The following is a 45,947-nucleotide window of genomic DNA, read 5'->3' on the forward strand; positions in this document are numbered from 1 at the left end:
CGTCGACCCCGTCCGACACCGCCGCCCCGTCGGCGGGCGAGGACCCTGCCGTCGAGGTCGCCGCCGACCCCACCGCTTCCGCCGAGCCGGAGCCCACCGCCGAGCCGGAGCCGCCGCTCACCGGCGACCCCTCCGTCACCCGCCCCGCGTTCACCGGCGCCGAGCTGACGGAGCCGATGCCGCCGTCGTCGGTGGGGCCGGACGTCACCCTCCTGGGCGACTCCGTGGCCCTCTCGGCCGCCCCCGAGCTGCTCGCGGCGCTGCCCGGGATCGCGGTGGAGGCCGAGGTGGGCTTCCAGGTGCGCGACGCCGCCGCCCGCCTCGCCGAGCTGGACGCGGCCGGGATGCTCACGGACGTGGTGGTGGTCAGCCTGGGCGCCAACGGCAACGCCGAGCTGGGCGACTGGGACCGCATCCTGGCCGCCGCCGGCCCCGAGCGCCTGCTCGTGCTGGTGGTGCCGCACGGGCCCATGGACTGGATCGGACCGGCCCAGCAGGAGATGGCCGAGCAGGCCGCCCTGCACCCGGACCGCGTGGTCCTCGCCGACTGGGATGCCGCCAGCGCCCACGTGGACGAGTGGTCCGCGGACGGCGTGCACCCCAAGGGCAACGGCCAGGGGATCTACGCCCGGCTGGTGCGGCTCACCGTGGAGGCCCGGCTCGGGCTGCGCTGAACGCACCGAGGGCGGTGGGCGCGGACGGGATGTCCGTGCTCACCGCCCTCGGGTCAGGCGTCGGCCGTGCGGTCAGCGCTCGATGTCGCCGCGGATGAAGGCCTCGACCAGCTCGCGCGCCTCGTCGTCGTTGTGCTGCACGGGCGGGGACTTCATGAAGTAGGAGGAGGCCGAGAGGATCGGGCCGCCGGTGCCGCGGTCCAGGGCGATCTTGGCCGCGCGGACGGCGTCGATGATCACGCCGGCCGAGTTGGGGGAGTCCCACACCTCGAGCTTGTACTCGAGGGACACGGGGGCGTCGCCGAAGTTGCGGCCCTCGAGGCGCACGAACGCCCACTTGCGGTCGTCCAGCCAGGCCACGTAGTCCGACGGGCCGATGTGCACGTCCTTCTCGCCCAGCTTGGCGGAGGTGTTGGAGGTGACGGCCTGCGTCTTGGAGATCTTCTTGGACTCCAGGCGCTCGCGCTCGAGCATGTTCTTGAAGTCCATGTTGCCGCCCACGTTGAGCTGGTAGGTGCGGTCCAGGGTGACGCCGCGGTCCTCGAACAGCTTGGCCATCACGCGGTGGGTGATGGTGGCGCCGATCTGGGACTTGATGTCGTCGCCCACGATCGGCACGCCGGCGGCGGTGAACTTGTCCGCCCACTCGGGGGTGCCGGCGATGAACACGGGCAGGGCGTTGACGAAGGCGACGCCGGCGTCGATCGCGGCCTGCGCGTAGTGCTCGGTGGCCAGCTGGGAGCCCACGGGCAGGTAGCAGACCAGCACGTCCACCTGGGCGTCGCGCAGGGCCTGGGCCACGTCCACGGGCTCGGCGTCGGACTCCTCGATGGTCTCGGCGTAGTACTTGCCGAGGCCGTCCAGGGTGGGGCCGCGCTGCACGGTGACGTCCGCGTGCGGGACGTCGGCGAGCTTGATGGTGTTGTTCTCGGAGGCGAGGATCGCCTCGGACAGGTCCAGGCCGACCTTCTTGGAATCCACGTCGAACGCGGCCACGAACTGCAGGTCGGACACGTGGTAGTCGCCGAACTGCACGTGCATCAGGCCCGGGACGGTGTCGGTCGCCTTCGCGTCGCGGTAGTACTCCACGCCCTGGATCAGGGACGTTGCGCAGTTGCCCACGCCGGCGATGGCGACGCGGATGGGGGTGGTGGCCACGGTCTGGTTCTCTCCTCGGACTTCCGGGTCGGGTGCAGGCGCGCCTGCAGGCGCGCGAGGGGGCTCACGCCTGTTCGGCGGAGCGCTCACCCGGGGATCAACCCCGCCAGTCTACGTCCGACGACGTCGGCCCGGTCCGCAACGGCGTCCGGCCCGCTTCCTAGGATGGGGGCATGAGACCGGCCCCCGCGCACGCCGCGACCCCCAGTGAGCCGCCCACCCACGCCGTGGACGGGCCCTCGTGGGCCGGGCCGGACGGCCGGGCCGAGGCCGGCGGTTCCGCTGTGAGCGCACCCCCCTCCCGGGGCCCCGCCGCGGTCCCCGCGCCGGTGCCGGCGCCGGGCGACCGCGGGGGGCGCTTCCAGCTGCCCGGCGGCCTCGCCGCCAACCGGTTCACGCTCGGCGGGCGCGGCGGCACGGGCTCCTGGGCGAGCCCCGCGGCCCTGGCCGGGGTGCTGGTGGCCCTGGCCGCCGTCGTCACCGTGCTGCAGAAGGCCCCGTGCCTGCTCCACGGCTGGGGCGCACCGAACGTCTACTACGCCGGCTGCTACTCGGACTGGGCGGCGCTGTACGGCGGGCGCGGGTTCGCGGCGGATCCGTGGGCCCCGTTCCAGGCCGGCTCCACCTTCGAGTACCCGGTGCTGATGTCCCTCGTGGGATCCGTGGGGGCGCAGCTCACCCAGTGGCTGCCGTTCGGCGCGGAGCACGGCACGCTCGTGTTCTGGCTCGTGAACCTGCTGTTCGTGGTGGGGCTGTGGGCCGCCGTCGCGGTGCTCACTGTGCGGATGGCCGGGCGCCGCTGGAGCGACGGGCTCATGGTGGCCGTGGCCCCCGGGGTCATCCTCGCCGGCACCATCAACTGGGACCTGTGGGCCGTGGCCCTGCTCGCGCTGGGCATGTACGCGTGGGCGCGCGAGCGGCCCCTGGCCGCGGGCCTGCTCATCGGGCTCGGGGCGGCCATGAAGATCTACCCGCTCCTGATCCTTGGGCCGCTGCTGATCCTGGCCGTGCGCTCGCGGCGGTGGCGGCCGTTCCTGCTGGCCGCCGGCGGCGCCGTGGCGGCGTGGGCGGCGGTGAACGTGCCGCTCATGGTGGCGAACTTCGAGGCGTGGTCCGTGTTCTTCACCTTCTCCGGCGAGCGCGGGCCGGGCCTGTCCAGCGTGTGGCACGCGTGGGACGTGACCGCCGCGCAGGCCGGGTGGGCGTTCGTGCCGGAGGACTCACTGACCCTGCTGGCCTACGGCGCCTTCGCGGTGTGCTGCCTGGGGATCTTCGTGCTCGGCGTGCGGGTGCGGCACACCCCCCGGCTCGCGCAGCTGACGTTCCTGGTGGTCGCGGCGTTCGTGCTCACCAACAAGGTGTACTCGCCGCAGTTCGTGATCTGGCTGATCCCGCTCGTCGCGCTGGCGCTGCCGCGCTGGCGGGACTTCTGGGCCTGGCAGACGGTGGAGGCGCTGCACTTCTTCGCCGTGTGGATGTACCTGGCCAAGGGGGCCTCGGGCTCCATGCCGCAGCACTCCATGGACGACTCCGTGTACGTGGCCGCGATCCTCGCCCACATGCTCGCCGTCCTGTGGCTCTGCGGGCGAGTGGTGTGGGAGATGCTCCACCCCGAGGACGACCTCGTGCGGCGGGACCACCTGGACCTGCCCGGCGGGGACCCCCTCGCGGGGGCGTACCGGTCCGCTCAGGCGTAGTCCCAGCGGTGGATCGGGCAGTCGGGGGACGGGTCCACGGCCGCGCGGTCCGCGGCGGCGTCCAGGGCGCGGTCGACAGCGGAGTCGACGGCGGCGCCCTGCTCTCCGGATCCGGCCGGGGACTCGGAGGGCGTCCCGACGGGCCGGCGTGGGCACGTGCACGCCGCCCCGGAGGCGGCCGTGGCGGCCTTCATCTGCTCCCGCCAGATCGCGTTCGGGTCCGAGGCCGGGTCCACGGGGACCGGGCCGTCGGGCACCGGGCGCGTGCCGTCGTCGTCCTGGGAGCCGGCGTCCGAGTCCCGCGTGAAGCCCATGCGGACGATCACCCAGCCGCCCACGGTCCACGCCACCATGAGGAACACCCCCACGGCCACGACGATCATGATCTCCACGGCGGGCTCCTCCTGCGCTGACGGGACTGGCGGGGCGGCGGGGGACGCTCCCCGGCCAGGCTAGCCCGGCGCGATACGGTCGGGGCATGACCGCTGTGACCCGTGACACCGCACCCGCCCCCGAGATGTCCGCGCACCTGCAGGACCTGGCCGCCTTCGTGACCGCCTCGCCCTCCAGCTACCACGCCGCCGAGGAGGTCGCCCGGCGCCTGGTGGCCGTCGGGTTCACCCGCCTCGACGAGGCCGCCGACTTCCCCGCCGCCCCCGGCGGCTACGTGGTGGTGCGCGACGGCGCGGCCCTCGCCTGGGTCGTGCCGACGGGCGCGGGCTCGGACGGGTCGGATGGTGCCGGGGGGGCCGGCGGCTCCGGTGCCGGCGCCGCGGTGCCGGTGTTCCGCGTGCTCGGCGCCCACACCGACTCCCCGGGCTTCAAGCTCAAGCCGAACCCCGCCACCGTCACCGCGGACGGCTGGGTGCAGGCCGGCGTCGAGGTGTACGGCGGGCCGCTGCTGAACTCCTGGCTGGACCGCGAGCTGCGGTTCGCAGGCCGCCTCGCCCTCGACGACGGCACGCAGGTGCTCGCCGCCACCGGCCCCGTGGGGCGCATCCCGCAGCTGGCCATCCACCTGGACCGCGAGGTCAACGACGGCCTGAAGCTGCAGCGCCAGCGCCACACGAACCCGGTGGTGGGCGCGCTCGCGCCTCGCGGCGAGGGCGCCGGCGAGGCCGTGGCGGACGTGTCCGAGGGCGTGGACGGGCGCAGCGCGCCGCTCGAGCAGGCCGCGGGGGCCGGTGCGGGTGTGGGCGCGGGTGCTGGTGAGGGCGCGGGCGCCCGCGAGGGCGACGGCGCTGGCCTGGAGGCGCGCGCCCCGGGCGACGTGCTGGCCGCCCTGGCCGCCGCGGCCGGCGTCGACCCGGCGGCGGTGCGCGGGCACGACGTCATGGTGGCCGACGCCCAGGCGCCCGGCCTGTTCGGCCTGGCCGGCGAGTTCTTCGCCTCCGGCCGCCTGGACAACCTCAGCTCCGTGCACGCCGGGCTCGTGGCCCTCGAGGAGCTGGCCCGGGCGAACGGCGGCGCCTCCGGGGCGATCGCGTACGCCGGCACCGTGGCCGAGGGCGTGGCGGGGGAGCCCGCCGGCGCGCCGGTGATCCCCGTGCTCGCCGCGTTCGACCACGAGGAGCTGGGGTCGGCGTCGCGGTCCGGGGCGGCCGGGCCGCTGCTCGAGGAGGTCATGGGGCGCGTGCTCGAGGCGCTCGGCGTGGCCGGGCAGGGCCGGGCGCGGGCGATCTCCGGGTCCTGGCTGCTGTCCGCGGACGCGGGACACCTGGTGCACCCGAACTACGCCGAGCGGCACGACCCGGTGAACCACCCGCGCGTGAACCACGGCCCGCTGCTGAAGATCAATGCCAACCAGCGCTACGCCACCGACGCGGGGGGTGAGGCCGCGTTCGCCCGCTGGTGCGGCGTGGCGGGGGTGCCGTTCCAGGAGTTCGTGAGCAACAACGACATGCCCTGCGGCTCCACCATCGGCCCGATTTCCGCGACCCGCCTGGGCATCCGCACGGTGGACGTCGGCCTGGGCCTGCTGTCCATGCACTCCGCCCGCGAGATGTGCGGCGTACGCGACGTGGAGCACCTGACGGCGGCCGTGAAGGAGTTCTTCCGCGGCGTGTGAGGCGGTGCGGCGAGCCGCGCGTCGCGCCGGGGCCGGGTGCCGCCGTCGTCGTGGCGGGCGTGACCCAGCCGATTCCGCCGCCTCTGGGCGCAGTACTGCCGAGTAGATCGACGATTCCTTGGCACTTCTGCGCCCAGCTGCACGGAGGCAGGGTGCGTCGCACCGGCGGTGGGATGAGCGGCCGGCGTCCGGCACCGGCGGCGCTCCTGCACAGCGCTCGGGAAGGGCCCGCTCGTCCCCACCGTCCGGCGCCCCTCGTCCACGACGGCGCGGCACGCGGTCCACTGCCAGGGTGAGCGATCCCCTCGACGCCGTATCCGAGTCCGTCTTCCCCGTCGCCCGCGCCGTCGCGGCCGGACTGGCGACCAGCCGGGCCCGACGGCACGACCTCGTCGCCGTCAGTCGCGGGCTCCGTCGTCGTCGGGATGTGCCTGCGGCCCCGCTCGACGTCGCTCTTGCCCATGCCCGTCGAGACCGGAGCCTGGTCGTGAGCCACGCCTCGGCGGCTCAGGCCTGGGGGATGTGGCTGCCCGCCGAGGCGGAGCAGCGGGTTCACCTGTCGCGCGTGCGGCCCGGTTCGCAGCCCCGCATCGCCGGGGTGGCCGGCCACCGGATCCGGATCGATCCGGCCACCGGACTGACTGTGCTGGGCGTCGGTGACAAGTCCCTCACTGTGACCACGCCGGAGCGGACGTGGACGGACCTGGCGTCCATAGGGCTCACCCGGGAGGACCTCATCGTCGCGGGGGACGCGCTGCTGCGCCGGCGCGACGGGCCCGGCGGCGAGGTGGCGGCCGGGCGCCAGCACCCGCTCTCGAGCCTCGCGGACCTGGGCGTCGCCGTCGCCGAGGCTCGAGGCGTCACGGGATGGCGCCTGCTCGGCGAGGCCCTGCCGCACCTGAGGGAGCGGTCCGACTCGCCGAAGGAGACGCGCCTGCGGGTGCGGCTCGTGGGCGCCGGCTTCCCCGAGCCGCAGGTGAACCCCGAGGTCCCGCTCGTCTGGGATGCGTGGGGTCGGATCCTCCGCTCCACGCCGGTGGACCTCTACTTCGCGGCGGCGAAGGTCGCGCTCCAGTTCGAGGGCGAGCATCACTTCTCCCGAGCCCGCCAGTACCGCAGGGACATGCGACGCGACGAGGAGCTGCGCGATGTGGGGGTCGAGACGGTGCGCGTCGACAGCGCGGTGTTCGGCGCGGGGGAGTGGGCGCGGTTCATGGCGCGCCTGCAGCGGCTTCTCACGACGCGCGGGGGTGCGTGATGGGCGCGTGACGGTGAGGCCGGGCGCACTACTGCCAGGTACGTCGAGATCTACTTGGCAGTAGTGCGCCCAGGGCAGGGAGGGGGGTGGGCATGGGCCGGTACCACGGGAGTGGGCATGGGTTGGCCCCACGGGGCGGGGGGATCGGGTCAGCGGCCGGCGAGGACCCGCACGGTCGCGAGGTTGCGGGCCGTCCCCACGCGGCGCTGCGCCGGCGGCGCGTCCCCCGAGGCCGCGCGCTCGATCCGCGGCAGCCCCAGGCGGGAGGAGTGCGAGGGCCCCGCATAGCGGACCCACACGCCCCGGCCCACGACGACGGCGCGGTCGTCCCCGGCGTCCACCGCGGCCAGGGCCTCGCCCGCCTCGGGGTGCGGCACTGTGTCCAGCAGCACGAGGTGGACGGTCTTGGGGTCCACCGAGTCCAGGGTCTCGCCCGGCGCGAGCAGGTCCGAGGCCAGCAGGCCGTCCACCAGGGCCGACAGCTCCGTGCGTGCGGCGGCGTGCACGGACGTGTCCACCCCGAGGCGCTCCGCCAGGAGGGCGCGCAGGCGCGCGGCGACGTCGTCGACGTGGTCTCCGGTGTCCGGCGTGCCGAGCACGTTGCCCGAGTTCAGGTGGACGGCCACGTCCGCGAGCCCGGCCTCGGCGGCCAGCTCCGCGAGATCCGCCTTCGGGACCCTGTTACGGCCGCCCACGTTCACGGCGCGCAGCAGCAGGGCGTGGGTGGGGGAGGCGGGGTGCTCGCTCATGGCCCGATCCTCCCAGCCGGAGGCCTTCCCCGACGGTGGTAGAGTGGATCAGGTTGTCTGTGTGCCGCCGAAGAGCGCGGAGCATCGCACGGACGACGAGCACAGAACCTCCTGCCGCGGAGAGACCGCGGCCGCAAGCCCAGAGGAGGTGGGTTCGCATGCGTGCTTATGAGCTGATGGTGCTGATCGACCCTGAGGTCGACGAGCGCACCGTGGAGCCGACCCTGAAGAAGTACCTCGAGGTCGTCACGAACGCCGGCGGCACCGTCGACAGCGTCGACGTGTGGGGTCGCCGCAAGACCGCCTACGAGATCCAGAAGAAGTCCGAGGCCATCTACGTGGTCGTCAACTTCCAGTCGGAGCCGGCCGCCACCCAGGAGCTGGACCGTCTGCTGAACCTCAACGAGACGATCCTGCGCACCAAGATCATCCGTCCGGAGGAGCAGAAGATCACCGCTGAGTGATCCTCGTACCGTGTCCGGCGGGTCTGAGAGCATCGGATCAGTCCCCGACGCCCCCACCGGAACCCCGCCGCCCGCACACCGGATCCCCTGATCCGGCGGACGGGCGGAAGAACCCCCGAAGACAGGAGTGACCATGGCAGGCGAGACCGTCATCACCGTGGTCGGCAACCTCACCGCCGACCCCGAGCTGCGCTTCACCCCGAACGGCGCGGCCGTCGCGAACTTCACCGTCGCGTCCACGCCCCGCACGTTCGACCGCCAGACCAACGAGTGGAAGGACGGCGAAGCGCTGTTCCTGCGCTGCTCGGTCTGGCGCGAGGCCGCGGAGAACGTGGCGGAGTCGCTGACCAAGGGCATGCGCGTGATCGTGCAGGGCCGCCTCAAGGCGCGCTCCTACGACGACCGGGACGGCAACCGCCGCACCAGCTGGGAGCTGGACGTGGACGAGGTCGGCCCGGCCCTGAAGTTCGCCACGGCCAAGGTCACCCGCGCCCAGCGCAGCGGTGGCGGCGGTGGCGGCGGCTTCGGCGGCGGCCAGCAGGGGGGCGGCTTCGGCGGCGCCCCGGCCGGCGGCTTCGGCGGGAACAACGACGGCGGCTTCGGCGGCGCCCCTCAGGGCGGCGGCTGGGGCGGCCAGCAGCAGGGCGGCGGCCAGGCCGCACCGCAGGACCCCTGGTCCGGCGGCGGCGGTGGCGGCGGATGGGACACCCCGTCCTCCAACGAGCCCCCGTTCTGATCCTGCGCTGACCGGCCGCGGCCCCTCCCCGGGGCCGCGCCGGACACGGACCACACGGACCTCTCCGTCCGGGCGCACGTCGCCCGGAGGGCCGCCACCGCGGCCCACCCCGCGACCCGGCACCGCCGGGCCGCACCGCACACGGCCCCGTGCGCCGCACGGGACACCGCGTGATCCCATCCCGCAGAACCGTTCTGCGGGCTCCAGAGAACTCTGAAGGAGCACCACGATGGCGAAGGCTGAACTCCGCAAGCCCAAACCGAAGTCCAACCCGCTCAAGGCCGCCAAGATCACCGAGATCGACTACAAGGACGTGGCCCTGCTGCGCAAGTTCATCTCCGACCGCGGGAAGATCCGTGCCCGTCGCGTCACCGGCGTGACCGTCCAGGAGCAGCGCAAGATCGCCCAGGCCGTCAAGAACGCCCGCGAGGTGGCCCTGCTGCCCTACGCCGGCGCCGGCCGCGGCTGATCGAGCGAGCGAAGGAAGGAACACCCAGATGGCAAAGCTCATCCTGACCCAGGAAGTGACCGGTCTCGGCACCTCCGGTGACGTGGTCGAGGTCAAGAACGGGTACGCCCGCAACTACCTGCTCCCGCGCGGTTTCGCCACCGTGTGGACCAAGGGCGGGGAGAAGCAGGTCGAGTCCCTGCAGAAGGCCCGCGCGGCCCGCGCCGTGGCGAACCTGGAGGACGCTCAGGCCCAGGCCGAGAAGCTCCAGTCCGCCACCGTGAAGCTCGAGCGCACCGCCGGTGCGGAGGGTCGCCTCTTCGGCGCCGTCCAGGCCGCCGACGTCGCCGAGGCGATCGAGGCCGCCGGCCTCGGCTCCGTGGACAAGCGCGCGGTGACCCTGCCGGCGCACATCAAGTCCGTGGGCACCCACCAGGCGCAGGTGCGCCTGCACGAGGACGTCGTGGCCGTCGTCGACCTGCAGGTCGTCGCCGCCAAGACCAAGAAGTGACCATCCGCTTCTGAGCCCGTCGCGCACGCGACGCACCCGAGGCACCGGTCCGCTCTTCACGAGCGGGCCGGGGCCTCGTGGCGTGGGGGAACATGGAGGCCATGCCCTCCGCCCCACCGCCCTCGGACCCCGCCGGCTCGACGGCGGCCCCGCGCCCGCCGCTGTGGACGCGCCCGTTCATCCTCGTCAGCGCCACCTACCTGTTCGTGGCGATGATCTTCTACACGCTCATGACTGCGATGGCGCTCTACGCCGTCACGTCCTTCGGCGCGTCGGACGCGGAGGCCGGCGTCGTGGTGGGGGCGTTCGTGCTGGGCGCGGTCCTCACCCGCATGACGACGACGCCCGCCACCTTCGCGTGGGGGCGGCGGCGGGTCCTGCTCGTCGCCTTGGCCTGCTACGTCCTCACGACGGCGGCGTACCTCTGGGCGGACTCCCTGGCCGCACTGACCGCGGTACGCCTGCTCAACGGCATGTGCTTCGGCGCGGCCGGCACCGTGCTGGCCACGGCCGTGCAGCGGATCGTCCCGCCCGTGCGCCGCTCCGAGGGCACCGGCTGGTTCTCCACGTCCATGACGCTCGCGGGCGCCGTCGGGCCGATGGTGGCCCTGCAGCTGAGCACCACCCTCGGCTACGACGCCCTGTTCCGGGCGTGCCTCGGCTTCACGGGCATGGCCCTGCTGATCGCCCTGTTCCTGCGCGTGCCCGAGCCGCCGCTGACGGGCCGGTTCCGGCTGCACCGGGCGGACGTGTTCTCCGCGGAGGTGGCACCGGCGGCGGGCGTGGCCCTGGCCTCCGGGTTCATGTACGGCGGCATCCTCGCGTTCATGGCCACGTTCGCGCAGCAGCAGGGCTACCCGGCGATGGTGCCGAGCCTGTTCTTCCTGCTCTTTGCCGCGGGCACCATCGTGGGCCGCGCCGTCCTGGGCGTGCTGCACGACCGGCACGGGGACAACGCGGTCGTCTACCCGATCCTCGCGGGCATGGCCGTCTCCTACGCGGTGCTGGCGCTGTGGCGGGAGCCGGCGGGCATGCTCGTGGCCGGCGCCCTGCTGGGGCTGACCTACGGGCCCGTGGTGAGCGTGTTCCAGACCATCGCGATCAAGGTGGTCCGGCCCACCGAGATCGGCGTCGCCACGGGCACGTTCTTCCTGCTCCTGGACCTCGGCACCGGCCTCGGCCCCATGGTGCTCGGCGCGGTGGCGGCCGCCGTCGGGATCCCGGTGATGTACCTGCTCTCCGGCGGCGTCGGGGTGGCGCTGCTGCTCTACTACCGGCTCGTGCACGGCGGCCGGGCCATCGCCCGGCGCCCGTCCCCGGCCTGAGCCGGGCGGCTTCGACGCGCGGACGGCGCCCCGCGGCTGCTCATGCGTCCCATCCTCCGATATGCACGAGGGCGTCGCCGCGGTGCACCAGGGGTGCCTCGGTGCGGCCGATGACCACGCCGGTCAGCTCGGCCTTCACGTGCGCGAGGCGCCGGCCGAACGAGTTGTAGAGCGCGCCGATGCGGTCCCCGGCGCTCACGCGTTCGCCGAGCGCGACGTCCAGGTGCACGAGGCCGTCCGCGCGGGCGCGCACCCACGTGGACTGCCACACCAGGTACGGGGCGTCCTGCTCGCCGTCGACGACGTCGGGGTGCACGGCGGCGGTGTCCTCGCCGGTGGCGTCGGTCGCCTCGGGCACGTCCGTGGTCCGCTCCTCGGGGACCTCGCCGGGCAGCGGCCCGGGGGCGTCGACGACGGCGTCCGGCCCGGGCTCGGTGAGCCCGACGTCCGCGGGGTCCACCATGTCCAGGGCGGCGAGCACGCGCAGGACCCCGTCCACACCGGGGGCGATCGCGTACTCGTCGAACCGCCAGGCCTCGCCGGCCTCGTAGAGGAGAACGCGCGCGCCGGCCTCACGGGCCGCGGCGCGCAGGGAGCCGTCCCGCAGGCGGGCGTGGAAGAGCACGGGGGCGCCGAACGCCTCGGCGAGCGCGCGGGTCTGGGGGTCCTCCAGGTCGCACCGGATCTGCGGCAGGTTGGAGCGGCGGTCCGCGCCGGTGTGCAGGTCGATGCCCACCGTGCAGCGGCCAATCACCTCGGTCATCATCAGGTGCGCGATGCGCGATGCGAGTGAGCCCCGGGCGGAGCCGGGGAAGGAGCGGTTCAGGTCGCGGCGGTCCGGCAGATAGCGGTCCCCGGCCATCACGCCGAGCACGTTGACGATGGGCACGGCCAGCAGGGTGCCGCGCAGGTGCGTGGGCTGCAGGCGCTCCAGGACGCGTCGGACGATCTCGACGCCGGCCACCTCGTCCCCGTGGATCGCGGCGGAGACCCACACGGTGGGCCCGTCCTCGCGGCCGTGCAGCACGTGCACGGGCAGGGTGACGTCCGCGCCCGTGACGAGCTGGGAGATCGGCAGGGACAGCTCGCGGCGGCGGCCGGCCGGCACCTCGACCCCGCCGAACGCGAAGGGGGCGCGCGCGGGGCGACGGCTCACGCGCGTCCCCGGTTCCGGCGGCGCACGCCGCGCGGCGGCTGCCCGCCCACGTACGAGGCGGCGGGGTCCACGAGGAGGCCGCCGGCGGCCAGCGCGGTGCGGCCCACGAGCATGCGGAAGCCCATCTCGTCCCGGTGGGTCAGGGTCACCTCCGCCTCGATCGTGCGGCCGGCCAGGGTCAGCGGCATCACGACGACGACGCGCTCCTGCGCCTTGCCGTTCGAGGAGCGGACCGTGCGCAGGTCGGCCACCGGCAGCTCGGCCGTCCGCGCGTCCGCGGCCGAGGTCTGCCACGGGTGCACCTCGAACCGGACCCACGCGGCGCCGTCGCGGGTGAACCGCTCGATGCCGAAGGCGTGGAGCGCCGAGGTGCGGGCGCCGGTGTCGATCTTGGCCTTGATCCAGGGGGTGTGGGCGGCGGGCAGGCCGACCCATTCGCGCCAGCCCACCAGCCCCGGGCGAGCGGCGCCGTCGTCGAGGGGGGGCACACCGTGGGGGGCCGTGGCCGTGTGCTTAGATTCAGACACGCCCCTCATCCTCCCAGGAAAGCGGTCATGAAGCTCGCCATCCTCTCCCGTTCCCTGCGCGCCTACTCGACGCAGCGACTCAAGACCGCGGCGCTCGAGCGCGGCCACCAGGTGAAGGTCCTGGACACCCTGCGCTTCGGCATCGACCTCAGCTCGGACGAGCCCGATCTGATGTTCCGCGGCCGCCCCCTCTCCGGCTACGACGCGATCCTGCCGCGCATCGGCAACTCGGTGACCTACTTCGGCACCGCCGTGGTGCGCCAGTTCGAGCAGATGGACGTCTACACGCCCAACACGGCCGCCGGGATCATGAACTCGCGGGACAAGCTGCGGGCCACCCAGATCCTCTCCCGGCACGAGATCGACATGCCCGCCACCGTGTTCGTGCGCAACCGCGGCGAGGTCTCCACGGCGATCGACATGGTGGGCGGGGCGCCCGTGGTGATCAAGCTGCTCGAGGGCACCCAGGGCATCGGCGTGATCCTGGCGCCGACCAAGAAGGTGGCCGAGGCGATCATCGAGACGCTGCACGGCACCAACCAGCAGGTGCTCATCCAGCGGTTCGTGGAGGAGTCCAAGGGCAAGGACATCCGCGCGCTCGTGGTGGGGGACCGCGTGGTGGCCGCGATGCGCCGCAGGGCCCAGGGGGACGAGTTCCGCTCCAACGTGCACCGCGGCGGCACCGTGGAGCGCGTCGAGCTCTCGCCCGAGTACGCGGAGACCGCCGTGCGGGCGGCCCACATCATGGGCCTGCGGGTGGCGGGCGTGGACATGCTCGAGGGTGAGCACGGCCCGCTGGTCATGGAGGTGAACTCCTCCCCGGGGCTGCAGGGCATCGAGGCCGCCACGGACCTGGACGTGGCCGGCGCGATCATCGACTACGTGGCGGACCAGGCCGGCTTCCCGGACATCGACGTGCGCCAGCGCCTGGCCGTGTCCACCGGGTACGGGGTCGGTGAGATCACCGTGCACGCCGGCTCCGGGTGGGTGGGCCAGTCCATCGAGGACTCCGGGCTGCTCGCGAAGGACCTGCAGGTGCTCACCCTGCACCGCGGCACCTCCGTGTTCCCCAACCCCGCGGACACCAAGGTCCTCGAGGAGGGCGACCGGCTGCTCTGCTTCGGCAAGACCGAGAACATGCGGGCCCTCATCCCCGCCCGCGCCCGCCGCCCCAAGCGCGTGCGGAAGCTGCCGGCCACCCCGATCCTCGCCTCCGTCGCCGAGGAGGCCCCGGCGCCCGAGGCGTCCGCCGACGACGCCTGAGCGCGGGCGGGGGGCTCAGCGGGCCGGGGCGAACGCGCCGATGCCCGTGAGGTGCCGGCCGAGCGTGAGCTGGTGGACCTCGTCCGTGCCCTCGTAGGTGCGCACGGACTCGAGGTTGTTCGCGTGGCGCAGCGGCGAGTACTCCAGGGTGATGCCGTTGCCGCCGAGCATCTCGCGGGCGTCCCGGGCGATCCCGATGGCCACGCGGCAGTTGTCCAGCTTGCCGGCGGAGATCATGGCGGGGGTGAGCGGGCCGGCGTCCTTGGCGCGGCCGATCTGGTGCGCCAGCAGGTAGCCCTTGCCGATGGCCACGGCCATGTCCGCGAGCTTGGCCTGCGTCAGCTGGTGGGAGGCCAGCGGCACCCCGAACTGCTGCCGCTGCATCGCGTAGTCGAGGACGGCGTCGAAGGAGTCGCGGGCGGCGCCCATCGCGCCCCAGATGATCCCGTAGCGGGCCTCGTTGAGGCATTGGAAGGGGCCCTTGAGCCCGACGGCGGAGTCGGCCGGCAGCATCGCGGAGGCGGGCAGGCGCACGCCGTCGAGGTGGATCTCGCACTGCACCGAGGCCCGCATGGACAGCTTCTGGGTGATCGCCTCGGCGCTGAAGCCGGGGGTGTCCGTGGGGACCACGAAACCGCGCACCCCGCGCCCGTCGCCGGGCTCACCGGTCTGCGCCCAGATGATGGCGACGTCGGCCAGGGTGGCCAGGCCGATCCAGCGCTTGACCCCGTCGATCACCCAGTCGCCGCCGGTCTCCTGGCGGGCCGTCGTCGTCATGGAGGCCGGATCCGAGCCCGCCCCGGGCTCGGTGAGGCCGAAGCAGCCGACCGCCTCGCCGGCGGTCATGCGCGGCAGCCACTGCGCCTTCTGCTCCTCGGAGCCGTGCTTGTGGATCGCGCCCATCGCGAGCGAGCCCTGCACGGACACGAACGTGCGCAGGCCGGAGTCGCCGGCCTCGAGCTCCTGGGCGGCGAGGCCGTACTCCACCGCCGAGCGGCCGGGCATGCCGTGGCCCTCGTAGGGCATGCCGAGCACACCGAGGCGGCCCAGCTCAGGGACGATCTCGCGCGGGAACACCGCGTCGTCGTACCAGCGGGCGATGTGCGGGCGGATGTGCTCGTCCACGAAGCCGCGCACCTCCAGTGCGACGGCCTTCTCCTCGGCGGAGAACAGGGAGTCCAGGCCGACGACGTCGGCGCGGCCGAGGAACGAGTCGGCCTCGGCGTGGAACGGGGTGGTCATGGCGGGGGTCCTCTCTGCGGGGGTGGTCAGTGGGCGTCGAGCCAGGTGTTGACGGCCGCCGTGTCCGCGCCGAGCGCGGGCGGAGCGTGGCGCGGGTGCGCGATGGGCGGATTCCACTGCACCGGGTGGCGGAACTGCCGGCCGGCGGGGGCACCGGACCGGTCCTGGACCTCGACGGTTGGTTCGAGGCCGAGGGACTCGGCCAGCTCGACGCCCTCGGCGACGGTGGACACGAGGCCGACCGGGAGCCGCTCGGCCTGCAGCACGTCCCGCCAGTGGGCGGCCGTCTGGGCGGAGAGCGCGTCCTCCAGGGCGGTGCGCAGCTCTTCACGGTGCTCCACGCGGTCCGTGTTCGTGGTGAAGCGCGGGTCCTCGGCGAGCTCGGGGACGCCGAGGGCCGCGGCGAAGGTGCGGAACTGCGCGTCGTTGCCGATGGCGACGGCGAGCGGCGCGTCCCGGCACGCCAGCAGCTGGTAGGGGGCGATCGAGGGGTGGTCGTTGCCCATCCGCCGGGGGACGACGCCGGCGCCGAGCCATGCCTGGCCCTGGTTGGCGAGCGCCCCCTGCAGCGAGGAGAGCAGGTTCAGCCGCAGGTGGGCGCCCTCCCCGGTGCGCTCGCGGCGCAGCAGGGCGGCGAGCACGCCGGCGGTGAGGTCCTTGGCCGTGAGCACGTCCACCAGGGCAACGCCCGCCTTCATCGGGGCGTCCGGTTCGCCGGTGATGCTCATGAGCCCGCCCGCGGCCTGGACGATGAAGTCATAGCCGGGCAGGTCCCGGCCCTCGCGGTCGCCGAAGCCGGAGACGGCGGCGTAGACCACGGACGGGTTCTCCCGCGCGACGTCGTCGTAGCCCAGGCCGAGGCGCTCCATGGTGCCGGGCTTGAGGTTGTGGACCACGACGTCGGCCCGGGCGGCCAGGGCGGCGGCCCGCCTCTGGTCCTCGGGGTCCTTCAGGTCCCAGCCGACCGACTCCTTGTTGCGGTTCACGGACTCGAAGTAGGTGGCGCCCGTCGTCGAGCGGGGCGGGGTCCAGCCGCGGGTGTCGTCGCCGCGCTCGGGGTGCTCCACCTTGATGACGCGCGCCCCGAGGTCCGCCAGCGTCATGGTGGCGAGCGGGCCGGCGAGGACACGGGAGAAGTCCGCCACGAGGACGCCGTCGAGGGGGAGCGAGGAAGCGGCGGTGGGGGGCGGTGACATGGAGGGCTCCTGACGGTGGGAAATGTCACGGTGCTGCCCTCCATCCCACCACCGTGATTTCATTCGGTCCAATGCTTCTTGTTCGTCGTATTGATGAGCGCGAAGCAAAGATGCGGTCGGCGTGTGGTGCCGCCGTTCAGAAGGGAGGGCCCATGGAGGTCCATCATGCGCGGGCGTTCCTGGCCGTGGCCGAGGAACTCCACTTCGGCCGGGCAGCCCATCGGATGAACCTGACGCAGCCCGCGCTGAGTCGGCTCGTGAAAGGGCTGGAGCGCAGCCTCGGGGTGGCCCTGTTCGAAAGGACGACGCGGAAGGTGGCGCTGACGCCCGCAGGGGAGGCGCTTCTCGAGGTGGCCGAGGACCTCGTGCGTGACTCCGAGCGGGCCGAGGAGGTGGTGCGCGGCGCGGTGTCGGGAGAGACCGGGCGGGTGCGCCTGGGCTTCGCCAGTGCGTCCGCGATCCGGCCGGTGGCGCGGCTCGCCCGTGAGGTGCAGTCGCGGGCGCCGGGGCTGCGGCTCGAGTTGGAGAGCGCGCACTTCTCACCGCAGGGGCTCGAACGGGTGCTCGAGGGGGAGCTCGATCTGTGCCTCGGCCGGTGGGACTACCTGCCGCCCGCCGTCGACGCGCTGGTGCTCGCCCAGGAACGTCTCGTGGTCGCGTTGCCCCCGGGGCATCGGCTGTGGGGCGCCGCGACGGTGGCGCTCGCGGACCTTGCCGAGGACCGCTGGATCACCATCCCCGGCGGGCCCGCCTCTGCGCTGGGCGCCCGGCTGCCGGCCCTCGCTCGGGCTGCCGGCTTCGTGCCGCGCGTCGCGCAGCAGGCCCCGGACTCGTGGTCGCAGGTGGTGCTCGTCGACGCCGGCGTCGGGCTGGCCCTGACCGTGGACTCGGTGCGGGAGAACATCCGTGGCGAGGCCGTGGGCTGGGCAGTACTGGAGGACGCCGGACCGCCATTGGACGTGCAGCTGATCTGGCGGGGCGACCGCGGGGAACCCGCCGTCGCGCGCGTGGTGGACATCGCAGCGGCCCTGTTCGGTGGTGACGGACCAGCCGATGACGGCGGCCGTCAGGGCGCTGAGAGGCTGAGCTGACCAGCGACGCGGGCCGCGCGCAGACGCTGTCAACCTCGCCGTCCCCAGATGCGGGGCGGTTGTCCACAGGAGTTGTCCACAGATGTGGAGGGTGTGGACGACGGTGTGGACAGCGTTGTGCCAGACGCTGTGACGGAGGCGCGAAAGGGCCGTCTGTCAAGTCGGGAACCGGGTGCCGGTGGGCGGGAGGGAAACTTTCCCCACAGGCTGTGCGATCGCATCGTCGCAGGTCAGAGCGCGGTCGAGGCGGGAATGGGGGAGTTGTCCCCAGCGTGGTCCCCAGGGGATCCACACGACACGCCGCTGAATCCACATGTTGTCCACACGTGCTGTGGGAAACGCGGTTGCTCCGCCTCCCCGCCGCGCGTAGTGTCCCGTGGTATCCCCAACGCGAGGGCGGGTATTGGCCGCAGGTGACCACTGACAGGCGCGCATCCGCTCAGAGCGTCGCCCGGGGTCCGTCGCGCGTCCGCCAGCAAGGGGAAGTGCGGCGGCACGGGCGGGGAGTGCAAGAGGAATCGGGGCCGGGAAGACCGGCCGAGGGCCGTCGTCGTGCGGGCTGTGGGAAGGGAGTCTCCGGAAGTTGACTGAAGACTACGGAGACTCGGGCTCCTACGACGGCGGCCGTTCCTCGGAGCGATTCCTCCCGCCCCAGGACCTGGAGGCGGAGCGCTCGGTGCTGGGCGGCATGATGCTCTCCAAGGACGCGATCGCGGACGTCGTCGAGCTGCTGCGCGGCCACGACTTCTACCGCCCCAGCCACGAGATGATCTACGAGGCGATCATCGACCTCTACGGCCGCGGCGAGCCCGCGGACGCCGTCACCGTGGCGGACCTGCTGAACAAGCGCCAGGAGCTCTCCCGCGTGGGCGGGCCCGCCGTGCTGCACGAGCTCATCCAGACCGTGCCCACCGCCGCCAACGCCAGCTTCTACGCGGAGATCGTGGCGGAGAAGGCCGTTCTGCGCCGCCTCGTCACCGCCGGCACCAAGATCACCCAGCTCGGGTATCAGGGCGACGGCGAGGTCGAGGAGATCGTCAACGAGGCCCAGTCCGAGATCTACAAGGTGGCGGAGAACCGCCAGTCCGAGGACTACGTGCGCCTCTCCGAGATCATGGAGCACGCGGTCGACGAGATCGAGGCCGCCGGCAACCAGGGGGAGGGCCTCACCGGCGTCCCCACCGACTTCTACGACTTCGACGAGCTGACCCAGGGCCTGCACGGCGGCCAGATGATCGTGATCGCCGCGCGCCCCGCCGTCGGCAAGTCCACCCTGGCCATCGACTTCGCCCGGGCCGCCGCCATCCACCACAACATGGCCACCGTGTTCTTCAGCCTCGAGATGGGCAAGAACGAGATCGCCATGCGCCTGCTGTCCGCCGAGGCGACGATCGCGCTGCAGGACCTGCGCAAGGGCACCATCCGGGACGACCAGTGGTCCAAGATCGCCGCGACCGTGGGGCGGCTGAACGAGGCGCCGTTCTTCATCGACGACTCGCCCAACATGACCATGATGGAGATCCGCGCGAAGTGCCGCCGGCTCAAGCAGAAGAACAACCTCAAGATGGTCGTGCTCGACTACCTGCAGCTCATGAGCTCGGGCAAGAAGGTCGAGTCTCGTCAGCAGGAGGTCGCCGAGTTCTCCCGTGCTCTGAAGCTCCTCGCGAAGGAGCTCGACGTGCCGGTGATCGCGCTGAGCCAGTTGAACCGTGGGTCCGAGCAGCGCACGGACAAGCGACCGCAGGTGAGCGACCTGCGCGAGTCCGGCTCGATCGAGCAGGACGCGGACATGGTGATCCTGCTGCACCGCGAGGACGTGTACGACAAGGAGTCCCCGCGTGCCGGTGAGGCCGACCTGATCGTGGCGAAGCACCGCAACGGCCCCACGAAGACCATTGTGGTGGGGTTCCAGGGGCACTACTCGCGGTTCTCGAACCTGGCCAGTGATGCGGGTGGGGCCGGGGGGTTCTGAGTCACGGGCGGGGTGACTTATTGTGAATTACCAGGGGCGCACGCCGGTCATGTTAGTGACGCGTTCAGCGACGATTTTATCAACCCCCGAGCAGAACCCCTCAACATAACGTCTAAATCGATTTACGTCCGACTTTGTGGCCTTGGCATTCTGCTCGCCGTGCGCAATCGTATTCCTGGCGTTCTGGAGTTCGTTGATATCTTTTCGGGCGGCCTTATTTCCGGCATTATTCCAGCTGATTTGTTGGGAGATTCGGTCAATTCCCAACAAGAGAAGAAGCTTATCAATCTTGTCGGGCCTGGGGGTTGTAAAATCTCGAGCCAGCGTAGTGGAGTCAAATCCCGGGTTGATGGACTTGAGGGCCTCCTCTAACACCCCCTCAAGGTATGCTTCAAAGTGGGAGTTAAGTAGCATGATTGCCCCCCGACGTGCAACCTCAATACCCTGGGTGGGGCCCCGCTTCCCCCCGTCTTTAATCTCGTAAGTGCATCGAGATCGTCGAGGTCTGCAAGTTCGGCCTGAAGGCGGCTTAGTGCGACAGAGCTTGCCATGCGGGAAGGCTAGCTCGCGGATGGCCGTCTGGCTATGTCGGACCTAGAGCCTGTCCTGTAAGTTCTCGGCGTGGCACCGGTGGCCGTCCTCCGGAGGTGGGTTGACTGTGCTGATGGTTGGTCGTGGAGAGCTGACGGACAAGGCCTGGGCGCGGATCGCGCCGCTGCTGCCGCCGGATGGTGGGGGCCGGCGATGGCGTGATCACCGGCAGGTGATCAACGCGATCCTGTTCAAGCTGCGCACCGGCGTCCCGTGGCGGGATGTGCCCGAACGCTACGGGCCGTGGAAGACCGCGCACGAGCGGCTGCGACGCTGGACGGTGGACGGGACCTGGCAGAAGATCCTGGACGAGGCAGTCGTCAAGGACGACGCGGTCGGCGAGGTCGAATGGGTCCTCTCGGTCGACTCGACCGTGGTGAGGGCTCATCAGCACGCCGCCGGGGCCCGTAAAAAGGGGGCTGCTCTGACCCGGTCGAGGCCATCGCTGTGGACGGAGAACACCTGGGCCGGTCCCGGGGCGGACTGAGCAGCAAGATCCACCTGGCCGTCGACGGACGAGGCCTGCCGATTAGCGTGCTCTGCACCCCGGCCAGGCCGGAGACAACCCCCACTTGGTGCCGCTGCTGGACCAGCTCCGGGTGCGCCGTGCCGGGCCGGGCCGGCCCCGCACCCGGCCGGAGGCGGTGATCGCGGACAAGGCCTACTCCCACCCCTCGACCCGGCAGGCGATGCGGGCCCGCGGGGTGCGGTTCACCAGCCCGGAGAGATCCGGCCAGATCGCCCGACGCCAGGCCAAGGGCTCGGCTGGCGGACGGCCGCCGGCCTTCGACTAGGACGAGTACAAGCGGCGCAACGTCGTGGATCGGGCCTTCGCCCGGCTCAAGCAGTTCCGCGACCTAGCCACCCGGTACGCCAAGCGCGCCGCCTACTACGCCGCCGAACTCACCATCGCAGCCATCGTCCTCTGGCTCCGATGAACTTGCAGGACAGGCTCTAGGCCTCAGTACGCCTTGGCCTCCATCCAGGCGAGGACATCGAAGACCCGGAGCACCGAGACCTCGGTGGGCAGTGACGCCGCCGAATGGTGGGACGCGAGTCGCTTCCAGAGGGTCCTGTCTTGAGCCGAGAACTCCGCATGGAGCAGCTGACGCCCCACGTGGGTGTCCTGCCGCGTCTCACAAAAGACGGTCCGGCGCAGGTCGGAGTCGATGATCGGGAAGAGACGCGGCCGCTTGCGGGCAACCAGCTTGGAGGCGATTGTCGGGCCGATCTTCGGCAGGGCTTTCAGCGCCTCATAGAGTTCGTACACCGGTGCCATGTCCTTGCCGGACGGCTCCGGGTCGACGTCGATGAAGTCCCGGTCCGGGCCGACGGCCTCCAGTAGCCCAGCGAAGTGCACCCTCTGGGTGATGAGCAGATGCACGACGGCACGACCTGGCACTGGCGTGTTCAGCAGGGCGGCGGAGGCGACGTCGTCGGAGGTGAACATGTTCGCGGACCCTTCGCGCGTCCCGCTCGGGTCGAACCCGTCCCATTGGCTGCCGATGAACTTGCCGGACGTGAAGTAGTGGCCGAGGAGGTCGACGGCACGCTCAGTCTGATCGGAGACGACGGTGCGGGGCAGGTGTAGCTGGGGTGCGGTCATGGCCTCCTCTTCCCATAGAAGGCGTCACGATGATTGTGGCTGAGGGCGCATCGCAGCGGAAGGATGATCAGGAGTCCTCGGCAGAATGGGGTCCCATGGAGTCCACCCAGCCCGTCCCCGAGCCCTTCGTCCTCTCCCTCGGGGCCGTCCTCGCCGCCGCCGGTCTCGACCCGCACGACGTCCTGGCCATCCGTCACACCTATAAGGAGTCGGGGCTGCCATCGCGGGCGGCGGCTACGCCGGAGCGCGTGCTCGCCTACACGCGGGAGCAGCACCACGTGGGGAAGTTCCCGAAGGAGCCAGCCCGCCACTGGCTGATCTTCATGGGGGAGGGCGGGCGTCGTTCTCGCCTCACCGCCGTGTACGAGAACCGTGGGGAGGCCGTGGCTGAGCGCACGGAGCGGCACCGGTACTACGACGTTGCGCCGGTGCCGCTGCTGGCCTCCCTCGAGGAGCGCCTGGTGGTGGAGTGGTCCGCAGACCCCGTGAACTGGGCCAAGCGCGGCCCCCTGGCGGCGCGGTTCCCCGTCCTCGAGATCGCCGACCCCACCACCGAGGCGTTCCCCGGCTTCGACCACGTGCTGCTCAGCTACGGGGACCTGCAGTCAATGGTGACCGAGACCCGCTACGCAGGCTGGCGCACCGCCCTGGAGGCCGTACGCGGGATCTACCTGATCGCCGACGAGTCCGGGGGCCAGTGCTACGTCGGCAAGGCCGACGGCGAGCGTGGTGTGCTCGGACGGTGGGAGGCCTACGCCCGTGACGGGCATGGCGGGAACGTCGCCCTCCGGGATGCCCTGGAGCTCGACCCCAACCAGCCGGAGCGGTACACGTTCAGCCTGTTGCGCGTGTTCGGCTCCAATACCCCGCAGGCCCAGATCGACGCCGCCGAGAAGCACTACAAGGACGCTCTGATGACGCGCCGGTTCGGGCTGAACCGGAACTGAACGGACTTCGTTGTCCTGGGGGAGAGGGCGAAGGTCAGACGGGGGATGGAATGCCCACCCACGAGCACACGGGGCATCTGCAAGCCGCCCGAGCGGCCATGCTCTCGAAGGCGCGCCATGGGGCCTGAGATGTGAGGATGTGGGCATGGGAGACACTCGGGGGAGAACTCAACAGGACGTCGTGCGCTTCTGGCAGCTGCAGGAGCTCTTCGATCCCCAGCCGCTGCCTAAGCCGACTCCACGGACGACGCCTCCCCTTGGCCGGCGGGTGACGGCCTGGCGGCCTGAGGACGGCGACGCCGCGCTGCCCTGGAAGCGGCTCACCCCGCCGCCCCCCACGAAGAGGGGTGTGGCCCGTGAATGGCGCCACACGCTCTATCTCGGGGTCTACGCACTGGAGGACGCATACGAGACCCTGCACGCGATGTTCCCCGCTGACGACGACGCCTACGACGAACGGCCCGGGCGGAAGAGCGCGGCTGCAGGAGCGCTCGTCGATCAGGACGGGCGCTTGATCGGGGGCTCAAGCATCCTCTCCTCCGCGCTGTGGGGGATCGGTCAGATCCGCCAGGCGAGGGCACTCGCCAGCATGCAGATCAAGGGCTTCGAGGCGGCCGGGGAGGCCTTCACGGCCGACGTGGACAGGGCGGCGGGCGTGCCGGACGATGACGCCTTCGGGGTGCAGCCCGTGCTGGACTCGGCGCTGCTCATGGCGCTCCTGCAGCTGGCCCATCGCGTGGCCGGCGTGCAGGACGTCCAGGCGCTCGCGAAACACGAGGTCCTCATATCCAGTCAGGTCGTGGCCGCGACGGCAGGCGAGACGACTCCTGAGATCGACTTCCTCAACAGCTTCTTCATCTCCGACCTCCGCCGCGTGGGCGACGCGATCGCGCAGGGTGACGTAGGGCCTGCCCTTGACGCCTACCTCACTCCAGACGGGGACATCGACGTCCAGCAGCGCATTGATGTCGTCGCGCGGCCCGAGGTCGTCGAGGCGGGCGTGGAGCCCGTCCGCGTCCCACCCGGACGATGGCCCGCGAATCCTCGTCACGCGCTCGCCCGCAGCCAGCAGTTTGCGGTCAACCATGCGCTGAACGAGTTGGCAGGCGGTCCAGGTCTGATGGGTGTGAACGGCCCACCCGGAACCGGCAAGACGACGATGCTCAGGGACATCCTGGCGTCCAACGTCGTCGAACGAGCACGCCGATTGTCGGCGTTTGAGAACCCACTCGACGCCTTCACCGAACGCACCCATGAGTGGACCGGCGAGGGCAGGATGCGACGACGGGTGCGCGAGCTCCGGCCTGAGGTGGTCGGCTTCGAGATGGTGGTGGCCTCGGCGAACAACGCGGCCGTGGAGAACATCTCCGAGGAGATTCCACATCGAAGCGCCATCACGGACAGCCGACACGTGGATGCGGACTACTTCGCCGAACTGGCCACCGCCGCCTTGGGTGGGAGCCGCGGGGAAGAGGACGCCCTGGGCGACGAAGGGGCGACGTCGGAGCCGCCGGGCACCTCGCGCCTGGAGGGCTGGGGACTGGTCGCCGCACGACTCGGCAACAAGGGCAATCGTGCGCGTTTCCGCGATGCCGTGTTCTTCGACGGGTCCGCCGGCCCTCAGGGCGAGCAGGTTCGGGGCCTTGACACCATGCTGCGCGAGTGGGCCGCCTCCCCGGAGCCGCAGGCCCAGTGGAGTGCCGCCCGTATGGCGTTCCAACACGCATTGGACAGGGTGGACCACGGTCTCGCGTCGCGACACGCGGCTTCACGCAGGGCCACGAGACGGGAAGTGGAACAGTGCAAGATCCGTGAGGGCGAACAGCGCCTCGCCCTCCTGCGCCAGGATCAGGAGGACTGTCATGCCGACGCCGAGAGACGGCGTCGTGAGGCAGCCGAGGCAGAGGCGGACACCCGGAAAGCGCGAGACGCGCTCGACCTCCACCGGGACGCCAAGCCGGGGATCTGGCAGAACGTCGCCACCTTCGGCGCCGCGGGCCACGAGTGGCGTGAGACCTATCAGCCCTTGCTGGAGGGGTGGAGAGCAGCAGGCGCCGCTGGCTCGGCGCTGGCTGACGACGTGCGGGCGGCGGAACATCGCCTCGGCGAACTGGATAAGGAGGTGGCCAGGGCCGAAGATACGCTCGCCCAGACGCGCGCTGATCTCTCCCACCTAGAGGCCGCTGTCCAGGATGACAAGGAGCGATTCTGCGCTCGGCATCCCGACGAGATCACCGGACCGGAGAAGCGGGAGACGACCACGCCATGGCTGGATAAGGAGATCGAGGAGGCCAGGGCCGATCTCTTCTTGTCCGCGCTCGACCTGCATCGATTGTTCATCGCTGGCGCGGCCAGTGAGCTCCGCCCCGCCTTTCAGGCGGCCATGGAAGTCATGGCCGGTGGAGCACCGCGGGATCTCGAACCGGAGAAGCGTCGGGCGGCATGGCAGGTGTTCTTCCTGCTGGTACCGCTGGTCTCGACCACGTTCGCGTCCTTCGAGCGGATGTTCACCGGCATGGGACGGGAGTCGATTGGCTGGCTGTTCATCGACGAGGCGGGCCAGGCCCCACCCCAGTGCGCGGCGGGTGCGATCTGGCGGGCAAGCCGCGCCGTCGTGGTGGGCGATCCGCTTCAGCTCGAACCCGTCGTGACCATCCCGGTGACCGTCTCGCTGAGCCTGGCGAAGGCACACGGCGTCTCGGGGACGTGGATCGCGCCGCAGTCCTCCGTGCAGCGACTCGCCGATCGTGTCTCCCCGTACGGCACCACCCTTCCGCAAGGCGAAGAGGACGTCTGGGTGAGCTCGCCGCTTCGGGTGCACCGGCGATGCGACGCCCCCATGTTCACCTTGAGCAACGACCTCGCCTACGGCGGACTCATGGTCTCCGGGGTGACACGCGGTGGCCCGGACAAGGACATGTACCAGAGGATAGGGGACGCGGCAGTCTTCGCGAGTGCGTGGATGGACACTCCGGCGCGGGTTCCAGGCACCCACCTCCAGCCCAACCAGATAGAGCGTGTCAGGAGAGGCATCGAGGTGTGTGCCGCCAAGGGGATCCCCTATGGCGAGATCATTGCGATCTCCCCGTTCCGTGAGGTCGCTGATGCACTTCGCGGGCTTGGTGATGACTACCCCGGCCTGACCGCGGGCACCATCCACACGGCCCAGGGCCGGGAGGCCGACGTGGTGTTCTTCGTCCTGGGTGGGGCCCCCGACAAGCCCGGCGCGCGCAGTTGGGCCTCGAGTCGCGTCAATCTGGTCAACGTGGCCGTGAGCAGGGCGAAACGACGTCTCTACGTGATCGGTGACCGGGGGGCGTGGTCTCAGCACAATTTCTTCCGACAGATGGCCGAAGCGCTGCCGACAGCACCGGAGCGGCGTGCCGCATATGAGGCGGAGGGGTGAATCGCATGTCAGGTCTGGGCCGTAGGTCCGCGGGCCCCGTCACCAGGGAGGACGGCACCCGCCTGCATGTCTTCGATTCCGGCGGCACCGGGCCCGCGCTCCTCCTCCTGCATGGCCTGGCCGGGTACGCGGGGGAGTGGGCGCAGGTCGCCGAGCGCCTGGCCGGGACCTGCCGGGTCGTCGCATTCGACCAGCGCGGCCACGGCGCCAGCACCCGGCGCCCTGCGGACCTGAGCCGCGAGACCCACGTGGGCGACGTCGTCGCCGTGGCCGACGCGCTGGGGCTGGAGACGTTCACCCTGGTGGGCCAGTCCATGGGCGCGCACACCGCCCTGCTCACCGCGGCCGCCCATCCGGCGCGTGTGGCGCGGCTCGTGCTGATCGAGGGCGGCGTCGGCGGGGAGGGGCCCGAGGCCACTGCCGGTGTCATCGACTGGTTCCGTGCTTGGCCCGTCCCCTTCGCCACCGCGGACGACGCCGTCGCCCACCTCGGCGGCGGACCTGCCGCCCGGGTGTGGGCCGAGGGGCTCGAGGAAACGGACGCGGGCTGGGTGTCGCGCTTCGACGTCGACGTGCTGGAGGCCGCCCTGCGGCTCCTCCACGAGCGGGCCCGGTGGGAGGAATGGGTACGGATCGCCGCGCCCACGCTGCTGATCACCGGGGAGGACGGGTACGTGCCCGCGGGGGAGCTGGACGAGATGCGGCGGCGGCGCCCGGAGGTGCGGCACGTGCAGGTGCCCGGCGCGGGGCACGACGTGCACCTGGACGCGCCGGAGCGGGTGGCCGAGCTCGTGCGGGGGTTCGCGGCCTGATCGATCTGCGGCAGGATCACCCCATGGGCCACAAGCAGATCCTGCACGACGGGCTGCGCCGCCAGCGTGCGGCCCTCCTGCAGAAGCTCGAGGGCCTCAGCGAGCGCGACGCCCGCCTGCCGCGCACTCCCACCGGCACCAACCTGCTGGGACTGGTCAAGCACGCCGCCGTCATCGAGCTGGAGTACTTCGGCGAGACGTTCGGCCGCCCCGCCGAGGTGCAGCTGCCCTGGGCGGCGGCGGGGCAGCCGGAGGAGGACAACCTGGACATGTTCGCCGCCGAGGGTGAGTCCCTCGAGGAGGTCCTCGAGTTCGCCCGCCGCTGCTTCGCCCACGCGGACGCGACCATCACGGCCCTCGGCGCCGACGCCCCCGGGCGGGTGGCGTGGTGGCCCGACGACAAGGCGGAGGTCACGCTCGCGCAGATCATCGCGCACGTTGCCCTGGACGAGGCCCGGCACGCCGGCCACGCGGACATCCTGCGGGAGCAGATCGACGGGCAGGCCGGTCTGCGCTCCCCGGGGAACAACCTGCCCCCGTGGGACGCCGACCGCTGGGCCGCCCACGTGGACCGCCTGGCCGCCATCGCGGAGGGGAGCGGCGGGCCGGGCCGGAACTGAAGGCACATGCCTCCCATGCCGGTTCTTGGCCTACGGTGTGGCCATGACGAGTACTCCCGCTGCCGCCGTACCCCCTGCCCTCCAGCGCTCATTCGACGCGTGGGCTGCCGCAGGCAGGCCCGCCGACGAGCCCACGCGCTGGTCCTTCGACCACTGGAGGGCCCACGTGCCCGACCTGCCCGCCTGCCTCGAGCGCGAGCCGCTGACCCGCGCCGTCGTCACCGGCTACGCCGCGAAGGTGACCGCTGAGGACCGCGCCGTGCAGCGGGACGCCTTCATCGCCGCGATGGTGTGGGGGTACGGACGGGTCGGTTACGGCCCCTCCCGGGTGGAGCGCATCATGACGCAGCCCGGGTTCGAGGATCAGCTCGCCGACGTCACCCGCATCACCCTCGAGCAGGGCGGGTCCGCGGCCTTCGAGCACATCCGGCAGCAGCGCAAGAGCGGGGCCGGCTGCCTCAAGCACCTCGGCGCGGCCTTCGGCACCAAGTACCTCTACTTCCTCACCAAGGCCCACCGGGAGTCCGACATCGCCCCCATCCTCGACTCCGTGGTGCGCGCCTGGTTCGCCGAGCATGTGAAGGACGTCGACGTCCGGATCGGCGGCGGCTGGACCTATCCCCGCAAGTACGCCACGTATGTGGAGACCATGCAGGCGTGGGGTGAGGAACTCAAGATCCCGGCCGACGACGTCGAGCGGCTCATCTTCCTCCAGCAGCAGGACGCCACCCAGGAGCCCTGGCGGGAGAGCTGGAGTTTCGCCCCCGCGGACCCGGAGGCCGGCGAGCTGCTCGAGGCCCTCCGCCTCGCGCTGGCCGACCTGGGCGCCGGGGACGACGCCGAACCCCACCTGCAGGCTCTGGAGGATGTCATCGCCGATGCGGAGGACCGGGCGCCCGACGAGGCGTGAAACCTCGCCCTCCGGAGTGTCGGCCGGCAGAGGTGGGCGTGTCGCATGCTCGACGCGGCACTGGCTGACGCGTGGCCTGGCCATGGGCTGTCGGCGGCGGTTCTCATCGACGGTTGGGCCTGTTCCCGGGGCACGGCGGGCTCCGGCTCCTCACTGGAGGTGCGGCTCAGTGGCGGAGGCACTGGCCGAGTGTCTGAGGCAGCTCCTCTCTCCGTTTGCGGGGGAATCCCGCACCTGACCCGTACAGAACCCGGCTTACAGCCGGTTCCCCCGGCACGATGGATTCATGACCCGCTTGGTCTCCGGAGACTCCCTCACGCTCGACCTCGCGCCGGAGGACCCCGCCGACCTCCTCGCCCGCCTGCGCGTGGCCGGGGTCGAGATGAACGAGTGCGCTGAGCGCCTGATCGCCGACCCGCGGATGCGTGTCGAGGGGTTGATCCGGGTGACCGTCGTCGAGCGCACGCTCGCTGCTGCGCGACGCCATTGACGACACCACGGACCCAGAGCGGCTCGCCCGTCTCGACGTGGCCACCGCCCAGCGGCTCACCGTCAAGAATGCGCGTGCCCGGAGGCGGCTGGGAGTGTAGAGGGGAGTGAGGTCAGTCCAGTGGTCCCGTCACCCCCACCCCCCGTAAACGCCCATGTCAGAGCGGGGGCAACGCACCGTAGCCGGTGTGCTCCGGCAGGTAGCGCCCCCTTCCGTCCCGCCGCATATCCCTGGGTGGATGACCCGGTGCAGACTTTGACCGTCTCCTCCAGGAAAGGACAGGTTCATGGCACTCACCCAACGCATCAAGGAGCTCCGCACCCGCAACGGGCTCTCCCAGGCCGCGCTCGCGGACCGGCTGCACGTCTCCCGGCAGGCAGTGACGAAGTGGGAGGCGGGACGCGGCATCCCGGACGTGGACAACCTGCGGGCGATGGCGGCCCTGTTCGGTGTCAGCGTGGACCATCTGCTGGACGGCACCGGAGACGACGCGACGCCCGCCGTGCTACGGCATCCTGTGGACGTCGCCTCCCTCGAGCCGTACAAGCCGGCCGGCCGACCCCTGGGCGCGAAGAGTCACCGGGCCGTGCGCGAGGGGTTCCCTGACGCGGTCATCTACCCCCTCGCGCGGATGCGGTCCAATAACCGGGTGCAGGAGTTCCTCGAGTGGGGGCTGATGCTCGCCTTCGACACCCCCTACGGCCTCTTCGGTCTCAGCGACAGCCTCAGCAACCGGGACGCCTACTACCTGGTGGAGGAGAAGAACCGCCACGTGCTCGCTCGCGTCACGCCCAAGGCCGTCGAGGGCAAGGAGCTGCCGGAACCCGTCGAGGGCCGCATGTTCACCGTCGGGGCGGACCGGTTCCGTCGAACGAGCCGGCCCCTCTGACCAGGCCGGGGCTGGCGAACTGCTCCTCCGGTCGCTGCCTCGGTCCTGGATGTGCAGGCCGAACGGATCGTGGACCTGCGTGACGCCGCCGCACTTGCGATCCTCGGCATCGACCTCGCCGACGCCTGGAGGAGGCCGGTGCGCACGAGCTGATCGACCCGTCTCGCACGGTCCCCGGGCTGTGGCACCTCACCCTGTTCCGGCGGAACGAGGGCGGAGTGTCCCGAGGGCCGGTGGATCCTGGCGCGGTGAGGGGTCAGCGATCTATCGCCAGGGTGCCTACCGTGTCCAGGACCCTCCGTAGGCTCGAGGCGCAGTCGGGGTGGATGTCCCGGCCGAAGAGAGGACATTGGCATGATCACCAAGGCGGGGCTCATCGCGGCCGCTTCCCATGCTCTGCAGAACGGTCCCCAGCTGCTCGCGCGCGTTGAGGGCGGCGGTGTGGTCATCGGTGGGCGTGGCGGCGAGGTCGTGCCGGATTCGACCGGGCTGTACGCGGTCGTCGCGCAGGATCCTGACGCAGTGTGGGCCGAGCTGCGATTGGACACGTCTGTCAGTCGAGGCGGCGTGCTTTACATCGGCAAGGCCGAGGGCAGCCTGCGGGCCCGCCTGGAACGCAAGCATTTCGCGGACGGCGGCACCGCGCACTCCACTCTGCGCCGCACCCTGGCCGCACTCCTGGTGGATCGGCTGGACCTGGAGCCGGTCGCCGTCGCCTCCGCGGGACGATTCACCCTCACCCCGGAGAGCGGCGAGCAGCTGACCACCTGGATGCGGCGTCACCTCGCCATCTGTGTGTGGCAGGCGCCCGCCGGGTTCGCGGAAATGGCACCGCTCGGGGGCATTGAGAAGCCTGTGATCGACACGCACACCCCGCCGTTGAACCTCACCTACGGCGGCACCACCCCCGACGCACAGCTGCTCCGCCAGCGCATCCGGAAGGCCCGCACGGCCATGGCGGAGCGGGCGAAGCGTGGTGTGGATGCGGTGGGGGCCGATTCGTCGGCGCGCGCGACCGTCGGCGACTTGTTCCGCCGCCGCCCCCGCCAGTACGGGCTGCGGGGAAGCGTCGGTCTCTGGGAGGAGCTCGCTGAACGGCTCGACGACACCCCCATGCCCACCAGTGAGTATGAACTCGGCCGGCTCCTGCACGATGCGCTCGAACGCTCCCTCGAGGGGGCCGAGCCTTACGAGGAGGGCAAGGTCAACGTGGAGCGGTTCAACCGCGGAGGCATGAGTCAGGGCCTCGTCCACCTGCCCTGGTGGGAGGACCAGGCCATCCCCCTCCTCCTCGACCGCTGGGGAGCCTGGGCGGACACCCAGGGTCTCCTCGGCCCGGAGGACTACATCGGGAGCTGGTGACCCAGCATAGGGGGGTACCTGCCGCCGTCCTCGATGGCCTCCTTCGCCACCGGCTGGGTGACGTGGGGGCTCATAGGGAAGGGCCACGCGCTGCCGGTGGGCAGCGCAATGAGCTCCGCGCGGTCCGCGCCGACGGGGTCGAGACGGGTGATGGCGACGGTCATGGGGCGAGGGTGGGCGCCGGCATCATGGGCCCCTCCCCACCCGGACCTCTTCCGAGTCCGGCGCAATGCATACATCCATGCATGCATCTGATTATTCTTGCCCGCATGACTCCACTCTCCGACCCCTTATGGGGCAGTCGTGCCACGGCTGCCGGCCGCCTGGCCCACGACGTCGCCTGGCGCATCGTCCGCGGTGAGATCGCCGCGGGGGAGGTGCTCACCGAGGTTCAGCTCTCCTCGGAGGCCGGCATCTCCCGTACGCCGGCCCGGGAGGCCCTCCTCCAGCTCGAGCGCTGGGGCCTGGTGCGGCTCCTCCCCAAGAAGGGCGCGGCCGTGCAGGCCCTCACGCCGCAGAGCGTGGCCGACCTCACGGCCCTGCGCGGCCTCCTCGAGTCCACCGCCCTCGCCACGGTCGCCGCGCGGCCCGACGCCGTCGGGCCCCTCGTCGCCACGCTCACCGCCAACCTGGAGCAGCAGCGCGCCGCCCTGGACGCCGGCGACCTCGCTGCGTTCTCCGCGCTGGACGTGCGCTTCCACCGGGACGTGATCGCCACGTGCGGCAACGCCGCCTTCGACGAGGTCGTGCGCACCTTCGCCCCCCGCCTGGCCCGCCTCATCCACGCCGCCACCGGCGGATCCGTCGACGCCGCCCGCCGCCTCCTCGATGGGCACGCCGAGATCTGTGCGCAGCTGGCCTCCGGGCGCGCCGCAGACGCCCAGCGCGCCCTGCAGGCGCACCTCGACGCCGCGGGGACCGGCGTCGTCGTCCCCGGCCTGCCCCCGGTGGGCTCGTCCGAGGCGGGTGAACCCCGATGATCGAGGGCCTGCTGATCCTGCTGCTCTGCCAGCTGGCGGGCACGCTCGTGGCCGACACCCTGCACCTGCCGATCCCCGGGGCCGTGCTGGGCATGCTCCTGCTGCTCGGCCTGCTCGCGTGGCGCCGGCCGGCCGAGGACGCGGCGGTGATGACGGCGAGCCATCACCTGCTCCAGCACCTGCCGCTGCTGTTCGTCCCGGCGGGCGTCGGCGTCGTCGCGGTGCTGGGCCTCATCGGGGAACACCGGGCGCTGATGCTGGTCGGCTTCGTGGTGCCCTGGCTGCTGGGGCTGGTGGTCACCGCCGGCGTCGCCGCCCCGCTCGCCCGCCGCCTCACGGACAAGGAGGACGCATAGTGAACGCCGCCGAACTCACCGACTCCCTCGCCGAGGCCTGGGACGGGCTCCTGCACACACCGCTGTTCGGCATCGCGCTGACCCTCGCCGTCGCCGTGCTCTCCCGCCGCCTGTGGCTCGCCGCCCGGCAGACCGCCCTGCTCACGCCCGTGCTCGTGACGATCGTGCTGGTGGCGGCGTTCCTGGCCCTGACCGGCATCGACTACGAGACCTACATGATCGGCGGCAGCTACCTCACCTTCCTGCTCGGTCCCGCCACCGTGGCCCTCGCCGTCCCCCTGTACCGGGCCGGCCCGGACATCCGGAAGCTGCTGCTGCCGATCGCCGTCGGGGTCACCGTCGGCTCGCTGACCGCCATGGTGAGCGCCGTGCTGATCGTGCGGGTGATGGGCGGGGACGCCGCGCTGGCCGCCACGTTCGCCCCCAAGTCCGCGACGACGCCGATCGCCATGGCGGTGGCCGACGCCGGCGGCGGGATCGTCTCCCTCGCCGCCGTGCTCCCCGTGCTCACCGGCGTGCTCGGCGCCGTCTTCGCCCCCTGGCTGCTCGACCGGCTGCGCGTGCGCGACCCCCGCGTGCGCGGCCTGGCCATCGGCGTGAGCTCCCACGGCATCGGCACCGCCCGCGCCCTCGCCGAAGGCCCGAAGACCGGTGCGTTCTCCGCCCTCGCCATGGCCTGCTCCGGTGTGCTCACCGCCCTGCTGGCCCCGCTGGTGCTGGCGATGACGGGGTGAGGGGCCGGGCGGCCGCCTTACCGTGTCCGCCCCGCCTGCCACCCTGATCCTCTTCCTTCCCCGCGGGCCGCCCGCCGGCCCGCGCAGGCGCGGTGACGCGGCCCGGTCCTGCGAACGAGAGGACCCCACCCATGATGGGCCCGTCCCACGCGGCCACCGGCGCCGCGGCCTGGCTGGCGCTCACGCACTGGCAGTCGCCGATCGCCGTGCTGCACCTGCCCGCCGAACTCCAGCTGCTCGGCGCCGTGACCACCGCCGGCGCGGCCATGATCAGCGACTGGGACCACCCCCGCGCCACCGTCGTCCACGCCCTGCCGCCCCTGACCGAGTGGATGAGCCGCGGCATCCGCCACGTGGCCGGCGGGCATCGGCGCGGCACACACTCGCTGGTGGGGATCGCGGCGTTCACCGCCATCGCGGCGGCGGCCGCCTCCATCCAGGTGCCGATCGCGGGGCACGTCTACACGCCGGGGCAGGGGGTCATCGCCGCGTTCCTGGCGGCCGTGGCCGCCAAGGCCCTCCGACTGCTCCCGAACCGGGGATGGAGGGCCGCGTGGGCACTCGGCATCCTGGTCGCGGTGTCGGCGACCGTCCTCAGCGACGGGCTGTGGTGGATCCCCGCCTCCGTGGCCGTCGGCGTGAGCGTGCACATCCTCGGCGACGCCCTCACCAACAACGGGGTGGCCCTGCTCTGGCCGCTCAGCCCAGAGCCCCCCACTCGCCTGTGGTGGTGGCAGTCCTCCGGACGGTTCCGGCTCCCCCTGCTCGGCCGGACCGGGTCCTGGCGGGAGTGGCTGTTCGTCTCCGTGGTCACCGCGTTCACCGTGGTGCGCACGGTGCAGCTGGTCCCTCCCGCGGGCCGCGCGGTGGCCGCGCTGCTGTAGGGAGCGGATCCGTCGCCCCGGAACCGCCCCGCCATTGACCGTCCCCTCCCACCGCTGACAAGGTCGGGCCATGACCGCAGGAGCCTCCCGATGACCCGCGTCCACGTCCTTGCCACCGGCGGCACGATCGCCTCGCGCTCTGGCGAGGGGTCCGGGGCGACGGCCGGGGACTCCGCTGAGGTCCTGCTCGAGGGCATGGACGCGACCGCTGACGTCGAGGTCACCAGCGAGGATGTGATGACGGTCGGCAGCTACCGGCTCGGACTGCCGGAGCTGGCCACGATCGCCCGCGTCTCACGCGAGCGCGCGGAAGAACCCGGCATCGACGGCGTCGTCGTCACACACGGCACCGACACCATGGAGGAGACCGCGTTCCTCGCGGACCTGCTGAACGGCACGGACACCCCCGTCGTCTTCACGGGCGCCCAGCGCGCCGCCGACCACCCGGACACCGACGGACCCCGCAACCTCCGCCAGGCCGTCCTCGCCGCCGCTCACCCGAACGCTCGCGGACTCGGCGCCCTCGTCGCCTTCGACGGTGTGCTGCTCTCGGCGCGGGGCACCCGCAAGGGGCACACGATGGTCAGCCAGCCGTTCACCGGCGGCACGCTCGTGGGCACGACGCACGGGGATGAGTTCCGCCTGCACGCTCGCCCGCATCGACCCGGCACCCTCGACCTCCCGGACTCCGGGCTGGACGGCGTCCGCGTCGACCTGATCACCGCGTACCCGGGCGCGGACCCCGCGGCCCTGCCGTCCGCCGTCGATCGCGGCGCCCACGGCATCGTGCTGGCCGGCACTGGCCTGGGCAACGCCGGGCCCGGACACGCGGAGGCGGTGGCCGACGTCGTTGCGCGAGGGGTGCCCGTCGTACTGGCCACCCGCACCCTGGCCGGCCCCGTCCTCGGCGTCTACGGCCGCGGCGGCGGCGCGGACATCCTGGCTGCCGGCGCCGTGGCGGCCGGCGAGCTGACCCCGTTCCAGGCCCGCATCCTGGCCGCCGCCCTGCTGGCGCATCGGCCGGATCCCCACGAGTTTGCGGCGCGGTTCACCCGGCTGCGCTGACTCCACCCACGATTCCGAGGAGGAACCCCCATGGCGAAGAAGATCTACGTGAGCGTCGGCATCGATGTGGACGCGGTCGGCGGCTGGCTCGGCTCCTATGGCGGCGAGGACTCCCCCGGGGACATCTCCCGCGGCATGTTCGCCGGTGAGGTGGGTGTGCCGCGTCTGCTGCAGCTCTTCCAGCGGCGCGAGCTGCCGGTCTCCTGGTTCTGGCCGGGGCACTCGATCGAGACGTTCCCGGAGCAGTTCGACGCCGTCGTCGCCGCCGGTCACGAGATCGGCGTGCACGGGTACTCGCACGAGAACCCCATTGCCATGACCCGGCAGCAGGAGACCGAGATCCTGGACTACTGCACGGACCTGATCGAGCGCCGCTCGGGCACCAAGCCCGTGGGCTACGTGGCGCCGTGGTGGGAGTTCTCCAAGGTGACCAACGAGATCCTGCTCGAGCGGGGCTTCCTCTACGACCACTCGCTCATGCACGACGACCACACCCCGTACTACGTGCGCGTGGGGGACAGCTGGACGAAGATCGACTACGAGGCCGCGTCGGCGCACGAGTGGATGAAGCCGCTCGTCCGGGGCGAGGAGACCGACCTGATCGAGATCCCGGCGTCCTGGTACCTGGACGACCTGCCTCCCATGATGTTCATCAAGTCCAGCCCCAACAGCCACGGCTTCGTCTCCCCGCGGGACATCGAGCAGCTGTGGAAGGACCAGTTCGACTGGGTGCACCGCGAGATGGACTACGCGGTCTTCCCGATCACGATCCACCCGGACGTGTCGGGCCGCCCGCAGAACCTGCTCATGCTGGAGCGGCTGTTCGACCACATCCAGGGGCACGACGGCGTGGAGTTCGGGTTCATGAAGGACGTGGCCGCGGACTTCGCCCGCCGGTTCCCGCGCGAGCGCGGCTGAGCGCGGATGTGCGGGGCGTGCGGACGCGGGGTGGCGTCCCCGACGACGGCGCTCCTCAACGAGCACGGCCTCAAGCGGCGGGCCCTGGCGCGGCTGCGCGGCGAGCTCGCCCCGGGGTGTCGACTCACGCTCGAGGGGGACGCCTGGACGCTGGTCCGCCGCTCGGGGCGCGGTGAGCACCACGCCGATGTCGAGGGGTTGATCGCCAGCCTCGAGGGCGGCGCCGCGGGGGACTGGGTCGGGGCCGAGCCGCCACGGGAGGTGGTCGCGGCTGTGACGGCGGGGATGGTGGCCCGCGCCCGACGCAGGTCGGACTGACGGCCGCGACACGACCTGGGGTCTGCCGTCAGGTCATGTCGGGATCGACGGGTCATCCCGAATCCATCGCCGCCCCCTCACGCCTCCGCGAGCACCTCGGCCCACACGCGGGCCCGGGCGGGCATCCCAAGCTCACTCCGCCGGCGTCAGTTCCCGCTTGAGGATCTTGCCCGTGGCGGTCTTGGGCAGCCCGTCCCGCACGGTCACGGTGCGCGGGTACTTGTAGGGGGCCACCTGGGACTTCACGTGCTGGATCAGCTCCTCCTCCGTGGCGTGCGCGCCGGGGGCGAGCACCACGTGCGCGGCGACCTCCTGGCCCAGCTCCGGGTGGGGCACCCCCACCACGGCGGCCTCCGCGACGGCCGGGTGCTCGTAGAGCACCTCCTCGATCTCGCGCGGATACACGTTGAGCCCGCCGCGCAGGATCATGTCCTTCGTGCGGTCCACGATGTAGTAGTTGCCCGCGGCATCGCGCCGGGCGAGGTCACCCGAGCGGAACCAGCCGTCCTCGGTGATGGCCTGGGCGGTGGCCTCCGGCTTGCCCCAGTAGCCCTTCATCACGTTCTCCCCGCGGATCCACACCTCGCCCAGGGTCTCCTCGTCGCCCTCGGGCACGACGGCCCCGTCCGGCGCCACCAGCTGCAGTTCGCACCCGCGGACGGCGCGTCCGATCGAGCCCGGCTGGTGCTCCTGACCCGGATGGTTGAAGCAGGCCGCGGGGGAGGTCTCGGAGAGCCCGTAGCCCTCGAGGATCTCGCAGTCGAAGGTGGCCTCGAAGCGGCGCAGCAGCTCCACGGGCAGGGCGGATCCACCGGAGACGCCCAGGCGCAGGCTGGCCAGGTCCTCCGGATGGTCCTTGGCCGCGGCCAGCAGCGCCCCGTACATGGTGGGCACGCCGATGAACAGCTCGACGCTCCGCTCCCGGATGGTGCGCACGGCCTCGGCGGCGTCGAAGCGGGGGATCAGCGCGAGCGTGGCGCCCACGGTCACGGACGTCACCAGCGCGCAGGTCAGGCCGAACACGTGGAACAGCGGCAGGCAGCCCAGCACGGTCTCGCCGGCGCGCAGGTGGATCAGCGTGTCCACCACGGTGTCCGCGTTCGCCCCGATGTTCCGGTGGGTCAGCTGGGCCCCCTTGGGGCGGCCGGTGGTGCCGGAGGTGTAGAGGATGACGGCGTCGTCCTCGAGGTCCCGCTCGACGGTCTCGGTCACCGGGCCGGGGCTCTCCGCGAGGTGCGGGGCGAGGCCGTCCTCGCCGAGGGTGCGCAGCGGCACACCGCGCTCGCGGGCGCCCTCCACGGCTTCCTCGGACGGCACGGACCACAGCATCGACGCGCCCGAGTCCTCCAGGTAGTACTCGATCTCGCGGCGCTTGAACAGCGGGTTCATCGGGACGACGACGGCGCCCAGCTGCAGGGCCGCGAAGAACACCACCGGGAACGCGGGGATGTTCGGCACCATGAGCGCCACGCGGTCCCCGGGGCCGATGCCCTCCTGCCGCATGAGCCCGGCCAGGCGCTGGGACAGGTCCTGGAGCTCCGCGTACGTCATGCGGTTCTCGCCGAGGATCAGGGCGGTGGAGTGCGGGTGCTCGGCGGCGGTGCGCTCGAGACGGGCGGGCAGGGTGAGGGTCACGACGGGCCTCCGAGGGGAGTCGGATGTGATGGGAGCCACAGCGTAACGCCCGCCGTCGCTCGTTCGCTGTGAGCCGAGTGGCGCGCGGTCATCCCCCGGCCCCGCCTGCGTCGCCAATGTGTCGTCTCCACGGCCCAGGGGCGCAAGACTGGTCCCCGCACACCGCCCGGACCGCCGGGCCAGACCGGAGGACAGACCATGACCGCACAGACCCCCGCCACCCGTGCCATCCCCGAGACGATGAAGGCCGTGATCATGCGCGCGCCGGGCGACGTCGTCGTCGAGGAGGTGGACACCCCGCGCGTCGCGAAGCCCACGGACGTGGTCCTGAAGCTGGCCGCCGCGTGCGTGTGCGGCTCGGACCTGTGGCCCTACCGCGGCCACAACGACGTCGACCACCGGCGCATGGGCCACGAGTACGTCGGCACGATCGTGGAGAAGGGCGAGGACGTCGCCACCCTCGAGGTCGGCGACTTCGTGATCGGGTCCTTCATGCTCTCGGACAACACGTGCGAGATCTGCCAGGCCGGCTACCAGTCCCGCTGCGTCAACGCCGGCGAGTACACGGGCAGCCAGGCGCAGTACATGCGCGTCGAGCTCGCCGACGGCTCCCTCGTGAAGGTGCCCGGCGGCGAGCCCGCGGACCCGGACCGCCTGGCCGACTACCTCGCCGCCTCGGATGTGCTCGGCACGGGCTGGTACGCCGCCGTCGCCGCGAACGCCGGCCCCGGCAAGACCATCGCCGTGGTCGGGGACGGTGCCGTGGGCCTGTGCGCGGTGCTCGCCGCCAAGACGCTGGGCGCGGAGCAGGTCATCGCGTTCTCCCGCCACGAGGACCGCGCCGCCCTGGCCCGGGAGTTCGGGGCGGACGTCATCATCGCCGAGCGCGGCGAGGAGGGTGCCGCGAAGGTCAAGGAGCTCACGAACGGCTACGGCGCGCACGGCGTGTGCGAGGCCGTGGGCACGCAGGAGTCGATGGACCAGGCACTGGCCTCGGTGCGCCCGGGCGGGCATGTGGGCTTCGTGGGCGTCTCCCACGACCAGACCATCGACGGCTCGAGGCTCTTCGGTCTCGAGATCCACCTCGAGGGCGGCCCGGCCCCCGTGCGCCGCTTCCTGCCGGAGATGATCGAGCGCATCCAGTCCGGCGAGATCCAGCCCGGCCGCGTGTTCACCGCGCGCATGCCGCTCGACGACGCCGCCGAGGCGTACCGGGCCATGGACGAGCGCCGCGAGATCAAGGTGCTGCTGGAGGTCTGAGGCCGCCGCCGGATCGATTCGCTGGATCCACGCTTGCGCAACGATGATCCCAGATCGTTGCGTAAGATCTCCCCATGGGCAACGAATCAGCGAGCTCGACCGCCGTCACATGGGAGGAACGCCCCTGGCGGGCGGATCCGGACGACGCCGGCCCCCTCACCCGGCGTGCGCGTGTCCGGGCCGCAGGGCCGTATCGCGCCGCGGTCCCCGCGCGCATCGCCGAGTTCTCCCCCGCCCTGGACCAGGCGACGGCGAGCCTGGCCGAGGAGGCGGTGGCCGCCGTCGTCCGGTTCGACGCGGACATCACCCGCGCCCTTCCCGCCCTCCACGGCGACATCGCGCCCCTCGACGCGGTGCTGCTGCGCACCGAGTCGGCGTCGTCGTCGCAGATCGAGCACATCACGGCGGGTGCGAAGGCCCTCGCCCTCGCCACACTCGGGGAGGCGACGCGACCGAACGCCCGCCTCGTGGCGGCCAACGTCGCCGCCATGCGCGCCGCCACGGGGCTGGCGCGGGACCTCGGCGAGGCCGCCCTGCTCGAGGCGCACCGCGCCCTGATGGACGGCCAGGACCACGCCGCCCCGGGGCGCTATCGCGACGTGCAGGGGTGGATCGGCGGTCATGCGCCGACGCCCCACACCGCGCAGTTCGTGCCGGCGCACCCGGACCGGATCCCCGCCGCGATGGCGGACCTCTTCGCCTATCTGCACCGGGACGACGTCCCGGTCCTGGTCCAGGCCGCCGTGGCCCACGCGCAGTTCGAGACCATCCACCCGTTCGTGGACGGCAATGGGCGCACCGGGCGGGTGCTGGTCCACGCGGTGCTCCATCGGGCCGGCGCCATCTCGCGGATGACCGTCCCCCTCTCGGCCGGGCTGCTCGTGGACACGCGGGGCTACGTCGACGCGCTCACCGCGTACCGGGACGGCGACGTCGCCCCGGTCGTCCGGCAGTTCGCGCACGCCGCGCTTGCCGCGGCCGAGAACGGGCGGAAGCTCGTGGCGGACCTCGAGGCCGCGCTCGCGGGCTGGACGGAGCGGCTCACGGCACGTCGGGACGCCGCGGCCTGGCGGGCGCTCGGGGTGGTCATCGCGCAGCCGGCCGTGACGGTCGAGCACGTGGCGGGAGCGCTGGCCGTCTCCCGGCCGGCCGCGCAGCGCGCGGTGGACCAGCTCGTGGCCGCGGGAGCCCTGCAGCCGGTGAACGCCCAACGCCGCAATCGGGTGTGGCTGGCCACGGAGGTGCTCGCCGCGCTGGACGAGTTCGCGGCGCGGGCGGGGAGACGGGGGTGAACCGTGAGCCGGTGGGGCGGGGCCGACGCCTCGCGGGGCGGATGCAATCGAAATGCGGGGATTTTCGATTGCACTTCGCGACCAGGCAAGCCGGCATGCGCCTTCTCGGTCCGCTTCGCCTACGCTCCGACCATGGATCTGACCGTCGGGCGTCGGGTGCGGGCCCGACGCCTCCGCGTCCAGGAGGTGCGGCTCGACCGGCGCTCGGCCGTCGTCGCGGCGCTGGGCCGGTCATGAGGGGCCGGTCCGGGCGGCCCGGGCCGAACATCCCACGTCATCGCCCCGGATGTGGGTAAGCTCACAGGACCCTGCACCCGACCGGGGAGTCCCCATGGAGCAGTTCCTCGCCGGCGCCAACGCGATCATGTGGTCTCTGCCCATGGTCTTCGGCCTCCTGGCCCTCGGCCTGTACTTCACGATACGCATGGGGGCGCCGCAGCTGCGGCGCATCCCGGACATGATCGGCCAGCTGATCAAGGGCGGGTCCTCGTCCGCGGGCATCAGCTCCTTCCAGGCGTTCGCCATGGCGCTGGGCGGTCGCATCGGCGTCGGCAACATCGCCGGCGTCGCCGCCGCCATCTTCCTGGGCGGCCCGGGCGCCCTGTTCTGGATGTGGGTGACGGCGATCGTCGGCGCCCCCGTGGCGCTCGCGGAGAGCTCGCTCGCGCAGCTCTACAAGCACAAGGTCCGCGGCGAGTACCGCGGCGGTCCCGCGTACTACATCCTCGAGGGGCTCGGCCGGAACTGGCGCTGGCTGGCCGTCGCGTACGCCGCGGCCACCGTGTTCGCCACCGTGATCACCGGCCCGCAGATCCAGGCCAACGCCGTCACCGCAGCCACCAGCGAGGCGTGGGGCTGGGACCCCATGTGGGTCGGCATCGCCATGGCCGTCCTGTTCTGCGTGATCGTCTTCGGCGGCATGCACCGCCTGGGCCGGACGGTCGGCCTCGTGGTGCCGTTCATGGCCGCCGCGTACATCGTGGTGGGCCTGATCGTCGTCGCCATGATGTGGCAGCAGCTTCCCGCCATGTTCGGCCTGATCTTCTCCAGCGCGTTCGCCGCGGACTCCGTCTACGGCGGCATGCTCGGCGCCGCCATCTCCTGGGGCGTGCGCCGCGCCGTGTACTCCACGGAGATCGGCACCGGCTCCGGCGCCCAGGCCTCCGCGGCCGCCCACGTCTCCCACCCGGTCAAGCAGGGCCTGGCCCAGGCGTTCTCCGCCTACGTGGACACCCTGTTCGTGTGCACCATGACCGGCCTGATGATCCTCTCCACCAACAGCTTCAACGTCCTCGGCCCGGACGAGAAGACGTACCTCGCGGAGCACCTGCCCGGCGTCGAGGAGGGCCCGGCGTGGGTGCAGAACGCCATCGACGACGCCCTGCCCGCCTTCGGCCCGTCCTTCGTGGCGGTGGCCGTGTTCCTGTTCGCCTTCACCACGCTGCTGTCCTTCGCGTTCTACGCGGAGACGAACCTCGCGTACCTGATCCCGAACAAGAAGGCGCAGCGCATCGCCATCGCGATCGCCCGCGTGCTGCTGGCCGGCTCCATGGTGTTCGGCGCCGTGCAGACCTCGGCGCTCGTGTGGTCGTTCGCGGACTTCGGCGTCGGCCTGTACACGTGGGTGAACATCCTCGCCCTCATCCTGCTGAGCCCGGTGGCCATCCGCCTGCTCAAGGACTATGACCGCCAGCGCCGCGCCGGCCAGGACCCCGTCCTGGACCCGGCGGCGATCGGCGTCCGCAACGCCCGCCTGTGGGAGCAGATCCACGACGAGTACGAGCGCACCGGGGACGTCACCGCGGCCCTGGACCACGTGGCGGACACCGCCCCGGACACCCGCGCCATCTCCGTGGTGCGCTCGCACGGGGAGCGCGGCCAGGGCTGAGCGGCGGCCCGGGCTGAGTCGGGGTCCGGATGATCCGGACCCCGACCCGGGGCGTCCGGGCCGGGGCCGATGGGCCCGCCGCGCGTCGCCCGCCGTCGTGTGCCGCGGCGGCCGGCGCGCCGTGCGCTAGCGTCCGCGGTGATGACTCCCCGCTCGCTCGCCGGTCTGGCCCTCACCGTCGCCGCCCTGATGTCCGCCTTCGCGCTGATGGCGCCCACGGCCCCGGGGCTGTTCGTCGGCGTGCTCACGGCCGGCACCCTCGGCTTCGGCCCGTTCTACGGGGAGCCGACCCGGCACCTCGTGGACCGGCCGTGGCGGCGGGACCGGCGCTGGCACGAGCTCGCCCGCCGGGTCCGCACCGACTGGCTCTCCCGCCAGCTGGGCGCCGCCGGGTGGAACGCCGCCATCCGCCGCCGCATCACCGGCCGGGCGGACCTGCGGCGCATCCGCACCGCCGCCGTCGGCTCCCTCGTCAGCCACGCCGCCTCCGTGGGGCTGCACGGGATCGCCGCGCTCGCGCTGGCCGTCGTCGGCCACCCGGGCTGGGGCCTGCTGGCGGTGCTCCTGGGGCTCGTGGTCCACGCGTGGCCGGCCCTGCTGCAGGTCGCGGTGCTCGGTCGCATCGACGGCCTCCAGGCGCAGCTGCGCGGGGACCGGCTGCTCTGGTGAGCCGGGGGGCGACGACGGCGGGCCGCGGCGTGGCGCGCGTCACGCTACGCTCGCCTGCATGTCCGACGACCTGCTGCCCGAGCTGACCGCCGCCTTCGGGCTGGTGGACGTCCACCCCGAGTCGCTCTCGTGGTGGTCGCTCGTGCACCGGGCCCGCGTGGTGCCGCGCGGTCATGCGGAGCCGGTGGACGTCGTCGTGAAGCTGACGGGCCGCACCGCCGAGCGGGCCGCGGGGATGGCCGGGTGGACGCGCGCGCTCGCGGCCGGGGGCTTCCCGGTGGTGGCGCCCGTGGACCTGGACGGGCCGAATCCGCGGCAGGTGGGGGAGCACTGGTACGCGGTGTACCCGTTCGTGGCGGGGCGACCCTACGACGCGGAGCGGGACGTCGCCGCGCTCGGCGACCTCCTGGGCCGCCTCCACGCCACGCCCCTCGAGCCGGAGGTGCGGGACGCGCTGCGGTCGTACGCGTGGCCCGAGTCCGGGCGCGACGACGCCGACGCGGACCTGGCCTCCCTCGCCGACAAGTTCCCCCGTGTGCTCGGGGAGGAGGCCGGCGCCGCGGCGCTGGAGGCCGTGCGGGGGCTCGTGGAGCGGTGGTGGACGGTCTCGTTCCCGGCGCTGCGCGCGGCGGAGGAGGCCGGGGAGCTGCCGCGGGCCGGCGTGACGAGCGACTACAAGTCCGCGAACGTGGTGATCACCGAGGACGGGCCGGTGATCGTGGACCCGGACAACGGCGGCTGGGAGCCGCGTCTGTTCGACCTGGCCATGGCCGTGGTGCTCCTGCACAACGACTCCGACTCCGCCCCCGGGCGCATGATGACGGCCGCCGAGTGGGAGGCCTTTCACGCCGCCTACGCCCGGCACGTGACCCTCACGGACCGCGAGCGCGCGCTGTGGCCCGCCGCCCTCGACCACATGCTGTGGGAGGAGGGCACGTGGGCCCTCGAGGACAACGACGACGACGCCTACGCCCAGCCCCGCCAGGGCGGGTACCTGCGGGACCTAGCGACCATGCCGGTGGAGCGCTACCGGCTGCCGGGGGAGTGAGGGGCCGGTGACGGGGCGCCCGGGGGAGGCCGCGGCGGCCGCCTCGGGGCGCCCGCTGTGAGCCGGGGCGGGTGCCTCTCGGGCGGACTGCAATCGAAATGCGGCGAATTTCGATTGCAGTTCCCGGATCGGCACTCGCCCCGCACCGCGTGCCGGCCGCACCGCGCGTCCGCGCCGCACCTCCGCACCGCACGTCCGCACCTTCCTCGCCACCCTCGACCCGGACGACGCCGAGCCGTTCCCCGAGATGTCCCCGCGGCTCGTCCCGGAGACGTGGGAGCGGTTCCGGGACCACGCGCTGCCCGGGATCCGCGCGGTGGACGAGGACGCGGTCGAGCGCCCCTCGGCCCGCTACGTCCTGGACCCGGTGCCGGAGGAGGCCGGCCCGCGCGTCGAGGCGCCCGCCCTGATCCTCACGGGCCGCTCGTGGGGGAGTGGGCCGCCGAGGCGGCGCGGGCGGCGCGGGACTGAGGCGCCGGTGCGCGAGGCGAGGTCCGCGCACCCCCTCGCGACGCGCCCAGCAGGCTTCCCGTCGGCGACGTGACGTGGTGCACTGGCCCCATGGCCGACCTGATGGGACTCCTGTACCGATCCGACGACCACGGCACGGTGGAGCTGCGCCGCATCCTCCCCGTCGCCCCCGCCGACCTCTGGTCCGAGCTCACAGACCCCGAGCGGCTCGCCGCCTGGTTCGCGCCCGTCACCGGGGACCTGCGCGAGGGCGGCGACTACCGCATCGCCTTCGAGGAGGACGACGACGAGCCAGGCTCCGCCTCCTGGGGCCGCATCGAGCAGTGCGAGCGCGGCCGCGGCCTGCGCCTGACGTGGCAGTGCGCCGAGGACGAGCCGGCGCCCAGCACCGTGCAGGTCACGCTCCGCGCCGTCGACGGCGGCACCCGCCTCATCCTCGTCCACAGCGGCCTGACCCACGGCGAGGACGTGGGCCACGCCGCCGGCTGGGAGGTCTATCTGCGGGACCTCGCCGCGCACCTCGAGGGCACGCCGGCCGAGGAGGGCGACTGGTTCGAGCGCTGGGAGCGCCACCGCGCCGCCTACGAGGCCACGCTCTGACCGGGTGACCTCCCCGGGCCGCTCGGCAGGCCGGTGCCGCTAGGCCGCCCCGCCCGCCGTCGTCGCCGCCCCGGGCAGGACCCGCCGCTGGGGCAGGAACGCCACCGCGCCGAGGACCACGATCGCCACGGACAGCGCGATGCCGGCGCGGACGCCGTCGGCGGAGTCCGCGAGCACGCCGGAGAGAACCGGCCCCACGGACTGTCCGAGCGCGAACACCGTGGTGAGCAGCCCGATCCCGTCCGCCACCTGCGCCGCCGGCAGCACCCGCTGCGCCGCGTGCGTCACGGACCCGACGAGCGCGAGGAACGTCCCCCCGAACAGCAACGCCGAGGCCAGCGCCGGCACCGGCCCGGCCCACAGCAGCGGCAGCCCCGCGCCGAGCGCCACGACCACCATGAGCAGGGCCGGTGCCCGCCCGCCCTGCAGGCGCTCCACCACGGGCGCCCACGCGAAGCCGCCGGCCACCGCCGCCAGGCCGAGCACCACCCAGAACACGGCCACCTTCTGGTCGGTCGCGCCGTCGCCCCGCAGCAGCGCCACGATGAACGTCATGTACGCGATGTAGCCCATCCCGAACAGCGTGTAGCCCACCAGCAGCGGCACCATCCCGCGCACGGGCGCCCGGCTGCCCGCGGCCCGCGGGGCCGGCGCCGGCACC

The 45,947-nt window shown here is 72.4% G+C and carries 45 protein-coding genes and 2 pseudogenes; 35 read left to right on the forward strand and 12 right to left on the reverse strand.

Annotated features, from left to right (window positions below; genetic code table 11):
* Positions 1-674, forward strand: a pseudogene (locus tag NWP10_RS00775) (acyltransferase); the annotation flags it as partial.
* Between the two features lie 72 nt (positions 675-746).
* Here NWP10_RS00775 and NWP10_RS00780 read toward each other — a convergent pair.
* The gene (locus NWP10_RS00780) at positions 747-1,832 is read right to left on the reverse strand and encodes an inositol-3-phosphate synthase (protein WP_184172920.1); all 1,086 of its coding nucleotides are present in this window, start codon (positions 1,830-1,832) and stop codon (positions 747-749) included.
* Between the two features lie 173 nt (positions 1,833-2,005).
* Between NWP10_RS00780 and NWP10_RS00785 the strand changes: the two genes are divergently transcribed.
* Positions 2,006-3,529 (forward strand): glycosyltransferase family 87 protein, encoded by a 1,524-nt coding sequence (locus tag NWP10_RS00785; RefSeq protein WP_258299530.1) that lies wholly within the window; start codon positions 2,006-2,008, stop codon positions 3,527-3,529.
* Here NWP10_RS00785 and NWP10_RS00790 read toward each other — a convergent pair.
* A complete protein-coding gene (locus NWP10_RS00790; protein WP_234404107.1) occupies positions 3,520-3,912 on the reverse strand; it encodes a hypothetical protein in 393 nt (130 codons plus the stop codon). The genes NWP10_RS00785 and NWP10_RS00790 overlap by 10 nt on opposite strands.
* Before the next feature lie 95 nt (positions 3,913-4,007).
* Here NWP10_RS00790 and NWP10_RS00795 point away from each other — a divergent pair, with 95 nt between their 5' ends.
* Both NWP10_RS00795 and NWP10_RS00800 read left to right on the forward strand, forming a co-directional pair.
* Positions 4,008-5,597 (forward strand): M18 family aminopeptidase, encoded by a 1,590-nt coding sequence (locus tag NWP10_RS00795; protein WP_258299531.1) that lies wholly within the window; start codon positions 4,008-4,010, stop codon positions 5,595-5,597.
* A 487-nt stretch (positions 5,598-6,084) separates the two neighbouring features.
* A complete protein-coding gene (locus NWP10_RS00800; RefSeq protein WP_258299532.1) occupies positions 6,085-6,855 on the forward strand; it encodes a hypothetical protein in 771 nt (256 codons plus the stop codon).
* A 149-nt stretch (positions 6,856-7,004) separates the two neighbouring features.
* On the opposite strand, the gene NWP10_RS00805 is transcribed toward NWP10_RS00800, so the two are convergent.
* Positions 7,005-7,604 (reverse strand): DUF1697 domain-containing protein, encoded by a 600-nt coding sequence (locus NWP10_RS00805; RefSeq protein WP_258299533.1) that lies wholly within the window; start codon positions 7,602-7,604, stop codon positions 7,005-7,007.
* A 158-nt stretch (positions 7,605-7,762) separates the two neighbouring features.
* Here NWP10_RS00805 and rpsF point away from each other — a divergent pair, with 158 nt between their 5' ends.
* The 5 genes from rpsF to NWP10_RS00830 all read left to right on the forward strand — a co-directional run bounded on the left by rpsF (position 7,763) and on the right by NWP10_RS00830 (position 11,088).
* Positions 7,763-8,068, forward strand: coding sequence for a 30S ribosomal protein S6 (gene rpsF, locus NWP10_RS00810; RefSeq protein WP_017488242.1), 306 nt, complete (start codon positions 7,763-7,765; stop codon positions 8,066-8,068).
* A gap of 133 nt (positions 8,069-8,201) precedes the next feature.
* Positions 8,202-8,804, forward strand: a complete 603-nt coding sequence (locus NWP10_RS00815) for a single-stranded DNA-binding protein (RefSeq protein ID WP_258299534.1) — start codon at positions 8,202-8,204, stop codon at positions 8,802-8,804.
* Between the two features lie 229 nt (positions 8,805-9,033).
* The gene (rpsR, locus tag NWP10_RS00820) at positions 9,034-9,273 is read left to right on the forward strand and encodes a 30S ribosomal protein S18 (RefSeq protein WP_002857788.1); all 240 of its coding nucleotides are present in this window, start codon (positions 9,034-9,036) and stop codon (positions 9,271-9,273) included.
* 28 nt (positions 9,274-9,301) lie between these two features.
* Positions 9,302-9,763, forward strand: a complete 462-nt coding sequence (gene rplI, locus NWP10_RS00825) for a 50S ribosomal protein L9 (RefSeq protein ID WP_258299535.1) — start codon at positions 9,302-9,304, stop codon at positions 9,761-9,763.
* 101 nt (positions 9,764-9,864) lie between these two features.
* The gene (locus NWP10_RS00830) at positions 9,865-11,088 is read left to right on the forward strand and encodes an MFS transporter (RefSeq protein WP_258299536.1); all 1,224 of its coding nucleotides are present in this window, start codon (positions 9,865-9,867) and stop codon (positions 11,086-11,088) included.
* Positions 11,089-11,128: 40 nt separating this feature from the next.
* Here NWP10_RS00830 and NWP10_RS00835 read toward each other — a convergent pair whose 3' ends face one another.
* Entirely contained in the window at positions 11,129-12,244 is a 1,116-nt protein-coding gene (locus NWP10_RS00835; protein WP_258299537.1) for a succinylglutamate desuccinylase/aspartoacylase family protein, read from the reverse strand.
* A complete protein-coding gene (locus tag NWP10_RS00840) occupies positions 12,241-12,771 on the reverse strand; it encodes an ATP-dependent zinc protease (protein ID WP_258299538.1) in 531 nt (176 codons plus the stop codon). Before NWP10_RS00840 ends, NWP10_RS00835 begins: the two co-directional genes overlap by 4 nt.
* A 27-nt stretch (positions 12,772-12,798) precedes the next feature.
* On the opposite strand from NWP10_RS00840, the gene rimK reads away from it, so the two are divergent.
* Complete coding sequence (gene rimK, locus NWP10_RS00845; protein WP_258299539.1) at positions 12,799-14,034, forward strand: 30S ribosomal protein S6--L-glutamate ligase; 1,236 nt, start codon at positions 12,799-12,801, stop codon at positions 14,032-14,034.
* Positions 14,035-14,049: 15 nt separating this feature from the next.
* On the opposite strand, the gene NWP10_RS00850 is transcribed toward rimK, so the two are convergent.
* Together NWP10_RS00850 and NWP10_RS00855 are read right to left on the reverse strand one after the other, a co-directional pair.
* Positions 14,050-15,276 carry an acyl-CoA dehydrogenase family protein gene (locus NWP10_RS00850; RefSeq protein ID WP_258299541.1) on the reverse strand — a complete coding sequence of 409 codons (1,227 nt, stop codon included), beginning with the start codon at positions 15,274-15,276 and terminating at the stop codon, positions 14,050-14,052.
* Positions 15,277-15,302: 26 nt separating this feature from the next.
* Complete coding sequence (locus NWP10_RS00855; RefSeq protein ID WP_258299542.1) at positions 15,303-16,472, reverse strand: CaiB/BaiF CoA-transferase family protein; 1,170 nt, start codon at positions 16,470-16,472, stop codon at positions 15,303-15,305.
* A gap of 152 nt (positions 16,473-16,624) precedes the next feature.
* On the opposite strand from NWP10_RS00855, the gene NWP10_RS00860 reads away from it, so the two are divergent.
* Positions 16,625-17,563 carry a LysR family transcriptional regulator gene (locus NWP10_RS00860; protein ID WP_258299543.1) on the forward strand — a complete coding sequence of 313 codons (939 nt, stop codon included), beginning with the start codon at positions 16,625-16,627 and terminating at the stop codon, positions 17,561-17,563.
* A 583-nt stretch (positions 17,564-18,146) separates the two neighbouring features.
* Positions 18,147-19,535 carry a replicative DNA helicase gene (gene dnaB, locus NWP10_RS00865; protein WP_248193716.1) on the forward strand — a complete coding sequence of 463 codons (1,389 nt, stop codon included), beginning with the start codon at positions 18,147-18,149 and terminating at the stop codon, positions 19,533-19,535.
* Positions 19,536-19,562: 27 nt separating this feature from the next.
* Here dnaB and NWP10_RS12470 read toward each other — a convergent pair whose 3' ends face one another.
* The gene (locus NWP10_RS12470) at positions 19,563-20,108 is read right to left on the reverse strand and encodes a HEPN domain-containing protein (RefSeq protein ID WP_375162456.1); all 546 of its coding nucleotides are present in this window, start codon (positions 20,106-20,108) and stop codon (positions 19,563-19,565) included.
* Positions 20,109-20,199: 91 nt separating this feature from the next.
* Here NWP10_RS12470 and NWP10_RS00875 point away from each other — a divergent pair.
* Positions 20,200-21,064 (forward strand): annotated as a pseudogene (locus tag NWP10_RS00875) (IS5 family transposase).
* A gap of 23 nt (positions 21,065-21,087) precedes the next feature.
* On the opposite strand, the gene NWP10_RS00880 reads toward NWP10_RS00875, so the two are convergent.
* Positions 21,088-21,732 (reverse strand): DUF6308 family protein, encoded by a 645-nt coding sequence (locus NWP10_RS00880; protein WP_258299545.1) that lies wholly within the window; start codon positions 21,730-21,732, stop codon positions 21,088-21,090.
* A gap of 95 nt (positions 21,733-21,827) precedes the next feature.
* Between NWP10_RS00880 and NWP10_RS00885 the strand changes: the two genes are divergently transcribed.
* The 8 genes from NWP10_RS00885 to NWP10_RS00920 all read left to right on the forward strand — a co-directional run bounded on the left by NWP10_RS00885 (position 21,828) and on the right by NWP10_RS00920 (position 31,168).
* A complete protein-coding gene (locus NWP10_RS00885) occupies positions 21,828-22,679 on the forward strand; it encodes a GIY-YIG nuclease family protein (protein WP_258299546.1) in 852 nt (283 codons plus the stop codon).
* A gap of 181 nt (positions 22,680-22,860) precedes the next feature.
* The gene (locus NWP10_RS00890; protein ID WP_258299547.1) at positions 22,861-26,085 is read left to right on the forward strand and encodes a DEAD/DEAH box helicase; all 3,225 of its coding nucleotides are present in this window, start codon (positions 22,861-22,863) and stop codon (positions 26,083-26,085) included.
* Between the two features lie 5 nt (positions 26,086-26,090).
* Complete coding sequence (locus NWP10_RS00895; RefSeq protein WP_258299548.1) at positions 26,091-26,897, forward strand: alpha/beta fold hydrolase; 807 nt, start codon at positions 26,091-26,093, stop codon at positions 26,895-26,897.
* Positions 26,898-26,920: 23 nt separating this feature from the next.
* On the forward strand, positions 26,921-27,517 hold the full coding sequence (locus tag NWP10_RS00900) for a DinB family protein (RefSeq protein WP_258299549.1): 597 nt from the start codon (positions 26,921-26,923) through the stop codon (positions 27,515-27,517).
* A gap of 43 nt (positions 27,518-27,560) precedes the next feature.
* Positions 27,561-28,427 (forward strand): hypothetical protein, encoded by an 867-nt coding sequence (locus NWP10_RS00905; protein WP_375162455.1) that lies wholly within the window; start codon positions 27,561-27,563, stop codon positions 28,425-28,427.
* Positions 28,428-28,713: 286 nt separating this feature from the next.
* Positions 28,714-28,917 (forward strand): hypothetical protein, encoded by a 204-nt coding sequence (locus NWP10_RS00910; RefSeq protein ID WP_017488487.1) that lies wholly within the window; start codon positions 28,714-28,716, stop codon positions 28,915-28,917.
* 286 nt (positions 28,918-29,203) lie between these two features.
* Positions 29,204-29,806, forward strand: a complete 603-nt coding sequence (locus tag NWP10_RS00915) for a helix-turn-helix domain-containing protein (protein WP_258299551.1) — start codon at positions 29,204-29,206, stop codon at positions 29,804-29,806.
* Positions 29,807-30,160: 354 nt separating this feature from the next.
* A complete protein-coding gene (locus tag NWP10_RS00920) occupies positions 30,161-31,168 on the forward strand; it encodes a GIY-YIG nuclease family protein (protein WP_258299552.1) in 1,008 nt (335 codons plus the stop codon).
* On the opposite strand, the gene NWP10_RS00925 is transcribed toward NWP10_RS00920, so the two are convergent.
* Positions 31,150-31,332, reverse strand: coding sequence for a hypothetical protein (locus NWP10_RS00925; RefSeq protein WP_258299553.1), 183 nt, complete (start codon positions 31,330-31,332; stop codon positions 31,150-31,152). The genes NWP10_RS00920 and NWP10_RS00925 overlap by 19 nt on opposite strands.
* 105 nt (positions 31,333-31,437) lie before the next feature.
* On the opposite strand from NWP10_RS00925, the gene NWP10_RS00930 reads away from it, so the two are divergent.
* The 7 genes from NWP10_RS00930 to NWP10_RS00960 all read left to right on the forward strand — a co-directional run bounded on the left by NWP10_RS00930 (position 31,438) and on the right by NWP10_RS00960 (position 36,423).
* Positions 31,438-32,148 (forward strand): GntR family transcriptional regulator, encoded by a 711-nt coding sequence (locus NWP10_RS00930; RefSeq protein WP_258299554.1) that lies wholly within the window; start codon positions 31,438-31,440, stop codon positions 32,146-32,148.
* Positions 32,145-32,504: a CidA/LrgA family protein gene (locus NWP10_RS00935; protein WP_258299556.1), complete on the forward strand. Its 360-nt coding sequence runs from the start codon at positions 32,145-32,147 to the stop codon at positions 32,502-32,504. Before NWP10_RS00930 ends, NWP10_RS00935 begins: the two co-directional genes overlap by 4 nt.
* Positions 32,504-33,238 (forward strand): LrgB family protein, encoded by a 735-nt coding sequence (locus tag NWP10_RS00940; RefSeq protein ID WP_258299557.1) that lies wholly within the window; start codon positions 32,504-32,506, stop codon positions 33,236-33,238. The genes NWP10_RS00935 and NWP10_RS00940 overlap by 1 nt, the downstream gene beginning before the upstream one ends.
* Positions 33,239-33,369: 131 nt before the next feature.
* A complete protein-coding gene (locus NWP10_RS00945; RefSeq protein ID WP_258299558.1) occupies positions 33,370-34,122 on the forward strand; it encodes a metal-dependent hydrolase in 753 nt (250 codons plus the stop codon).
* 90 nt (positions 34,123-34,212) lie between these two features.
* The gene (locus NWP10_RS00950) at positions 34,213-35,187 is read left to right on the forward strand and encodes an asparaginase (protein WP_258299559.1); all 975 of its coding nucleotides are present in this window, start codon (positions 34,213-34,215) and stop codon (positions 35,185-35,187) included.
* Positions 35,188-35,217: 30 nt separating this feature from the next.
* The gene (locus NWP10_RS00955) at positions 35,218-36,105 is read left to right on the forward strand and encodes a polysaccharide deacetylase (RefSeq protein ID WP_258299560.1); all 888 of its coding nucleotides are present in this window, start codon (positions 35,218-35,220) and stop codon (positions 36,103-36,105) included.
* A gap of 30 nt (positions 36,106-36,135) precedes the next feature.
* The gene (locus tag NWP10_RS00960) at positions 36,136-36,423 is read left to right on the forward strand and encodes a hypothetical protein (RefSeq protein ID WP_017488477.1); all 288 of its coding nucleotides are present in this window, start codon (positions 36,136-36,138) and stop codon (positions 36,421-36,423) included.
* Between the two features lie 132 nt (positions 36,424-36,555).
* On the opposite strand, the gene NWP10_RS00965 is transcribed toward NWP10_RS00960, so the two are convergent.
* Positions 36,556-38,058 (reverse strand): long-chain fatty acid--CoA ligase, encoded by a 1,503-nt coding sequence (locus NWP10_RS00965; RefSeq protein WP_017488475.1) that lies wholly within the window; start codon positions 38,056-38,058, stop codon positions 36,556-36,558.
* A gap of 198 nt (positions 38,059-38,256) precedes the next feature.
* Between NWP10_RS00965 and NWP10_RS00970 the strand changes: the two genes are divergently transcribed.
* The 7 genes from NWP10_RS00970 (at position 38,257) to NWP10_RS01000 (ending at position 45,286) form a co-directional block, all read left to right on the forward strand.
* The gene (locus NWP10_RS00970) at positions 38,257-39,318 is read left to right on the forward strand and encodes a zinc-binding dehydrogenase (protein ID WP_258299561.1); all 1,062 of its coding nucleotides are present in this window, start codon (positions 38,257-38,259) and stop codon (positions 39,316-39,318) included.
* Between the two features lie 74 nt (positions 39,319-39,392).
* The gene (locus NWP10_RS00975; protein WP_258299562.1) at positions 39,393-40,610 is read left to right on the forward strand and encodes a Fic family protein; all 1,218 of its coding nucleotides are present in this window, start codon (positions 39,393-39,395) and stop codon (positions 40,608-40,610) included.
* Between the two features lie 331 nt (positions 40,611-40,941).
* Positions 40,942-42,498: a sodium:alanine symporter family protein gene (locus tag NWP10_RS00980; protein WP_258299563.1), complete on the forward strand. Its 1,557-nt coding sequence runs from the start codon at positions 40,942-40,944 to the stop codon at positions 42,496-42,498.
* A gap of 141 nt (positions 42,499-42,639) precedes the next feature.
* Positions 42,640-43,167: a hypothetical protein gene (locus NWP10_RS00985; protein WP_258299564.1), complete on the forward strand. Its 528-nt coding sequence runs from the start codon at positions 42,640-42,642 to the stop codon at positions 43,165-43,167.
* A gap of 58 nt (positions 43,168-43,225) precedes the next feature.
* Positions 43,226-44,215 (forward strand): phosphotransferase enzyme family protein, encoded by a 990-nt coding sequence (locus NWP10_RS00990; protein WP_258299565.1) that lies wholly within the window; start codon positions 43,226-43,228, stop codon positions 44,213-44,215.
* A 247-nt stretch (positions 44,216-44,462) separates the two neighbouring features.
* Positions 44,463-44,759 (forward strand): hypothetical protein, encoded by a 297-nt coding sequence (locus NWP10_RS00995; RefSeq protein ID WP_258299566.1) that lies wholly within the window; start codon positions 44,463-44,465, stop codon positions 44,757-44,759.
* Positions 44,760-44,776: 17 nt separating this feature from the next.
* Positions 44,777-45,286 (forward strand): SRPBCC family protein, encoded by a 510-nt coding sequence (locus NWP10_RS01000; protein ID WP_258299567.1) that lies wholly within the window; start codon positions 44,777-44,779, stop codon positions 45,284-45,286.
* Between the two features lie 39 nt (positions 45,287-45,325).
* On the opposite strand, the gene NWP10_RS01005 is transcribed toward NWP10_RS01000, so the two are convergent.
* On the reverse strand, positions 45,326-45,947 hold a 622-nt coding region (locus NWP10_RS01005), incomplete at its 5' end, for a YbfB/YjiJ family MFS transporter (protein WP_258299568.1).

This window comes from Micrococcus sp. HG099 (assembly GCF_024723355.1).
Taxonomy (GTDB): domain Bacteria; phylum Actinomycetota; class Actinomycetes; order Actinomycetales; family Micrococcaceae; genus Micrococcus; species Micrococcus endophyticus.

Bases quoted from the DNA above. Each gene is read 5' to 3' on its own strand.
- NWP10_RS00885 (WP_258299546.1), top strand. From the start codon at position 21,828: ATGGAGTCCACCCAGCCCGTCCCCGAGCCCTTCGTCCTCTCCCTCGGG.
- NWP10_RS00860 (WP_258299543.1), top strand. From the start codon at position 16,625: ATGGAGGTCCATCATGCGCGGGCGTTCCTGGCCGTGGCCGAGGAACTC.
- NWP10_RS00895 (WP_258299548.1), top strand. From the start codon at position 26,091: ATGTCAGGTCTGGGCCGTAGGTCCGCGGGCCCCGTCACCAGGGAGGAC.
- rimK (WP_258299539.1), top strand. From the start codon at position 12,799: ATGAAGCTCGCCATCCTCTCCCGTTCCCTGCGCGCCTACTCGACGCAG.
- NWP10_RS00805 (WP_258299533.1), bottom strand. From the start codon at position 7,604: ATGAGCGAGCACCCCGCCTCCCCCACCCACGCCCTGCTGCTGCGCGCC.
- NWP10_RS00995 (WP_258299566.1), top strand. From the start codon at position 44,463: ATGTCCCCGCGGCTCGTCCCGGAGACGTGGGAGCGGTTCCGGGACCAC.
- NWP10_RS00790 (WP_234404107.1), bottom strand. From the start codon at position 3,912: ATGATCGTCGTGGCCGTGGGGGTGTTCCTCATGGTGGCGTGGACCGTG.
- rplI (WP_258299535.1), top strand. From the start codon at position 9,302: ATGGCAAAGCTCATCCTGACCCAGGAAGTGACCGGTCTCGGCACCTCC.
- NWP10_RS00945 (WP_258299558.1), top strand. From the start codon at position 33,370: ATGATGGGCCCGTCCCACGCGGCCACCGGCGCCGCGGCCTGGCTGGCG.
- NWP10_RS00955 (WP_258299560.1), top strand. From the start codon at position 35,218: ATGGCGAAGAAGATCTACGTGAGCGTCGGCATCGATGTGGACGCGGTC.
- NWP10_RS00925 (WP_258299553.1), bottom strand. From the start codon at position 31,332: ATGACCGTCGCCATCACCCGTCTCGACCCCGTCGGCGCGGACCGCGCG.
- NWP10_RS00930 (WP_258299554.1), top strand. From the start codon at position 31,438: ATGACTCCACTCTCCGACCCCTTATGGGGCAGTCGTGCCACGGCTGCC.
- NWP10_RS00920 (WP_258299552.1), top strand. From the start codon at position 30,161: ATGATCACCAAGGCGGGGCTCATCGCGGCCGCTTCCCATGCTCTGCAG.
- NWP10_RS00915 (WP_258299551.1), top strand. From the start codon at position 29,204: ATGGCACTCACCCAACGCATCAAGGAGCTCCGCACCCGCAACGGGCTC.
- NWP10_RS00935 (WP_258299556.1), top strand. From the start codon at position 32,145: ATGATCGAGGGCCTGCTGATCCTGCTGCTCTGCCAGCTGGCGGGCACG.
- NWP10_RS00785 (WP_258299530.1), top strand. From the start codon at position 2,006: ATGAGACCGGCCCCCGCGCACGCCGCGACCCCCAGTGAGCCGCCCACC.
- NWP10_RS00905 (WP_375162455.1), top strand. From the start codon at position 27,561: ATGACGAGTACTCCCGCTGCCGCCGTACCCCCTGCCCTCCAGCGCTCA.
- NWP10_RS00815 (WP_258299534.1), top strand. From the start codon at position 8,202: ATGGCAGGCGAGACCGTCATCACCGTGGTCGGCAACCTCACCGCCGAC.
- NWP10_RS00985 (WP_258299564.1), top strand. From the start codon at position 42,640: ATGACTCCCCGCTCGCTCGCCGGTCTGGCCCTCACCGTCGCCGCCCTG.
- NWP10_RS00975 (WP_258299562.1), top strand. From the start codon at position 39,393: ATGGGCAACGAATCAGCGAGCTCGACCGCCGTCACATGGGAGGAACGC.
- NWP10_RS00830 (WP_258299536.1), top strand. From the start codon at position 9,865: ATGCCCTCCGCCCCACCGCCCTCGGACCCCGCCGGCTCGACGGCGGCC.
- NWP10_RS01000 (WP_258299567.1), top strand. From the start codon at position 44,777: ATGGCCGACCTGATGGGACTCCTGTACCGATCCGACGACCACGGCACG.
- rpsR (WP_002857788.1), top strand. From the start codon at position 9,034: ATGGCGAAGGCTGAACTCCGCAAGCCCAAACCGAAGTCCAACCCGCTC.
- NWP10_RS00990 (WP_258299565.1), top strand. From the start codon at position 43,226: ATGTCCGACGACCTGCTGCCCGAGCTGACCGCCGCCTTCGGGCTGGTG.
- NWP10_RS00855 (WP_258299542.1), bottom strand. From the start codon at position 16,472: ATGTCACCGCCCCCCACCGCCGCTTCCTCGCTCCCCCTCGACGGCGTC.
- NWP10_RS00850 (WP_258299541.1), bottom strand. From the start codon at position 15,276: ATGACCACCCCGTTCCACGCCGAGGCCGACTCGTTCCTCGGCCGCGCC.
- NWP10_RS00980 (WP_258299563.1), top strand. From the start codon at position 40,942: ATGGAGCAGTTCCTCGCCGGCGCCAACGCGATCATGTGGTCTCTGCCC.
- NWP10_RS00950 (WP_258299559.1), top strand. From the start codon at position 34,213: ATGACCCGCGTCCACGTCCTTGCCACCGGCGGCACGATCGCCTCGCGC.
- NWP10_RS00795 (WP_258299531.1), top strand. From the start codon at position 4,008: ATGACCGCTGTGACCCGTGACACCGCACCCGCCCCCGAGATGTCCGCG.
- NWP10_RS00880 (WP_258299545.1), bottom strand. From the start codon at position 21,732: ATGACCGCACCCCAGCTACACCTGCCCCGCACCGTCGTCTCCGATCAG.
- NWP10_RS00900 (WP_258299549.1), top strand. From the start codon at position 26,921: ATGGGCCACAAGCAGATCCTGCACGACGGGCTGCGCCGCCAGCGTGCG.
- rpsF (WP_017488242.1), top strand. From the start codon at position 7,763: ATGCGTGCTTATGAGCTGATGGTGCTGATCGACCCTGAGGTCGACGAG.
- NWP10_RS00910 (WP_017488487.1), top strand. From the start codon at position 28,714: ATGACCCGCTTGGTCTCCGGAGACTCCCTCACGCTCGACCTCGCGCCG.
- NWP10_RS00970 (WP_258299561.1), top strand. From the start codon at position 38,257: ATGACCGCACAGACCCCCGCCACCCGTGCCATCCCCGAGACGATGAAG.